This is a genomic window from Agrobacterium sp. AGB01, assembly GCF_014851585.1.
In the GTDB taxonomy this organism is placed as follows: domain Bacteria; phylum Pseudomonadota; class Alphaproteobacteria; order Rhizobiales; family Rhizobiaceae; genus Agrobacterium.
Window position 1 is genome coordinate 1,266,529 of sequence record NZ_JACVAB010000001.1, and the last position, 57,671, is coordinate 1,324,199.

At 55.7% G+C, this 57,671-nt stretch carries 49 protein-coding genes, 1 tRNA gene and 1 riboswitch (1 of these 51 running past the window's edge); of the genes, 30 read left to right on the forward strand and 20 right to left on the reverse strand.

Annotated elements, in window-relative coordinates:
• From IB237_RS05990 to IB237_RS06015, 6 genes are all read right to left on the reverse strand, one after another.
• Positions 1-1,174: the 5' portion of an MFS transporter gene (locus IB237_RS05990; protein ID WP_192487644.1), read on the reverse strand. It extends 158 nt beyond the left edge of the window; 1,174 of the gene's 1,332 nt are visible here — the first part of the coding sequence; the start codon lies at positions 1,172-1,174; its stop codon lies beyond the left edge, outside the window.
• Positions 1,171-1,848, reverse strand: a complete 678-nt coding sequence (locus IB237_RS05995) for a FadR/GntR family transcriptional regulator (protein WP_192487645.1) — start codon at positions 1,846-1,848, stop codon at positions 1,171-1,173. The genes IB237_RS05990 and IB237_RS05995 overlap by 4 nt, the downstream gene beginning before the upstream one ends.
• A gap of 688 nt (positions 1,849-2,536) precedes the next feature.
• Positions 2,537-3,280: a hypothetical protein gene (locus IB237_RS06000; RefSeq protein WP_192487646.1), complete on the reverse strand. Its 744-nt coding sequence runs from the start codon at positions 3,278-3,280 to the stop codon at positions 2,537-2,539.
• 298 nt (positions 3,281-3,578) lie between these two features.
• Positions 3,579-7,382 (reverse strand): vitamin B12-dependent ribonucleotide reductase, encoded by a 3,804-nt coding sequence (locus tag IB237_RS06005; protein WP_192487647.1) that lies wholly within the window; start codon positions 7,380-7,382, stop codon positions 3,579-3,581.
• A gap of 836 nt (positions 7,383-8,218) precedes the next feature.
• Complete coding sequence (locus tag IB237_RS06010) at positions 8,219-9,298, reverse strand: MFS transporter (protein ID WP_246787655.1); 1,080 nt, start codon at positions 9,296-9,298, stop codon at positions 8,219-8,221.
• Positions 9,298-9,873 (reverse strand): NADPH-dependent FMN reductase, encoded by a 576-nt coding sequence (locus tag IB237_RS06015; RefSeq protein ID WP_192487648.1) that lies wholly within the window; start codon positions 9,871-9,873, stop codon positions 9,298-9,300. The genes IB237_RS06010 and IB237_RS06015 overlap by 1 nt, the downstream gene beginning before the upstream one ends.
• 65 nt (positions 9,874-9,938) lie before the next feature.
• Between IB237_RS06015 and soxR the strand changes: the two genes are divergently transcribed.
• Positions 9,939-10,406: a redox-sensitive transcriptional activator SoxR gene (soxR, locus tag IB237_RS06020; RefSeq protein ID WP_192487649.1), complete on the forward strand. Its 468-nt coding sequence runs from the start codon at positions 9,939-9,941 to the stop codon at positions 10,404-10,406.
• A 70-nt stretch (positions 10,407-10,476) separates the two neighbouring features.
• Here soxR and gpt read toward each other — a convergent pair whose 3' ends face one another.
• Positions 10,477-10,977 carry a xanthine phosphoribosyltransferase gene (gene gpt, locus IB237_RS06025; protein ID WP_192487650.1) on the reverse strand — a complete coding sequence of 167 codons (501 nt, stop codon included), beginning with the start codon at positions 10,975-10,977 and terminating at the stop codon, positions 10,477-10,479.
• Positions 10,978-11,140: 163 nt separating this feature from the next.
• Here gpt and IB237_RS06030 point away from each other — a divergent pair, with 163 nt between their 5' ends.
• The gene (locus IB237_RS06030; protein WP_192487651.1) at positions 11,141-12,583 is read left to right on the forward strand and encodes an alkaline phosphatase; all 1,443 of its coding nucleotides are present in this window, start codon (positions 11,141-11,143) and stop codon (positions 12,581-12,583) included.
• 76 nt (positions 12,584-12,659) lie between these two features.
• Here IB237_RS06030 and IB237_RS06035 read toward each other — a convergent pair whose 3' ends face one another.
• Positions 12,660-13,505 (reverse strand): universal stress protein, encoded by an 846-nt coding sequence (locus tag IB237_RS06035; protein WP_192487652.1) that lies wholly within the window; start codon positions 13,503-13,505, stop codon positions 12,660-12,662.
• A gap of 134 nt (positions 13,506-13,639) precedes the next feature.
• Positions 13,640-14,404: a competence/damage-inducible protein A gene (locus IB237_RS06040; RefSeq protein WP_192487653.1), complete on the reverse strand. Its 765-nt coding sequence runs from the start codon at positions 14,402-14,404 to the stop codon at positions 13,640-13,642.
• 249 nt (positions 14,405-14,653) lie between these two features.
• On the opposite strand from IB237_RS06040, the gene wrbA reads away from it, so the two are divergent.
• The gene (wrbA, locus tag IB237_RS06045; RefSeq protein ID WP_192487654.1) at positions 14,654-15,253 is read left to right on the forward strand and encodes an NAD(P)H:quinone oxidoreductase type IV; all 600 of its coding nucleotides are present in this window, start codon (positions 14,654-14,656) and stop codon (positions 15,251-15,253) included.
• 69 nt (positions 15,254-15,322) lie between these two features.
• Here the strand turns inward: wrbA and metE are convergent, their stop codons facing one another.
• Positions 15,323-17,677: a 5-methyltetrahydropteroyltriglutamate--homocysteine S-methyltransferase gene (gene metE / locus IB237_RS06050; RefSeq protein WP_192487655.1), complete on the reverse strand. Its 2,355-nt coding sequence runs from the start codon at positions 17,675-17,677 to the stop codon at positions 15,323-15,325.
• A 100-nt stretch (positions 17,678-17,777) separates the two neighbouring features.
• Positions 17,778-17,985, reverse strand: a riboswitch (cobalamin riboswitch).
• Positions 17,986-18,146: 161 nt separating this feature from the next.
• Between metE and lldR the strand changes: the two genes are divergently transcribed.
• The 6 genes from lldR to IB237_RS06080 all read left to right on the forward strand — a co-directional run bounded on the left by lldR (position 18,147) and on the right by IB237_RS06080 (position 23,737).
• Positions 18,147-18,905, forward strand: a complete 759-nt coding sequence (gene lldR, locus IB237_RS06055; protein WP_192487656.1) for a transcriptional regulator LldR — start codon at positions 18,147-18,149, stop codon at positions 18,903-18,905.
• Between the two features lie 4 nt (positions 18,906-18,909).
• Positions 18,910-20,058, forward strand: a complete 1,149-nt coding sequence (gene lldD / locus IB237_RS06060) for an FMN-dependent L-lactate dehydrogenase LldD (RefSeq protein WP_192487657.1) — start codon at positions 18,910-18,912, stop codon at positions 20,056-20,058.
• Positions 20,059-20,066: 8 nt separating this feature from the next.
• Entirely contained in the window at positions 20,067-21,761 is a 1,695-nt protein-coding gene (dld, locus tag IB237_RS06065; protein WP_210323815.1) for a D-lactate dehydrogenase, read from the forward strand.
• Between the two features lie 409 nt (positions 21,762-22,170).
• Positions 22,171-22,244, forward strand: a tRNA-Cys gene (locus IB237_RS06070).
• A gap of 253 nt (positions 22,245-22,497) precedes the next feature.
• Positions 22,498-22,713 carry a hypothetical protein gene (locus IB237_RS06075; protein WP_192487659.1) on the forward strand — a complete coding sequence of 72 codons (216 nt, stop codon included), beginning with the start codon at positions 22,498-22,500 and terminating at the stop codon, positions 22,711-22,713.
• A gap of 763 nt (positions 22,714-23,476) precedes the next feature.
• The gene (locus IB237_RS06080) at positions 23,477-23,737 is read left to right on the forward strand and encodes a hypothetical protein (protein WP_192487660.1); all 261 of its coding nucleotides are present in this window, start codon (positions 23,477-23,479) and stop codon (positions 23,735-23,737) included.
• A 76-nt stretch (positions 23,738-23,813) separates the two neighbouring features.
• Here the strand turns inward: IB237_RS06080 and IB237_RS26405 are convergent, their stop codons facing one another.
• Positions 23,814-23,945, reverse strand: coding sequence for a hypothetical protein (locus IB237_RS26405; RefSeq protein ID WP_256435694.1), 132 nt, complete (start codon positions 23,943-23,945; stop codon positions 23,814-23,816).
• 525 nt (positions 23,946-24,470) lie between these two features.
• Here IB237_RS26405 and IB237_RS06085 point away from each other — a divergent pair.
• Positions 24,471-24,974, forward strand: a complete 504-nt coding sequence (locus IB237_RS06085; protein ID WP_192487661.1) for a DUF2441 domain-containing protein — start codon at positions 24,471-24,473, stop codon at positions 24,972-24,974.
• 26 nt (positions 24,975-25,000) lie between these two features.
• On the opposite strand, the gene IB237_RS06090 is transcribed toward IB237_RS06085, so the two are convergent.
• Positions 25,001-25,513 carry a nuclear transport factor 2 family protein gene (locus tag IB237_RS06090; RefSeq protein WP_192487662.1) on the reverse strand — a complete coding sequence of 171 codons (513 nt, stop codon included), beginning with the start codon at positions 25,511-25,513 and terminating at the stop codon, positions 25,001-25,003.
• 300 nt (positions 25,514-25,813) lie between these two features.
• Positions 25,814-26,323, reverse strand: coding sequence for a lipocalin family protein (locus IB237_RS06095; protein ID WP_192487663.1), 510 nt, complete (start codon positions 26,321-26,323; stop codon positions 25,814-25,816).
• 144 nt (positions 26,324-26,467) lie between these two features.
• On the opposite strand from IB237_RS06095, the gene IB237_RS06100 reads away from it, so the two are divergent.
• The gene (locus tag IB237_RS06100; protein WP_192487664.1) at positions 26,468-26,875 is read left to right on the forward strand and encodes a hypothetical protein; all 408 of its coding nucleotides are present in this window, start codon (positions 26,468-26,470) and stop codon (positions 26,873-26,875) included.
• Between the two features lie 63 nt (positions 26,876-26,938).
• Here IB237_RS06100 and IB237_RS06105 read toward each other — a convergent pair whose 3' ends face one another.
• The gene (locus IB237_RS06105) at positions 26,939-27,157 is read right to left on the reverse strand and encodes a hypothetical protein (RefSeq protein ID WP_192487665.1); all 219 of its coding nucleotides are present in this window, start codon (positions 27,155-27,157) and stop codon (positions 26,939-26,941) included.
• Positions 27,158-27,654: 497 nt separating this feature from the next.
• Between IB237_RS06105 and IB237_RS06110 the strand changes: the two genes are divergently transcribed.
• From IB237_RS06110 to exoR, 5 genes are all read left to right on the forward strand, one after another.
• Complete coding sequence (locus tag IB237_RS06110; RefSeq protein ID WP_192487666.1) at positions 27,655-28,326, forward strand: protein-L-isoaspartate O-methyltransferase; 672 nt, start codon at positions 27,655-27,657, stop codon at positions 28,324-28,326.
• Between the two features lie 208 nt (positions 28,327-28,534).
• Positions 28,535-29,491 carry a PopZ family protein gene (locus IB237_RS06115; RefSeq protein WP_192487667.1) on the forward strand — a complete coding sequence of 319 codons (957 nt, stop codon included), beginning with the start codon at positions 28,535-28,537 and terminating at the stop codon, positions 29,489-29,491.
• Between the two features lie 345 nt (positions 29,492-29,836).
• On the forward strand, positions 29,837-32,680 hold the full coding sequence (locus IB237_RS06120; protein ID WP_192487668.1) for a valine--tRNA ligase: 2,844 nt from the start codon (positions 29,837-29,839) through the stop codon (positions 32,678-32,680).
• Positions 32,681-33,138: 458 nt separating this feature from the next.
• Positions 33,139-34,434, forward strand: coding sequence for an outer membrane protein transport protein (locus IB237_RS06125; protein WP_192487669.1), 1,296 nt, complete (start codon positions 33,139-33,141; stop codon positions 34,432-34,434).
• 543 nt (positions 34,435-34,977) lie between these two features.
• The gene (gene exoR, locus IB237_RS06130; protein ID WP_192487670.1) at positions 34,978-35,772 is read left to right on the forward strand and encodes an exopolysaccharide production regulator ExoR; all 795 of its coding nucleotides are present in this window, start codon (positions 34,978-34,980) and stop codon (positions 35,770-35,772) included.
• Between the two features lie 127 nt (positions 35,773-35,899).
• Here exoR and xth read toward each other — a convergent pair whose 3' ends face one another.
• Complete coding sequence (gene xth / locus IB237_RS06135) at positions 35,900-36,691, reverse strand: exodeoxyribonuclease III (protein ID WP_192487671.1); 792 nt, start codon at positions 36,689-36,691, stop codon at positions 35,900-35,902.
• Positions 36,692-36,777: 86 nt separating this feature from the next.
• On the reverse strand, positions 36,778-37,110 hold the full coding sequence (gene erpA / locus IB237_RS06140) for an iron-sulfur cluster insertion protein ErpA (RefSeq protein WP_192487672.1): 333 nt from the start codon (positions 37,108-37,110) through the stop codon (positions 36,778-36,780).
• A 185-nt stretch (positions 37,111-37,295) separates the two neighbouring features.
• Between erpA and IB237_RS06145 the strand changes: the two genes are divergently transcribed.
• From IB237_RS06145 to IB237_RS06205, 13 genes are all read left to right on the forward strand, one after another.
• Positions 37,296-38,513, forward strand: coding sequence for a deoxyguanosinetriphosphate triphosphohydrolase (locus IB237_RS06145; RefSeq protein WP_192487673.1), 1,218 nt, complete (start codon positions 37,296-37,298; stop codon positions 38,511-38,513).
• 62 nt (positions 38,514-38,575) lie between these two features.
• Positions 38,576-40,333, forward strand: a complete 1,758-nt coding sequence (gene argS / locus IB237_RS06150) for an arginine--tRNA ligase (protein WP_192487674.1) — start codon at positions 38,576-38,578, stop codon at positions 40,331-40,333.
• A 63-nt stretch (positions 40,334-40,396) separates the two neighbouring features.
• Positions 40,397-43,441 carry an SPOR domain-containing protein gene (locus IB237_RS06155; protein WP_192487675.1) on the forward strand — a complete coding sequence of 1,015 codons (3,045 nt, stop codon included), beginning with the start codon at positions 40,397-40,399 and terminating at the stop codon, positions 43,439-43,441.
• Positions 43,442-43,556: 115 nt separating this feature from the next.
• Positions 43,557-44,573, forward strand: coding sequence for a beta-N-acetylhexosaminidase (nagZ, locus tag IB237_RS06160; RefSeq protein ID WP_192487676.1), 1,017 nt, complete (start codon positions 43,557-43,559; stop codon positions 44,571-44,573).
• 41 nt (positions 44,574-44,614) lie between these two features.
• The gene (locus tag IB237_RS06165; RefSeq protein WP_192487677.1) at positions 44,615-45,463 is read left to right on the forward strand and encodes a ScpA family protein; all 849 of its coding nucleotides are present in this window, start codon (positions 44,615-44,617) and stop codon (positions 45,461-45,463) included.
• On the forward strand, positions 45,456-46,187 hold the full coding sequence (scpB, locus tag IB237_RS06170; protein WP_192487678.1) for an SMC-Scp complex subunit ScpB: 732 nt from the start codon (positions 45,456-45,458) through the stop codon (positions 46,185-46,187). The genes IB237_RS06165 and scpB overlap by 8 nt, the downstream gene beginning before the upstream one ends.
• A 138-nt stretch (positions 46,188-46,325) precedes the next feature.
• Complete coding sequence (locus IB237_RS06175; protein WP_192487679.1) at positions 46,326-46,529, forward strand: twin-arginine translocase TatA/TatE family subunit; 204 nt, start codon at positions 46,326-46,328, stop codon at positions 46,527-46,529.
• 58 nt (positions 46,530-46,587) lie between these two features.
• Positions 46,588-47,418, forward strand: a complete 831-nt coding sequence (tatB, locus tag IB237_RS06180) for a Sec-independent protein translocase protein TatB (RefSeq protein WP_192487680.1) — start codon at positions 46,588-46,590, stop codon at positions 47,416-47,418.
• Positions 47,415-48,227, forward strand: coding sequence for a twin-arginine translocase subunit TatC (gene tatC / locus IB237_RS06185; protein ID WP_192487681.1), 813 nt, complete (start codon positions 47,415-47,417; stop codon positions 48,225-48,227). Before tatB ends, tatC begins: the two co-directional genes overlap by 4 nt.
• A 98-nt stretch (positions 48,228-48,325) precedes the next feature.
• The gene (gene serS, locus IB237_RS06190; RefSeq protein ID WP_192487682.1) at positions 48,326-49,609 is read left to right on the forward strand and encodes a serine--tRNA ligase; all 1,284 of its coding nucleotides are present in this window, start codon (positions 48,326-48,328) and stop codon (positions 49,607-49,609) included.
• Between the two features lie 21 nt (positions 49,610-49,630).
• Positions 49,631-50,407 carry a 5'/3'-nucleotidase SurE gene (gene surE / locus IB237_RS06195; protein WP_192487683.1) on the forward strand — a complete coding sequence of 259 codons (777 nt, stop codon included), beginning with the start codon at positions 49,631-49,633 and terminating at the stop codon, positions 50,405-50,407.
• A gap of 8 nt (positions 50,408-50,415) precedes the next feature.
• Positions 50,416-51,057 carry a protein-L-isoaspartate(D-aspartate) O-methyltransferase gene (locus tag IB237_RS06200; protein WP_371815256.1) on the forward strand — a complete coding sequence of 214 codons (642 nt, stop codon included), beginning with the start codon at positions 50,416-50,418 and terminating at the stop codon, positions 51,055-51,057.
• Between the two features lie 276 nt (positions 51,058-51,333).
• A complete protein-coding gene (locus IB237_RS06205) occupies positions 51,334-52,938 on the forward strand; it encodes a LysM peptidoglycan-binding domain-containing M23 family metallopeptidase (RefSeq protein WP_192487685.1) in 1,605 nt (534 codons plus the stop codon).
• A 93-nt stretch (positions 52,939-53,031) separates the two neighbouring features.
• Here IB237_RS06205 and mobA read toward each other — a convergent pair whose 3' ends face one another.
• The 4 genes from mobA to moaA all read right to left on the reverse strand — a co-directional run bounded on the left by mobA (position 53,032) and on the right by moaA (position 56,979).
• Positions 53,032-53,652, reverse strand: coding sequence for a molybdenum cofactor guanylyltransferase MobA (gene mobA, locus IB237_RS06210; RefSeq protein ID WP_192487686.1), 621 nt, complete (start codon positions 53,650-53,652; stop codon positions 53,032-53,034).
• The gene (locus tag IB237_RS06215; RefSeq protein ID WP_352230554.1) at positions 53,645-54,874 is read right to left on the reverse strand and encodes a multidrug effflux MFS transporter; all 1,230 of its coding nucleotides are present in this window, start codon (positions 54,872-54,874) and stop codon (positions 53,645-53,647) included. Before IB237_RS06215 ends, mobA begins: the two co-directional genes overlap by 8 nt.
• Before the next feature lie 78 nt (positions 54,875-54,952).
• Positions 54,953-55,843 carry a DMT family transporter gene (locus tag IB237_RS06220; protein WP_192487687.1) on the reverse strand — a complete coding sequence of 297 codons (891 nt, stop codon included), beginning with the start codon at positions 55,841-55,843 and terminating at the stop codon, positions 54,953-54,955.
• Positions 55,844-55,989: 146 nt separating this feature from the next.
• On the reverse strand, positions 55,990-56,979 hold the full coding sequence (moaA, locus tag IB237_RS06225; protein WP_246787707.1) for a GTP 3',8-cyclase MoaA: 990 nt from the start codon (positions 56,977-56,979) through the stop codon (positions 55,990-55,992).
• Positions 56,980-57,189: 210 nt separating this feature from the next.
• Here moaA and IB237_RS06230 point away from each other — a divergent pair, with 210 nt between their 5' ends.
• On the forward strand, positions 57,190-57,558 hold the full coding sequence (locus tag IB237_RS06230) for a gamma-butyrobetaine hydroxylase-like domain-containing protein (RefSeq protein ID WP_192487689.1): 369 nt from the start codon (positions 57,190-57,192) through the stop codon (positions 57,556-57,558).
• Positions 57,559-57,671 lie beyond the last annotated feature (113 nt).

A 57,671-nucleotide genomic window follows, 5' to 3' on the forward strand; every position in this document is an offset into this window, starting at 1 on the left:
CAAGCAGATAACCCACGCATTGCGCCATACCCGAGAGATGGGCGGCAATATGTGCATCACCGGAGCGCAGCACAATCACCGTCATGGCGGCTGCAATCAACCCACCTTGGCCGACACCCTGAATGACCGCCCAGATCCACACGGTCGAAAGCGGCGCAAACAGCAGGCCGATCAGGGCGCCAACTGCCAATGCGCACAGCGTGACGTTGATTATGGACTGGTTTTTGCCACGCACGGCAATATGGGGAACAACGAGGCAGGCGGCGGCCTGCACCATGACCGATATTGATACCACGGCACCGGCGGTCACACCGTCAAGGCCGCGATCCCTGAGGATCGGGACCAGCCAGCCAAACACGCTGTAGGCCAACGCCGACTGCAATCCCATGAACAGGGTGACATTCCACGCCAGCCTGTCGCGCCACAGGCCTTCCACACGAAAGCCGGTGCGCACCGCACCGCGCTTGACCATGAACACCTGCGGCAGCCAGATGGCACCAACCACCAGTGCCGGAAGCGCCCAGGCCGCAAGGGCGGCATTCATCGAACCGCCAAGCATGGCTTCCAGTGGCAGGGTCAGGCCGGCCGCACCCGCCGCACCGGCGCACAGCGCCATGGTATAAAGGCCGGTCATCAGGGCTGCCTGTTTGGGGAAGTCACGTTTGACCAGACCCGGCAACAACACATTGCCAACGGCAATGCAGGCACCAGCCAGTGCCGTGCCGATGAACAGCAGCGGCATTGAAGACAGACCGCGCAAGGCGGTGCCAAGCGACAACAGCAGCAATACGCCAAGCAGTGTCCATTCGGAACCGAAACGCTGTGCCAAGCGCGGTGCAAAAGGCGAAAATGCACCAAGGCAAACCACGGGAAGCGTAGTCAGCAGACTGGCACCAAGAGCAGACAGTCCAAGCTCGGAGCGTATTTCCGGCAGCAGGGCAGAGGCGCTGGAAAACACCGGTCTGAGGTTAAAGGCAATCAGCACCAGGCTGGCACCAAGAATGACACGGCCAATTGTGCTGAATGCCGGTGGTGCCGGCGGCGGAACAATGTCTACCTCGGCATCTACAAGGGTTTCGCCAAGCGGCTCCAGTGTCTCGGCAAGCGTGTTTTCAAGCGTCTGCGCAGGATGAGCGGCAGTGGCGTGAGCTGGGGTAGGGGAATGAGAATTCATGAAAGCAGCAATCGATCAAGGGTGGAAAAGACGGGCGCCATAAAGCGCCGCACCGCGGCGGCAGCCTTGTCGGGATCGCCCGTTTCTATGGCATCGACAATGTCGGCATGGGCCTGCATATCGGGTTCAGGGACCTCCTCATCAAGCGTCGCTTCAATGGTCTCGGTGATGGAGGAAGAGAAGAAATTGTAGATTTCGATCATCGCCTGATTGCACGACGCCGCTATCACCGCCCGGTGAAACGCCAGGTCACGGGCAATGAATAGTGCCTTGTCGCCACCGGAATAATTGCCGCGCTCGGCCAGCAGGCGTCGCAGTTCGGTAATCATCTCAGGTGTGTGGCGGATGGCGGCCAGCCGTGCGGCCTCGACATCAAGCGCGCAACGCGCCTCGAACTGGTCGCGCAGGCTTGCCCTGCGTGCCTGTGTCAGCGGCGCCGCCATGTCTGTGGTTGACAGCACATAGGTGCCGGAGCCTTGGCGGGTCTCCAGCAACCCTTGCGCCACCAGAACGCGCACGGCTTCGCGCACCGTGCCGCGGCTGATCGACAGCATCTCCGACAGGGTGGTCTCGTTGGGCAGCTTCTCACCAACCTGCCAGCGCACGGCGATGATCTCGCTGCGAATGGCGTTGATAGCGCGTTCCGTCAGGCTTATTTTTTCAAGGTTCTGCATGATCTAATCATAAAGTCATCTGATGACTTTCGATTATGCCTGTGCATCTGTTTTGTCAATCATCAAGGTGGGGGGTGCATACCGTCAATTGTTTGACGTTGACGGCTCAACAAATGCTCCTCATGCCTTGTGCTTGTCACAGGCATCCAGCCGACGCGCGTCTGCGTGACGAAGAGACTCTACCCCCAAGATTGGGGATGACTAGATTCCCGCAACAAGTGCGGGAATGAGGGAGATCGGAGCGCAACTCGGCGCCCATACCTCTACCCTTGTGGGAGAGGAAGAAAAATCATGGTCTTAGCAAAGCTAAGTCATAGATTTTTCAGGTGAGGGGTCCAATGCCCCTACAACGCTTATTGTCTGGCTCCAACAGTAATTTCACCCAGCCCTCATGCCTCGTGCTTGTCGCAGGCATCCAGCCGACGCGCGTCTGCGCGGCGGAAAGGGCCTTGTCATCCCCAAGACTGGGGATGGGCCTGGATCCCTGTGACGAGCACAGGGAAGAGGGAGGTTGGGGCACCGTCAGCAAATATAGGAACGATGGAGTTGTGGAGCCATCAGCGAACCCAATTGCACGACCGATGAAGACCACAATCACCCCCAATCCAAAACCAAAAAAAGCCCGGCTCAACTCCGGGCTCCAATAATCTTGAGAGAAGCTGTTTCTGCAGCGTTTAATCAACGTCGTTTATTTCTTGCCTGCGAATTGATCTCGCTTTTGTTCCTTCGATTGTAATCGATCGGAGATGTGTTCCCACCGATCCGCAATTTCTAATGCGAGAGCTTCAAGTTGTTTCCGTCTTTGTTTGTAACGTGATGCTGCGAAGTGCGTTTGCTCATCGAATATGTCTGCGACAAAACACATCTTGGGATCAGAGCTGCCAATAAAGTCTAAGGCCTCTTCTGTGAACCAATGCAGGAGAGTGGCAAACAGGACGCCTCTCTCTGCATTTTCAGCTGAGCGAAGTGGTTGAGTTTTCCCAAAGTATATTTTGGCAACTCCGATAAACGGATGTTTGAAGCCACTTTGGTTTCTTTTTAGGATTACAGATGGCTTTACGCGGACGATAATTCCGCCGATCTCCATATCAGTTGGTAACCCATTTAGTCCCTCAACGTCAGAAGTTGAGACTAAAGGCCAATGCATATTTGTTATGTGTGAGATAGCATCCATTGCATTCAATAAACGCTGCTCGTGATGATCACTATAAGCATCCAGTTTCTGATATGCTTGGTCTAGCGCTACTAAGCGGTTTTGATCAGTACAACCTGACAAGAGAAAATTGCCAGTTGCTCTTTCAATATCAGGATACTTTGTATCCAAAATATATGTCGGCGGCAGTAAGGCACTTTCTATGATTGTCACACGCTTCTGTGGACTTGCGAAAGCGTATTCTACAAACTTGTGTGCACTGATCACTTTTTCAGACATAAGCGGATCTTTCTGCGCTTGGCGCTTTGGATAAATGCCACGCCCAACTCGACTCAAAGAAAGACTCTCCGTAAAATGACCTTGCTACAGGGTGAAGAGCTTCTTTTCGCCCCACGAAGAGCGTATGCTTATTCGTGGAATTCAAAGCCGAGACCGCCAAGTCTCGGCTTTGTTGTTTTTGTGGACCACTGTACGCGCGTGCTCCTTTGACGTTTCTCATAGCCATCAATGACAAAAGCCCAAGGATGTTATCCTCGGGCTTTTGAATAGTCATAGCGCCAGCTCTCAGTTACTCTTCTCAGGAGCAACCGCTTGTCGCGCCGCATGTGTCGCACTTCTCGCAGGTGCCGTTACGCACCATGGTGAAGTTCTGGCACTCGGAGCACATGTTGCCGGTGTAGCCCTGGGCAATCGAGCGCATGCGGCGTTCATTTTCCACCTTCTTGGCTTCCGTCTTGGCTGATGCTGCGTCGGCAGCGGCCTTGTCGGAGAAGAGGGCTGTTGCTGCCTGTTCGGTCTCGGTTGCCAGCGATTCCTCGGCAATCTCTTCCGCCAGTTCCTTGGCGCGCTCTTCGTAATCGCGCTTGAAGGCGACGATTTCAGAGGTGGAAACGGCGGTTGCCACTTCCAGCTTGCGCACGGCACTGCCGCTGAACGAGGTCACGCTTGCCGAGGCACGCGCAGGCGCCGCTGTTGCTGCACCCTTCGGCTCGGAGGAGGCGCGTTCGCTGTTGGAAACCAGCGTTGGCTTGTAACCGCGGGTCCAGCCAGTGGATACCAGGTTGGTCTTGCCTTCCTGAATGCCCTTGCCGAGTGCCGTGTTGGAGAAGTCCGACGTGTCGACATGGGCCAGATCGTGACGGCCAAGATAGGACACGGCGAGTTCGCGGAACACGTAGTCGAGGATCGAGGTTGCATTCTTGATCGCGTCGTTACCGATGACCATGCCAGCCGGTTCGAACTTGGTGAAGGTGAAGGCCTCCACATATTCTTCCAGTGGCACGCCATATTGCAGGCCGAGCGAGATGGCGATGGCGAAGTTGTTCATCATCGCACGGAAAGCAGCGCCTTCCTTGTGCATGTCGATGAAGATTTCGCCGATGCGACCGTCACCGAATTCGCCGGTGCGCAGGTAAACCTTGTGACCACCAACAGCAGCCTTCTGGGTGTAACCCTGACGGCGGTTCGGCAGCTTTTCACGCTCGCGGCTGACACGCTCGACAACACGCTCGACGATCTTTTCGGTGATGGTGACGGCCTGTGCCGCAAGTGGCTGCTGCATCAGCTCTTCCAGTGCGTCTTCGTCGTCCTCATCCTCAACCAGCGAGGAATTGAGCGGCTGCGACAGCTTGGAACCATCGCGGTAAAGGGCGTTGGCCTTCAGCGCCAGCTTCCAGGACAGCATGTAAGCTGCACCGCAATCTTCAACCGTTGCATCATTCGGCATGTTGATCGTCTTGGAGATCGCACCGGAGATGAATGGCTGGGCAGCCGCCATCATGCGGATGTGGGATTCTACCGAGAGGTAACGCTTGCCGATCTTGCCACATGGGTTGGCGCAATCGAACACGGCCAGATCTTCGTTCTTGAGGAACGGTGAACCTTCCAGGGTCATCGCACCGCAAACGTGAACGTTTGCTGCTTCGATGTCCTTCTTGGCAAAACCGATGTGCTCCAAAAGGTTGAAGCTCATGTCGGACAGCTGCTCGTCGGAAACCTTCAGCGTGTCCTTCAGGAAGTCCGCACCGAGTGTCCACTGGTTGAACACGAACTTGATGTCGAACGCGCTCTTGAGGGCAGCATTGACGGCTTCAATCTTCTCATCGGTGAAGCCCTTGGCCTTCAGCGTGGTCGGGTTGATGGCCGGTGCCTGGTTGAGGTTGCCGTGACCGACAGCGTAAGCTTCGATTTCAGCAATCTGGCTTTCGGTGTAACCGAGCGAACGCAGGGATTCCGGAACAGCGCGGTTGATGATCTTGAAGTAACCGCCGCCAGCCAGCTTCTTGAACTTTACCAGCGCAAAGTCAGGCTCGATACCGGTGGTGTCGCAATCCATGACGAGGCCGATCGTGCCAGTTGGCGCGATAACGGTGGTCTGGGCGTTGCGGTAACCGTTCTGTTCACCAAGTTCCAACGCCTTGTCCCACGCTGCCATGGCATGTGTGACGAGGTCAGGGTCGGTGCAGTCTGCGTGGATCAGGGCAACCGGATTTACCGACAGTTCTTCATAACCATAGGCCAGACCGTGGGCGGCGCGGCGGTGGTTACGGATAACGCGCAGCATGTTGTCGCGGTTTGGTGCAAAGCCCGGGAACGGACCAAGCTCGCCAGCCATTTCAGCCGACGTGGCGTAGGAAATACCGGTCATGATCGCGGTCAGCGCACCGGCAATGGCGCGGCCTTCATCGCTGTCATACGGAATGCCCGAAGACATCAGGAAACCGCCGATATTGGCGTAGCCGAGACCGAGTGTGCGGTACTCGTAGGACCGTTCAGCAATCTGACGCGACGGGAACTGCGCCATCATCACGGACACTTCGAGAACAACGGTCCACAGGCGAACGGCGTGTTCGTAGTCTGCAATGTTGATGCGCTTGGTGGCCGCATCCTTGAACTGGATGAGGTTCAGCGAGGCGAGGTTGCAGGCCGTGTCGTCAAGGAACATGTATTCCGAGCACGGGTTGGACGCGCGGATCGGGCCCGCAGCTGGCGAGGTGTGCCAGTCGTTCATGGTGGTGTTGAAGTGCAGGCCTGGGTCAGCCGATGCCCATGCGGCATGGGAAATCTTTTCCCACAGGTCACGTGCCTTCAGGGTCTTCATGACCTTGCCGTCGCGGCGTGCCGTCAGGTTCCAGTCACCGTCATTTTCAACGGCGCGCAGGAAGTCATCCTTCAGCGAAACGGAGTTGTTGGAATTCTGGCCCGAAACGGTCAGGTAGGCTTCCGAATCCCAGTCCGTGTCATAGGTCTTGAACTCGATGTCCTTGTAACCCTGCTGGGCAAACTGGATAACGCGCTTGATGTAGTTTTCTGCGACCTGATCCTTCTTGGCAGCGCGGATTTCGCGCTTCAGGGCAGGGTTCTTTGCAGGGTCGAAGCAATCGCCATTGTCGGCTTCGCAGTTCACGCAGGCCTTCATGATGGCCTTGAGGTGCTTGGCAACAATCTTGGAACCGGTAACGAGGGCAGCAACCTTCTGCTCTTCCTTCACCTTCCAGTCGATATAGGCTTCGATGTCCGGGTGGTCGACATCAACAACCACCATCTTGGCCGCACGGCGGGTCGTGCCGCCGGACTTGATGGCGCCAGCTGCGCGGTCACCGATTTTGAGGAAGCTCATCAGGCCGGAAGACTTGCCACCGCCGGAGAGCTTTTCGCCTTCGCCACGCAGGTACGAGAAGTTGGAACCGGTACCGGAGCCGTATTTGAACAGACGGGCTTCACGCACCCACAGGTCCATGATGCCGCCTTCATTGACCAGATCGTCTTCAACGGACTGGATGAAGCAGGCATGTGGCTGCGGATGTTCGTAAGATGACTTGGACTTGGTCAGCTTGCCGGTGAAGGGGTCAACATAGAAGTGGCCCTGGCCAGGACCATCAATGCCATAGGCCCAGTGCAGACCGGTGTTGAACCACTGTGGAGAGTTTGGTGCAACGCGCTGGCTGGCCAGCATGTAGGCAAGCTCGTCACGGAAGGCGAGAGCATCTTCTTCGGACGAGAAATATTTGCCCTTCCAGCCCCAGTAGGCCCATGTACCGGCCAGACGGTCAAACACCTGGCGCGCATCTGTTTCAGAACCGTAACGCTCGCCTTCCGGCAGTTCCTTCAGGGCCTTCTCGTCGGCAACCGAACGCCACAGGAAGGACGGAACGTCGTTCTCTTCAACCTTTTTCAGGAACTTCGGAACGCCGGCCTTGCGGAAATATTTCTGCGCCAGAACGTCGGTCGCAACCTGGCTGAACTGCGTGGGAACGTCGATATCCGCCAGACGGAAAACGATAGAACCGTCCGGGTTCTTGATTTCGCTGACGGCCTTGCGGAAGTCGATGTCCGCGTAAGGCGTCTGGCCTGGCTTCGTGAAGCGGCGTTCAATGCGCATTGTGTTCGTTCCTCGTCCAATTGGCGCCCGTCAAGGGGGCGCAATAATCCGGTCCGACTTCGCGTTATCGCGCGCAGCCGGGTGTTGCCGATCTGAATGGGATGTTCATCCGTAGATGGGCATCCTGTATCTCGTGGTGATTTCGGCTGCAAGCATACTATATATAGTATTAACAGTTTCTTGCTACCAGTCCCCGCATCATATTTCCGGCGGTAAATTCAGATCACAAAAAGTCTCACGCTCCATGCCTCTCATGGCCGAAACGCAGACAAACGCGTGTACTGAAACTGAAAAGAACCGGCCTCGTTCACCGATTCAGTTACCGCCGCAACATGTTTGCTACTTTCGAGATTTGCAGTGATTCCGTCAAGCCTTAGTTTGCAACCTCTTGTTAACCACAAGATATTGTGTGGGGAGGCTGTGGAAAACGGGGAAAGCAAAACCTGCTATAAATTTCAGATACTTGGCGTGGATTGCTGAAACATTGTCCACAGCGCCTTACTGCACGTGAACCCGCGAAAAGCCCTATTTACTGGGCTATCTTTAAAATGTCACATTTTGTTACAGCTATTTTTGACGGTAATTCCATCCCCAGTTTTTTGCCAAAAACCGCGAAAATGGCGATCTGTCCAAAAAAGCGCAGATAAGTGAAGTTTTCGCTTGTCTGTCACCAAAAGCACCACACTTTTCCATGGCTGCCCATCACATTCGTCTCAAACAATATTGGCGAGCGGGCAAATTTTTTTGTCGCAGCGGTGGTTGGCTGATTCTATCGGCACCACTAGGGCTAGGGGCTGGGCCGGATCTATGGATATTTCGTCAGCGGAAAAATGCCCTCAGAACGCGTGTCCTGAGGGCAGATATGTTACGCCGTCCTGCGCCGCAGGGTAACGGTGGCGATGGCGATGACAGCCATGGCCGCAAATGCAATGGAGATATCGCGGTAAAGCGCCGCAAAACCAAACCAGCCGATCCAGGGTTGGCTGGCAAGCGGTGATGTAAAGTGGCCGAGAAACATCGAGTGCCGAAACCATGCCACTTGCCTGCGCAAGCATCAAAAAGCCGGTTGCCATGAGAGCAAGCCCACCTGCCAGAATACCAGGCACCGCCAAACGCGATCGCAACAGGCCAAAGCTCATAGCAACAAGGGCGCCGGCCAGATTGAAGGTGCCAATGGCATAGCCGATGGCGCTGGCACTGTTGATCGCCAGATGCCGCAGGAAAAACGGCAGCTGGGATGGCACGGTGTAAAACAGCACATTGATCAGATAGGTCGCCAGTGCCAGCAACAGCACCTGCGACCAGTTTGCGGACACCACAGCTTTTGCCGGGCCCCCTGATGGTGCTGTCTTTTTGGCAGGCTCGCTCAGAAATGCCAGCACTGCAGGCAGAATAAGGAACGAGGCGGCATAGATCGCAAAAGGCACCCGCCAGTGAATATCGGCCAGAATGCCGCCGGTCACCACAAAGGCAACACCGCCAAACTGTGTGAAGGCCTGTTGCAGGCCAAGATAGCTTTCTCGCTCGGTGCCGGTAAAATAATCGCCTGCCAGCGTGGTGCCGACGGTCATGATGCCGCCAATCGCCAACCCAAGAACGGCTCTGCCAAGCAACAGGAAAAACAGATTGTCCGCCAGAAGGCCGGACATGCCTGAGAGGCCATACAGCACCATGCTGATGACCAGCAGCTTTTTACGGCCAAACCGGTCTGCCAGAATGCCGGCAATGGGTGCCGACATTGCCACGAATATCGCCGGTAGTGTCAACACCATGCGGCTCAAAAGCGCGACATGCTCTGTACCGGCAAAGGTCTGCTCAATGGCGGGAAGGGATGGTGCCACTGTGGTGCCGGCCATAATGGTCAAGGTGGCCACGAACAACAAGGTGCCCTTCAGGGCAAGGCTATGCTCTTTCATTATGCCGTCTTTCGGTAAGGCGTGGTCTCACGTCCCTGTTTCAGCGTATGGGCCCACCATTGCAGCCTGGCCATCATTGTCTCAAATGCGGTTGTTGCGGAGGCGCCGGCATCAAGCCGTCCATCCGGGCCAACGTTTTTCCAAGGATTGGAAAAGCTGACAACGTCACGCGTGGTTACCGCATGCAGTTCGGAAAATACCGGGCGAAGCTGCTCCACCGCGCGTAGGCCACCCGAAATTCCACCGTAACAAACAAAACCGACGGGTTTTGCGTTCCATTCCTCATAGGCGGAATCGATCAAGATCTTCAAAGCGCCGGTGTAGCTGCGGTTATATTCCGGTGTGATGACGATGAAAGCATCGGCGGATTTCAGGCTCTCGCGCAGTCTTTTCGCCGGCGCTACATCCGTACAGTGCCCCTGCGGCAGGTTCAGTTCACGCGGATCCAGCACTTCAACATGGATATGCGACATGCCAGCCAGTTGCTCACGGACCCAAGCCGTCATCACATCTGCAAAACGCACGGAGCGGGCACTGCCAATAATGACGCGGATGGAAAGTGTTTTGTCAGTCATGGAAAATCCTTTGGTGTTGAATAATCCATGTGGTAATTCCTCAAGTAAGGTTGAGGTCAATAGTGATGACAAAAAAACTTCGGCAATTGCCGATCATGCGGGACTTGAGTGTGGGGGAGGTGGCGGAACGCGCCGGTGTTGCCGTGTCCACCTTGCATTTTTATGAGGCGGAAGGGCTGATCAAGGGCTGGCGCACCAGTGCCAACCATCGACGCTACGGGCGTGATGTGCTGCGCCGCATCGCCATTATCAAGGTTGCGCAACGTGCCGGTATTCCACTCAAGGAAATACAGGGCGCGCTCGGCGCATTGCCCGATGAGCGAACACCCAATTCGAAGGATTGGCAGCAATTGGCGGCGGATTGGCGCTCAGACCTCGATGACCGTATTGCGCGGCTGACGCGGCTACGCGATCAGTTGACCGGCTGTATCGGCTGCGGCTGTCTGTCTACCGATGAGTGTCCCTTGCGCAATCCCGGTGACGTGCTGGGTGAAAACAGTGTTGGTCCGGTGCTGCTGGAGCCGAATGGCTGACACAAAAAAGGCCGCGCCAAGCGCAGCCTTTTGAGATGTCATGGCATGGCATGACATGAAATGACGGCGATCAGCCGCGCGAACCCTTGGCAATCGGCTCCTGATAGGAGAAGCCCATGTCCCATGGGAAATAGATCCAGGTGTCCTGGCTGACCTCGGTCACGAAAGTGTCGATCATCGGCACGCCGGATGGTTTTGCGTAGACACAGGCAAAATGCGCCTGTGGCAACATTTCGCGCACTTCTGAAGCGGTCTTGCCGGTGTCCGTCAAATCGTCAATCACCAGAATGCCCTTGCCCTGCTCGGTGGTCAGTTCAGGCGAAATGCCCTTCAGCAGGTTCATCTCACCCTGATTGACGTAGTCATGGTAAGACGCGATGCAAACTGTCTCGATGAGACGGATGTTCAGCTCGCGCGAAATGATTGCGGCAGGTACCAGACCGCCGCGGGTAATACAGACGATAGCGCGAAAATCCTGGTTCAGACCTGCGAGGCGCCATGCAAGTGCGCGCGCATCTCTGTGGAATTGATCCCATGAAACGGGGAAAGCTTTATCGGGGAGAGAAGACATGAGAAAAGCCACCATGAGCGTGTTGTGTTGATGGCTTTCGCTAATAGCGGCAACACCGCTGAAAAATCAAGCTTTGCACAGGTCGACTGGTTCGTTTCACACAGCTGTTATAAAATTACACTAGCTGCTTTCCTGTTTCCTAATTCCCGCAGGAGAAGAAAAAATGCGTATTTTTAGCAAATTTGTCGCCGCATTGGTGATTGGTGCAACTTTGACGACGCCTGTCTTTGCGCAGGATAAGCCGGCAAAGAACGTCATTCTGCTGATTTCGGATGGCGCAGGGATCAACACATGGCACGCCGCCAGCTATTATCGCCACGGCGCGCTAGGCCATGAAGTGTATGACGATTTCGACGTGAAGGTGTTCTCGTCCACGCATCCGCTCAACACCTCCAACACCCCGACCAAATCTGCCGAAGGCACCGTGACGTTCGATCCTGCCGAACTCTGGAAGTCGGAAAAGTCTGACAGCGTGTTTGAAGGTTCGCTCGGCAACTATCCCGGTTATTTCACCGGTTACGATTATACCCGCGCTTATTACACAGACAGCGCCGCAGCAGCCACCGCACTCGCTACCGGTGTAAAGACCTACAACAATGCCATCAATTGGTCGAATGATGACGAGAAGCTGAAGCACATCGGCGAATATGTCGTTGAAAGCGGTCGCGCCCTTGGCGTTGTCACCAGCGTTCAGTGGAGCCATGCAACACCGGCCGGTTTCCTTGCCCATAATGCAAGCCGCAATGAATATGCCGCCCTCGGCAAGGAAATCGTTGAAAGCGGTCTCGCAACTGTTGTCATGGGGTCCGGCCACCCGCTGTTCGACAATAACGGCAAGGCAGTTGAGCCAAAGGACGACAAGGCCTATCGTTACGTTGGCGGCAAGGACACGTGGGACAAGTTGAAATCTGGCGAAACCGCCTACAAGCTCATTGAGACCAAGGCTGACTTTGAAGCCCTCGCGGCCGGTTCGCTTGACCTCGGTGACAAGACCAAGATCATTGGCACCGTTCAGAACAACGCGACCACCCAGTTCAACCGCAGCGGCGTTGGTTTTGGCGACAAGCTGGACAACCAGCCTGAACTGGCCACCATGACCAAGGCAGCCCTGAACCTTATCTCCAAGGATGAAGACGGCTTCTTCCTGATGGTTGAGGGCGGCGCGGTGGATTGGGCAGCCCATGCCAACAACCTGCCACGCATCATTGAAGAGCAGATCGAATTCAACGAAGCTGTTGAGGCAGCCGTCAAATGGATCGAAGAAAACAGCTCTTTCGATGAAACCATGATCATCGTGACCACCGATCATGGCAACGGCCTGCTGCAGGGACCGGACTCCGATAGCAAAGCCTATTCCGACATCATCAACCAGGGCGCAGGCGCCATGCCGCTGGTGCGTTGGAACTCCGACACCCACACCCGCGAGCTGGTTCCGGTTTTCGCCAAGGGCAATGGCTCGGACTTTTTCACCAAAAATGCAAAGCCGCATGATGGTCTGGCCCGTTACCACGTTCCTGCTGCAAGCCAGGTTTACGTTGATAACACCGACATCTTCCGCGCGTCGGCTGCCGCACTCGGCATCACCGTTGACCAGAAGACCAACTGATCAACGGCAGATAACAATGGAAAAGGGCGGCAATCTTGCCGCCCTTTTTCGATTCGGTCTGATGTGACTTTTAGCTTTAACGCGACAACAGCGTCAGCGCGGTCATCGAATCCAGAAGCGTGCGGGTCACGCCGCCAAACAGCATTTCCCACCAGCGCGAATGGGTATAGGCACCCATCACCAGCAAATCGATGCTGTCATCCGAAAGGCGGTTTTCAATTGCCGCATGGGCCGAAAGCGTGCCTGATGTTGACTTGGTTACCACACTCACTTTCACGCCGTGGCGCGCAAGGGTTGCTGCGAGTTCTGCACCAGCCATAGCCGGTGACTGCGTTGCGGTTTCTGGCGGATCAACCGTGAAGATCTCAACGCTTTCTGCTTCTTTCAGGAAGGGCAGGGCATCAAAGGCCGCACGCGTTGCTTCGCGTGAACCGTTCCAGGCAATCAGCACCCGTTTGATCGGTTTGGGTTCGTTGAGAATATAAGGCACCAGAAGAACCGGGCGGCCGCTTTCAAACAGAAAGCTTTCAATATCGGAACGGCTGTCGGAAAGGCTGGATGAATCGCTCTGTCCGGCAATCACGATATCGGTGCAACGGGCGCTGTCGACGGCGGATGCAGAGGTATAACCAACCGAGGAAACGAAGCTGCGCCACTCATGCGACACACCATTTCCCGAGAGTTTTTGCTCGAAAATCTGGGCAATTTCCTTGGTTTCTTTCTGCGCGATATCCTGAATAGCCTGAATGGAGGCAGGATCAGGAATTTCCATGGGTGCAACGACGGGTACAGCCGCCATGGTTTCCATATGCAGGCCAATCACATGCGACGAGAACCTGTTCGCCAGAGCAATGGCGAATTCACTAACCTTTGCTGCGTTTTGAGTGCTGTCCAGAACGGTCAGAATTGTTTTGTAGCTCATGACGATCTCCTCAATGGTATGCGTCTCAAGTATCTTGAGACTGGTCCTTCTCGAAATATGTCGCCTTGATCCTGATCAAGTTGTCACCGTCTTTCGGTCCGGTGAAAAGATAACGCGCCAAAGCACTTAACGGTTCACGTGCTGGCGGCAGCCTTTTCACGCCCGATCTGTTCCAGCATGTCCGAAACCGCCTGCGCAGCAGCATGCAATACCGCCGCATCACGAGCGCGAACGACGATTTCTGTCGAGAAACGCTGTCCGTCATATTTTGGGTAGGAGCCAATGCTGGTTTCAGGATGGTTTTTCTGAACTTCGCCCAGCGCCGTGCCGATATCGCCTTCGCCATAAGGGCTGGCAACCGACTGCGACAGCAGCTTTACACCGGTTTTCAGGTGCGGGACGACATTATGGACCATGGCCTGGAAGACCTGCGGCACACCGGCCATCACATAGACATTGCCGATGTTGAAACCGGGGGCGGTCGAAACAGGATTTGCGATATGGGCAGCACCTTGTGGTAGACGTGCCATGCGCTGACGGGCCTCGGTAAATTCCATGTCACGGGCGCGGTACATGTCGGCCAGCATACGCATGGCTTCCGCCTCATGCACGCACGGCACACCAAAGGCTGCGGACACCGCATCGGCGGTTATGTCGTCATGGGTCGGACCAATTCCGCCCGATGTGAAGACATAATCATAACGGCTGCGCAATGCATTCAATGCCTCGACAATGGCATCCTGCTCGTCTGCGACAATACGCACTTCCTTGAGGTCGATACCCGACAGGGTAAGCACATCGGCGAGGTGTCCAATATTCTTGTCTTTGGTGCGGCCTGAGAGCAGTTCATCGCCAATGGCAAGCATGGCGGCGGTAACGGAAACGGGTGCAGTGGTCATGAAAAATCCGCGGTTGTGTCTGTTGAACGTAGCGCGATGCCGATGGAATGCAAGCGCGTCATTGCTACGAAAAAGTGAATGCAAGACAAAAAGCGTTCAACATCATTGAACAGTGCGTCTTGATGTGATCGGCTGGTGAGGTTGCAGTATCCGGGCTACATCTTTGTCACGTAATTGATGAGCGGCAGGATTATGCTGCGACAACTTCTTAAACGGGTCTTCGGCCCTCAAGCAAAGGAAACCGAGAAAATGGCAAAAGTACTGGTTCTGTATTATTCCTCCTACGGCCACATTGAAACCATGGCATATGCCGTGGCGGAAGGTGCAAAGTCTGCCGGTGCAGACGTTGTCGTAAAGCGCGTACCTGAACTGGTTCCGGAAGACGTTGCCAAGTCCTCGCACTTCAAGCTCGATCAGGCAGCCCCAATCGCAACGGTTGATGAACTGGCTGAATATGACGCGATCATCGTTGGCGCCGGCACACGTTTCGGCACGGTTGCCTCGCAGATGCGCAATTTCTGGGACCAGACTGGCGGTTTGTGGTTCAACGGCAAGCTGGTTGGCAAGCTCGGTTCGGTATTCACCTCAACGGCGACCCAGCACGGTGGCCAGGAATCCACCATTCTCAGCTTCATCCCAACCTTCCTGCACCACGGCATGGCCGTTGCCGGTCTGCCATACGCCTTCCAGGGCCAGATGGGTGTTGATGAAATCAAGGGTGGTTCGCCTTACGGTGCGTCGACCATCACCGACGGTGACGGTTCCCGCCAGCCTTCGGCCATCGAACTTGAAGGCGCAAAGTACCAGGGCGCGCACATTGCCAAGCTTGCTGCCAAGCTCGCTTCCTAAGATTGCGATAGGTCTTTGAATGCCGCCGCCTGTCAGACATGACAGGCGGCGTTTTCATTTGTGTGGTTCTCAAGCCAAAGCGGCAAGGCGCAGTTCACGCGCCGCCTCGACCATATTGACCAGCGCCGGTTTGACCTCGTCCCATTTGCGGGTTTTCAGGCCGCAATCGGGATTGACCCACAGCTGGCGGTCACCAATGCGCTGCCGTGCCAGCGTCATCAGCGTGACCATCTCGCTGACGTCAGGAATGCGTGGCGAGTGGATGTCGTAAACACCGGGTCCGATTTCATTGGGGTACTGATAGGTCTGGAAGGCTTCCAGCAGTTCCATCTTCGAGCGCGATGTCTCAATGGAAATCACATCGGCATCCATGGCCGCAATAGAGTCGATGATCTGGTTGAATTCCGAATAACACATATGGGTGTGGATCTGGGTGTCATCGGAAACCCCTGTCGAGCACAGTCGGAAGCTTTCGACCGCCCAATGCAGATAGGTTTTCCAGTCGGCGTGGCGTAGCGGCAGGCCTTCCCGCAAGGCCGCCTCATCGATCTGGATCATGGTGGCGCCAGCTTTTTCAAGATCGCTGACCTCATCGCGGATCGCAAAGCCAATCTGGTAGCACACGGTGCTGCGGGCAACGTCATCCCGCACGAAAGACCAGTTGAGAATGGTCACCGGCCCGGTCAGCATGCCCTTGACTGGCTTGTCGGTCAGCGACTGGGCATAGTGCCACCATTTGACGGTCATCGGGGCAGGGCGCGACACGTCACCAAAAATGATGGGCGGGCGCACATAACGAGAGCCGTAACTTTGCACCCAGGCGTGGCGGGTAAAGGTGAAGCCGGTCAACTGCTCGCCAAAATACTGCACCATGTCATTGCGCTCAAACTCGCCGTGAACAAGCACATCAAGCCCGATCTCTTCCTGCCAGCGAATGGCGGTTTCAGTTTCACTTTTCAGGAAGGCATCATAATCCGCATCACTGATCTCTCCTTTGCCAAAGGCTGAACGGGCTTTGCGAACCTCTGATGTCTGCGGGAAGGAGCCGATGGTCGTGGTTGGGAACAGCGGCAGATCAAGCTTCTGTTCCTGCAAGGCCTTGCGTTGCTGGAAGCCGCTTTTACGGCTGGTCAGGGCAGGAGACATCGTGGCCAGTCGCGCCTTGACCTCTGGATCGTGAACCTTGGGTGAGGTCCGGCGCCCTGCGGCTGAGGCCGATGATGCCGCGAGCGCGTGCGTTACCGTTGCGCGTCCCGAGAGAAGTGCCCGACCGGTGACATCAAGCTCTGCCAGCTTTTGCGTGGCAAAGGCCAACCATGACTTGATGTCCTGATCAAGCTCGGTCTCCAGCTCGAGATCAATCGGTACATGCAGCAACGAGCACGACGGCGCAATCTGGATTTTGTCGGCACCAACCTGCGCAATAACCGGCTCCAGACGATCGAGCAGCTTTTCAAGGTCGCTGCGCCACACATTGCGGCCGTCAATGATACCAAATGACAGAACGAGATTGTCCGGGCGGTTTTGCAGCACGGTTTCAAGCTGCTCTGGTGCCCGCACCAGATCGATATGCAGGCCGTCAACGGGCAGTGACAAGACGGTTGAGAGATTGTCGCCGATGGCCCCGAAATAGGTGGCGAGCATGATGTTGAGGTTCGGAACCAGCGTCTTTAACGCGGTGTAGGCCCGGTGATAGGCCTGCCGTTCCGCCTCGGTAAGATCAAGGACCAGAGCAGGTTCATCGATTTGCACCCAGTCAGCTCCCGCAGCACTCAACTCGGCCAACAGCCGCGCGTAAACCGGTAACAGCCGCTCCAGCAGATCCAGTGGCGAAAACTCACCCTCTGCCTTGCCAAGCTTGAGGAATGTCACCGGGCCCAGAATGACCGGGCGTGTATGAATGCCCTGCGTCTTTGCCTCAATGAACATGTCCAGCGGTTTGTTGGCGGTGAAGGCGAAGGTCTGATCGCGGGTAAATTCCGGCACCATGTAGTGGTAATTGGTGTCGAACCACTTGGTCATTTCAAGCGCTGGCACGCCATGTTCATGCTGGTGGTTATGGCCGCAATCGGCATGGTTTTCATGGGTGTGGGCGCGGCCTGTGGCGCCGCGTGCCATGGCAAAATAGGTGTCGAAATCCACCTGCGCGCCAGATTTTTCATAGGTCCAGCCATAGGCGGCGGGAACCGCACCAACCATGACGGCCGTATCGAGCACATGGTCATACAGCGAAAAATCATTGGACGGGATGATGTCTATGCCGCTGTCTTTTTGAAGTTTCCAGTGGTCTGCCCGCAGCTTTGCGGCAACATCCAGCAGTGTGGCGCGGTCTGATTTTCCGGCCCAATAGGCTTCCAGTGCGAATTTGAGTTCGCGGTGTTTTCCAATGCGCGGGAAACCGAGATTTGCAGTCTTGATGGTCATTTCCTTAACCCCGAAGGTTGTGGGCAAGGCATTGGCTGACGCATCGACGAAAGGCGCTGATGTGCCTGTCGCAAAAGCGGCACACCGGGACACCCCGCCCGTGAACGTTATCTATCGCGGCAGGTCTCCTGGCTTACGGGTCATCATAACCGCTCGTCTTCCCGAGGTGTTCGCCTCAGTGACATGGTGAACGGCAACTCTCCGTCTACAGTTGCGGGGGCAGCTCCGGCGTTGGGGTGAAACCCTGACCGTATTCCCTCTTAGCTACGGAGTGCGACCTCCACAGAACCTCGATGCACTAACTATGGCCGAGCGATAAAATACAGTCAAGGTGATATAAAGATATATTTATATCCTTATTGATTTCGTGGTTGTTTGGTCTTGCTGTTTTTATTGGACAAGGGCAGGGGCATTGCTTTAAATAAAATTGGTTTATTGGTCGGACCAATTTTAAGGCGATGAAACCCATATGAGAACTGTTCGATTGTCTGATGCCATTGCGGAACAGATCGAAGTGCTGATCAGCGCTCGCGGGCTGAAAGCGGGTGATCGCCTGCCTGCCGAACGGCAACTGGCGCTGGAACTGAAGGTATCGCGCTCGTCGCTGCGTGAAGCCATCCAGCAACTGGCCAGCAAAGGACGCCTGACAAGCCGCACCGGTGGTGGCAATTATGTCCAGGAACCGCCACGCGGGTGGTCGCAGAATGCACTTGTCGATCCGCTGTCACGGTTGTTTGCCAGCGATCCGGCTTACCGGTTTGACGTGCTGGAAATTCGCCACGCGCTGGAAGGGGCTGCCGCTTACCATGCCACTTTGCGCGCAACGGATGAAGACAAGGCGCGAATCTCCGACTGTTTCGAAACTCTGATCAGCCTGCAGGGCAGTGACGATTCGATGGCACTGGCCAAGGCGGATGCCGCCTTTCACCTGTCCATTGCCGATGCCTCGCACAATCTGGTGCTGATTGAAGTGATGAAGGGGCTGTTTGACCTGCTGAAAGCCAATATTTCGCAAAACCTCGAGAAACTGTACGTCATTCCGAAGGTGACTGAGCCGCTGTCATCGCAGCACCGCGAACTGCGTGACGCCATTCTGGCCGGTGACGGCGAGCGCGCCCGCCGGGCGGCACATGTTCATATCGATTTTGTCCATTCATCGTTGAAATCCATCGACGAAGACGAAGCGCGCCTGGCGCGCTCATTTTACCAAGGTAGTGTGAGGGGGTAACACCATGATTATTTCTGCGTCTACAGATTACCGCGAGGCCGCACGACGCCGGCTGCCGCCGTTCCTGTTCCATTACATCGATGGCGGTGCCTATGCCGAACACACGCTGCGCCGCAATGTCAGCGACCTCTCCGACGTCGAACTGCGCCAGCGTGTGCTGAAAAACATGTCTGATCTTAGCATCAACACACAGCTGTGGGACGACAAGCTGTCCATGCCGGTTGTGTTGGCCCCGGTCGGCCTGAGCGGCATGTATGCCCGCCGTGGCGAGGTGCAGGCGGCGCGTGCGGCGGCCAAAAAGGGCATTTCCTACACCATGTCCACCGTATCGGTGTGCCCGATCGAGGAAGTGACGCCTGAAATCGACCGCCCGATGTGGTTCCAGCTTTACGTGCTGAAAGACCGCGGTTTCATGAAAAACGTTCTGGACCGCGCGGTCGCGGCCGGTGTGAAAACGCTGGTGTTTACCGTGGATATGCCGGTGCCGGGCGCCCGTTATCGTGACGCCCATTCCGGCATGAGCGGCCCCAATGCCGAACTTCGCCGTTACTGGCAGTCGGTCACCCATCCGCGCTGGGCTTTTGATGTGGGCCTCAACGGCAAACCGCATGATCTCGGCAATGTTTCGAAATATCTCGGCAAACCAACGGGCCTTGCCGATTATATCGGCTGGCTTGGCGCCAACTTCGACCAGTCGATTTCCTGGAAGGATCTGGAGTGGATCCGTGAATTCTGGAAAGGCCCGATGATCATCAAGGGCATTCTTGACCCAGATGATGCCAAGGATGCCGTGACCTTTGGTGCCGACGGCATTGTGGTGTCCAACCACGGCGGCCGCCAGCTGGATGGTGTCCTGTCTTCTGCACGCGCCTTGCCGGCCATTGCTGACGCGGTGAAAGGTGACATCAAGATCCTCGCCGATTCCGGCATTCGTTCCGGCCTTGATGTGGTGCGTATGCTGGCACTGGGTGCCGATGCGGTGATGATTGGCCGCGCCTTTGTGTATGCGCTGGCAACCGCCGGTGAGGAGGGCGTTCTCAACCTTCTCAATCTTTTCGAAAAGGAAATGCGCGTTGCCATGACGCTGACCGGGGCCAAATCCGTCTCCGACATTTCCTCAGACCTGCTTGTAAAGGCGATGAGGCAGCTTTGATGCATGCAATGAACACTGACGCCGCAACTCTGTTGCGCGAATTTGGCGGTATTGTTGGGGCAGGCCACGTGCTGACCGCCGCCAAGGCGACACGCCGGTTCCGCAAGGGGCACCGTTTTGGTGACGGCAACGTGCTGGCCGTGGTGCAGCCGGGAACGCTGGTGGAGCAGTGGCGGGTCGTCAAGGCCGCCGTTGCCGCCGGACGAATCGTCATCATGCAGGCCGCCAATACCGGCCTGACCGGTGGCTCGACACCTGACGGTAATGATTACGACCGCGAGATCGTTATCGTGTCGACACTGCGCCTGAAGGGCATTCAGGTGATCAATGACGGCAAACAGGTCATCTGCTTGCCCGGTGCGACGCTCGACCGGCTGGAACAGACACTGAAACCGCTGGGGCGTGAGCCGCATTCTGTTATCGGTTCATCCTGCATCGGTGCCTCGGTGCTCGGTGGCATCTGCAACAATTCCGGCGGCTCGCTGGTGCGACGCGGACCGGCCTATACCCAGCTGGCCCTTTATGGTCAGGTGGATGAGGCGGGTGAACTGCACCTCGTCAATCACCTTGGCGTTAAGCTGGGTGATGCCCCGGAAGACATTCTGTCCCGGCTCGAAAAGGGCGCCTACAGCCCGGACGATATCGTCAATGATCCGACGTTCGTCGCATCAGACCAGAATTATGCCCAGCATGTGCGCCAGGTCGATGCGCCGACACCGGCCCGTTTCAACGCTGATGTGACCCGCCATTTCGAGGCTTCAGGCTCTGCCGGCAAGCTGGTGTTGTTTGCCGTGCGGCTCGACACGTTTCCGATGGAAAAGAGCGCGGTGTTTTACATCGGCTCCAACGATACGGCAGACCTGACGGCGGTGCGTCGCCATATGTTGACCGCCTTTGATACGCTGCCGATTGCCGGTGAATATATTCACCGCGACGCTTACGATATCGGCGAAAAATACGGCAAGGACACCTTCCTGCTGATCGACCGTTTCGGTACGGACAAGGTACCAGCCGCCTTTGCGCTGAAAAGTCGGGTCGATGCGTTTTTTGAAGGGTTCAAGCTGCGTGGCGTGACCGACCATATTTTGCAGACGGTGATGGCGCTGTTGCCGAGCCATCTGCCAAAACGCATGCGGGAGTTTCGCAAGCGGTTCGACCACCATCTGCTGCTCAAGGTTTCGCTCGACAGTGCACCGGAAACCAAGGCCTTTCTGCAAAGCTATTTTGCCAGCCGGGAAGGTGACTTCTTCGAGTGTGACGCAGAGGAGGGACGCAAGGCCTTTCTGCACCGCTTCGCGATTGCCGGTGCTGCCATCCGTTACCGCGACACACACCGCAGTTCAGTGGAAGACATTGTCGCCCTCGACATTGCACTGCGTCGTAACGACGACGACTGGCTGGAAACCTTGCCGGAATTCATAGAGGGCAAGCTGATTAGCAAGCTCTATTACGGCCACTTCTTCTGCCATGTTTTCCATCAGGACTATATCGTCCGCAAAGGGCATGACCCGATCGCCATCGAACATGAAATGTGGGACTTGCTGGACCGGCGTGGCGCCGAATATCCAGCTGAACACAATGTTGGCCACCTCTATAAGGCCAAACCTGAACTTAGGGCTTTCTACCGGTCGCTCGACCCGGCCAACGTGTTGAACCCCGGCATTGGCCAGACATCGAAATTCTTCTGCTGGGCGGAACGATAAGGCAAAAAAAGGGTGGTGAGAAACACTCACCACCCACTCTTTTATTTAGAAAGACGCCAGTAGCGGTAACGCTACGCACCCTGCGATCGCAATCAGCAGGAGTATTTTTATATAGCGGACGCGGCGCGTTCGTCCGCCATCCCAATCGTATGCCATTCAACCTCGCGTTTTTAATCGCGCTTAATAAGTGAACGCTCATCCTTGTGTGAAACTGGAAAATAGGCACAAAACCTTAAGAATTTGTAGGTTGAAAATAATAGGGACAACAACCGAAGGGCTGGCGTACCAGCGCAGCGACGCGGAAAATCCTTATTCAGAATAAAAAAAGCTGATATTCAGAACGACCCTCTTGCGCATCGTTTAGGATTATTCTAAACCCCCGCCACCACAACAAAATACGCTTAGCGATGGCCTCGTGGCGGAGTGGTGACGCAGAGGACTGCAAATCCTTGTACCCCGGTTCAATTCCGGGCGAGGCCTCCAAAATCTCTTAATTGACTCAGTTCGTTGGCACCAAAGCCACGCATGTCACTCGCAGTTTCATAAGTCGGCGCGATCAACATTATCCGCCCTGAACGCGAAAAACTTTCCAAAAGAATCCAAAACTGCTTGCCTCAGTCATCTTTGGCCAGCGCCGTTCGTTGTTTTGATGTCTGTGATTTGTGGTCACGGCCATTCGGGCAACGCACATCCCTTATCGACATCTGTTTATCTTCAACATGAAGGGGATTGTTATATGCGCAATATTGAAATCAGGCCTGACGGCGCAACCGTTGAACTAACACTGCATGAACTTGTTATTTTGAAAAACGCAATGAACGAAACTCTGGATGCTCTCGGCGATGACAGCATTAGCATCCGTGTGGGTACGACCATGGGTGAGTTTTTGACGCTTTTCAGAGAGGTTCAACAGACAATACAGGCGTGCCGAAGACCAGTTGTGACTGATTGAACTCTGTTAAAGATCTGCCTTGTTTGGGGCAGTGACCCTAGGCGACGCAGTTCGTCGCCTGAATATCTTCGATTTTATTCGAGATTGCAGTCGTTCTGAGGAACAACATCTTCAACCGAATCTCTATCGTCACCATCATCAACAGGGATCTATATGCGTAACATTGAATTCAAACCTGACAGAGCGACAGTCGATCTGACAGTCAATGAATTCCGGATTCTAAACAACGCCATGAATGAGATTTTGAATGGCATTCGCATTCGTGGTTTTAGACCCCGTGTGGGTGCAACCAGACGGGAAACCGATATCCTTTTGAGACAAGTTCAGCAGGCCGCAGGGGCGTGCAGAAGACTAGCAGAGAATGATTGAATTCCGAGAGACTGAAAGGCCTAGTTTCGTACAACCATCAACAGGGATCTATATGCGTAACATTGAAATCAAACCTGATGGGGTAACCGTCGATCTAACACAGCATGAACTTTACATGCTGAAAAACGCTATGAATGAAGTTGTGAACGGCATTAGAATTCGTGGGTTCAAAGCCCGTATGGGTACAACCAGACGGGAAGCCGATATCCTTCTGGACCAACTATTTAATGCAGTACAGGCTTCTCGAGCATCGGCTGCGACGGAGTAGACGACCCGACCGCTAGCGGTCTCAATTTTACCAATACACCAACCGGGCCATTGACTTCCGAACACGGCAATATCACCCAGGACGTTCAAGAAACCCTCAGCACAACGTCGCAAGACGTGACATCATATGTTTGAAAAACATGAGATCTGGAGACATACGGAAGAAGCCGTGCTCCGCCATTTGATATTCAGAGATATCACAACCAACCTCTATTATTTGCAGCAAACTGACAGCCTTTATGCGAATGGCTCAAAGGAAACAGCTGAATCCGCTGCGCTTCACCTCAGTATCGCCGTCGAGCTTTTCATCGAAGTAATCCCCTCCAGTAAAGATGGGGGACGCGCCTTCAAAACGCTGGCCGAGGCCGCAGATAGCTGGAACGATTGACGCAAACCGGCAGTGCTGGGGTTCACCTTGCGCTGCCGGTTGATCGATAAGTGGATGCGAGCGTTGTGGCGCAGGATTACTGCGGCTTCTTCTGCTTGCTGGCCTCTACAGCCCGTGCACCCAGGGTAGGAGCGGCGGCAACCGGTGCAGCCTTATCCTTCTTGGGTTTGCGTACTTCTTTGTTGCTTCTAACTTGACCCTTGGCCATTCGAATCTCCTCTTCAAAGCAAAAGATAGCCGCGCTTTGCGTGACAATAGCAAGGGAAATCGGAGTTGTCATTCGGGAAGGGGCGGCGGCAGAGCCCCGTTGTGCTGATCAGGTGGCATCCTGACAAAAGCGACCCGTCCAAGTGGTGTCGGCGGCTAAAAGCTAAAAGCGTGGCGACAGTGTCATCGAGCGCATTAAGCAGCCGAGACGGGTTTTACACTTGGGAGAGGCTGGCACACCTCGTGCAAACTCTGGCGGTCCACTGGCGTCGCTCCTCGAATTCTTTACCTTGCTCAAATTTTTCTGATGATGATTTCAACAGTACTTAAGGCATCGAGAATTTTTGTATGATTTTCATGAATAAACAGGCCTTCTCACATAATCGGTTGGCTTGAAAATGTCCTCTGGACTTTATTCTGGCTTCTGATACGGATTTGCGCAAAGACACTCCCTTCGCAAAACCTTGCGCTATACGATCATGCCGTGGGTTGTCCAAATATTACACGGGCCACCTTGAGGAATTGAATGTATTATCACGTAAGCAGTATTGAACATGCTGTGGGCGCTACTATCGAGCCCGGCAATTGGGGGACAACAGTCCGTTTGTTTGGTCCCGAAACCGCAGTTAAGGCTGTATCTCACATTGAAATAATACTGTGGGAAGTCGCACTGGAAACAGCGAGGTTGGCACTTGCCCCTCAACGTCCGTCACGCCTCAACTGTGTGTTTGTGTTCGAAACAGTCGATATGGCCTTTGCCTTTCAACGCCAGTACCGGCCCGATGCCCGTGTTTTCGAGCTGGAACCGACCGGCGAAGCCAGCACCTACCGCGGTGATTTTGCCTTGATCGCGAAAGCTGATCGTAAAAGACCATATGCGGACTATATGGCAGAAGAGAGCAAGGCATATTGGACAGCTCCGAGCGCGGAACAACCTGAAATACTGTACGGGGGCGCCTTGCGCGTTGTAAGGCAGGTTCTGGCCTCTGATACACCGCTGGTTACCCCACACCATGCTGCCGCAGGGTAACCAACGTCTCTTTACCAACGGGTGGATCAGTTGGCGCGCGTAGGGGCGCTGTCCACCAGGTCTTGATAGAGGCCCATATCCAGAAAGGCCTCGGATTTGACAACGACGCCATCTTTCATGGTCAATATCCAGAGATATTCATTGCTGTAGGTGTCATTGGTGGTTGTCGTGGCGGAAGCATCGAACCGCACGATCACGTCGTCATCCACCGCCCAGATTTTTTTGACCACCGGTTTAAGCGGTGTGCTGAGCCGCGACAGAATAGGGGCGGAAGCATCGTTTACGAAACTGTCCAGGCCGCTATAGGTGCGCGAGTAGGGGCCTGAGCCGCGAACTGTCCATTCGACATCAGGTGAAACGACGCGCGTGAAAGCTCCGCCTCGTTCTGCCCAGTCTTCGAATGCCTGCTTTACGATGGTCTCGTTGCGGGCCGTCACGTCAGTGCTGACCGCCGTGCCAGCGTTTGCATGGGCCGATGACGCAGCAAATGCAAGCGTCGCGATGATCGTCCAAGATCGAGCAATTTTGTAGATCGTCATGTCTTAAACCTTCCATTTTTTCAAGGTCAACTGCGCGCATGGCGCGTCAGCGGTGGCGTTGATCGGGAAAGGCTGTCTTCACGTTCGGGGCTGCTCTTAACCTGTGATGGGGCTATCTCGTGCCAAGTCCCACATCTCCTTCCCAATCGGCAATGAGTGTAACGGGGTTAGAGCGTTTAAATTACCCGCCTAATACTGCACAGGCTGGTTAGCTGGACTTACCAGTTTCGAAGTCAGCAGAAGCCGTCAGCGCCCAAGGTGCCGCGGGCGGTCAGGACGATGCACAAGAAGCTTTGACTGCTATTTTTCTAGAAGCATGACATCGGTCACGTCGCGCCCGGTGTGGCGGGGGATGATCATCTTGGTCAGATCAAAGCCTTGCCGGCGTGCCTCGGCAAGATAGTCTTCCAGCGTTTCTGCGGGAATCGAACTCTCGCGAGCCAAAACCCATAGAAACTGACGGTCAGGCGTACCGACCAGCGCGACACTATAGTCGGGATCGATCTTGAGTACCCAGTAATCGCCATCGGTAAACGGCAGCCAGCGCAGTGCGGCAGGAAGAAAACTGACCTTCAGCTTTGCATGTGTCTCGTCAACCGGCTTTGCCTCGCCGACAGCCTGAGCTGCCTGCTGATCTTTGTCGAAACATCTGTTGTCAACGCGAATAGCGCCGTTCTCTTTGAGGGAGTAACGTGCCGTGATGTCAGTTGCGGCATTGTCTTCATATTTCAACGGCAAGCGGATAATCTCGTACCACCGGCCAAGATAGCGATTGAGATCAAGGCTCGGTAGGGCTGTAACGTTGGTCATGTCTTTGGCTCTCCTTCGAGGAGAACCTGAAACGCACATGCTGCTTGTCCAGTTGCAGCGGCGAAGAGCATTAACCCTCACCATGAGAAAGAGTGGATTACCCTCAGGCATACTGCCAAGAAGTGTTTGTCTCAGGAGACAGACATGAAACTTTATATTGCTCTGATCGTCGTGCTTTTTGCCAGTTCCAGCGTTGCAGGCGCCCAATCGAAGACACGCGTTGTAAAGGCTGATGTAATCGACACCTACACCGCCTACATCGGCGCAAACGACCTTAACAATTCCAACGGAACGTCACTGACGAAACCGTGGCAGATCATTCGCCAAGACCGGGCAAATTATCATGTCTATGACCTCAGAGACGTAGGGGATGAGGGTGACGAGTTCTTCACTGATGCGCAAAACCGTCAGTCGCTCGAAGAGATGCTGAACAACGGCTCTATGTCGGCTGAGGCTCAAAGAATGATCCTGCGTGGTGACTGCTGGATCACCGTCAAGATAATGGGTCACGAAAACCGGGGCACATTCCTTGTGGTTGATGTCTGGGAGTGACAACAGCGGTATTCGATGCTGTCGCCCGGTTTAGTCCGATATAATGCTGACACCAGTATCCCTTTAATCCTGCCCTGCCTTTTGTTCATCGAGGAAGTTTAGCACCCATTCGAGCGCGTGAAACAGGTCGCTGGCGCCTGAGAAGATGTAGTCGATCGTCGTTGTCCATATAAAATAGGCGTAGATCAGCATCAGCGTCACCGCCAGCAGCAACAGCCAAGGCCAGAGCGGCTTCTTCCTGGGTTCGGTATCGGGTCTATCAAGCTCGTCGATGGTGTTCATCCTTGGGTATAGGGACTGTATGTCATTTAACCCATACCGGCGGCCTTGGCGCAAGTCGTGGGAGGGGCTGAACTGGGCGCAAATCGTGATGACATTAGCGGTTTACAGTCGCGTATCACACCATTTGACACTGTCACGCCCTGGCTATGTTCACCCGTTAAGAACAGAGGCAGGCAGGTGGCTATTCCATGGCGAAAGCGTGGAACCAAAATTCACGTTGCCCGTTCTTTTCTCAAGGACATTGGGTCCCACGGAGGGTTGGTTAAATGCGCGACAGTTTGATCGAAGTTTCGATGTTTGGTGCCGTTATTCTGACATGCCTTTACATCACCGTACCGCTCATCTGAGCATGTTTGTAAAAATTATCGGCTAGCCGGTTGTTTTTATCGTCACAGTGCGACGCGCACGCTTGAAAGCGCAGGCATCGCCAATTAAGACGTATCGCAAGGAAACAGCGTTTTGGCGCTCGTTTCGAATTTCTACAGAGGCGATACGATATGATGGATTTCGAAAAAGCACGTGTGAACATGGTCGATAGCCAAATCCGCACGACCGATGTAACGTCGCATTCCGTGCTCATGGCATTTGTGAATGTGCCGCGTGAAGCATTCGTGCCGCAAGCGCAGCAGACCATCGCTTACCGCGATGAAAATGTGCAGATCTGTCCCGCCTCTGATGGCCGTCCGGCCCGTTACCTGACCGCACCTTCGCCTCTGGCCAAGCTGTTGCAGCTGGCCGCTATCAGCAAGGACGACGTTGTTCTGGAAGTTGGTTGCGGTACCGGTTACGTCTCAGCAGTTCTATCGCAGCTGGCCGGTTCGGTCGTGGCAATCGACAATGACGAAAAGCTGGTGGAAGCTGCAACGGAAACCCTTGCCAAGCTAGGTTATGACAATGTTGCAGCCGTCGTTTCCGACCTGGAAAAGGGCTATGCCAGCGAAGCACCTTACGATCTCATCTTCGTGAACGGCGCCGTAGAATTCATTCCGGATGCACTTCTCGACCAGCTTCGTGAAGGTGGCCGTCTTGTTACCGTCGTCGGTTATGGCAACTCCGCAAAGGCAACTGTCTACAGCCGCGCCGCCACAGGCTTCTCGGTAACGACCTCGTTTAACGCCTCGGTCAAGCCGCTTCCAGGCTTCCAGAAGGCAAAGGAATTCGTATTCTAAGCAGGTAAATGCTGCTTGTTCACGGATAGACAAAGGCCCGGTTTTGACCGGGCTTTTCTATTTTTCCACAACAATAATCTGTGTATCGCGGCAATTCCCGTCAAAAGGGTCATTCAGTTCCGATTCGCACTGCCATAAACTAGCGGTGATTCGGGGCGTGTTTCGTGTTTGCCCCAGCCAATAACAGCAATGGAAAACGGGGATAGAAATGGCTCAGCCAAGTGTAGCGCGTGAACCGTCCATGGAAGAAATCCTGGCGTCGATCCGCCGTATCATCGAAAGCAATGAGCCCGGTCCGTCTGGTGCTTTTGCTGGCAAGCTTCCTCCTGTCTACGACGATGAGAGCGACGACGATTTTGGTATCGCTTTCACGCAGGCCGGCAACCCGGCTTCTTCCGCCGAGCGCCGCGGCGAGATGACAAGCCCGCCGCCCCACGTGCCGCCCGCGGCAAACCAGACCCATGGCGCGGCAGCGCAACCTGTTCCGGAAAAGGCTATGTCGCTTGCTGATGTGGCGGCTCGGGTGAGGGCTGCTACCGGCCGCACGCTGGAGCCAGCCTTGAGCGCGCTGACCGCTGAAACATTGCAGGACAAGCCGGAAGCAAAGCCGGTTGCGGCACATGCCGCTTATGAGAGCCCCGTCATGGCTGCCCGCCTGGCGGAACTGCGTGGTTCCATCGACGATACCGCAGCCGAAATTTCGCGTCCATCGCAGCCATTTTTCAGCGAAGAAAGACAGGCGACCATTTCGCCGTTCCCGGTTCGTGAAACGCCAGCCGTGCAAAGTGCGCCGGCTGTTGCCTGGGACGAAGAAACCTTCGAGCAGGCGCTTGAGCTTGCCGACGTTCACGAGGCCGCGCCGGTGGTAAACCCTGCGCCAGTCGCAGAGACAATGCAGTTTGTCGAGCCCGTGGCGGAACCGGTTGCAGAGGCGCCATCTGCCCTGTCCAGCCTCATTTCCGTTGAAGCCGGTGCGCAGATTGCCCGTTCGTTCAACGAACTGGCCGACGTGTTCAACGGTGTTGAGCGTCGCTCCATCGAAGACATGGCGCAGGAAATGTTGAAGCCGATGCTGCAGGACTGGCTGGAAGATAACCTTCCAACGCTGGTGGAGCGTTTGGTGCGCGAGGAAATCGAGCGCGTGGCGCGCGGCCCACGCCGCTAATTTCCATCAAGGTTAAACAAAGCCGCGCCGGTTTCGGGGCGGCTTTTTTGTTGCGCAGCTTTCTGGCCGTTGCGGGGTATAATTTCCTCACCATATATGAGAAAACAACGGGATAGGTCATTTTGTTGAATCAGTGTGGGATGAACCTGATTCTGTTCCTGAACGGGATTGGATGTTACGTCTAGGCCCGCTCTTTCACCTGCAAGGCGATGCCCGGTGCCGGGAAGCTGCAATGGTCGCCCGGTCGGGCAGCAGTTTTGGTTGAATTTGCCACTTTCTGTTGACTCTCTACCGCCCATCCTTATTTAAAAACAAATACAAGAACTCAAAATTTCAGGTCAGGAAATGCTCGAAAAGACCTACGATTCCGCTTCGGTTGAACCGAAAATCGCCAAAGCATGGGACGACGCCAATGCGTTTCGTGCCGGTGCCAACGCGGCACCCGGCGCTGAAACCTTCACAATTGTCATCCCGCCGCCAAATGTCACTGGCTCGCTGCACATGGGTCATGCCCTGAACAATACGCTTCAGGACATCATGATCCGTTTTGAGCGCATGCGCGGCAAGGACGTGCTGTGGCAGCCGGGCATGGACCATGCCGGCATTGCCACGCAGATGGTGGTTGAACGCAAGCTGGCCGAACAGAAGCTGCCTGGCCGTCGCGAGATGGGCCGTGAAGCCTTCATCGACAAGGTCTGGGAATGGAAGGCCGAATCCGGCGGGTTGATCTTCAACCAGCTGAAGCGCCTTGGCGCCTCCTGTGACTGGTCGCGCGAACGTTTCACAATGGATGAAGGCCTGTCGCAGGCTGTTCTGGAAGTTTTCGTCAGCCTCTACAAGGATGGCCTGATCTACAAGGACAAGCGCCTTGTGAACTGGGACCCCAAGCTTCTGACGGCAATTTCCGACATGGAAGTTGAGCAGCTGGAAGTGAAGGGCAATCTCTGGCACTTCCGTTATCCGCTGGAAAAGGGCGTTACCTACCAGTACCCGGTTGCCTTTGATGAAGACGGCAAGCCAACGGAATATGAAACCCGCGATTACATCGTGGTTGCCACGACCCGGCCGGAAACCATGCTGGGCGATACCGGCATTGCGGTGAACCCGGAAGACGAGCGCTACAAGGCAATCGTCGGCAAACACGTCGTACTGCCGATCGTTGGCCGCAAGATTCCGATTGTTGCCGATGACTATGCTGATCCGACAGCCGGTACCGGCGCGGTCAAGATCACGCCCGCCCACGATTTCAACGATTTTGAAGTTGGCAAGCGTGCAGGCCTGCGCGCCATCAACATTCTCAATGTCGACGGTACGGTCACCATCAAGGACAATGAAGACTTCCTGGAAGGTCTCGACCATCCGGCAGCACTTCACGGTGCCTGGGATCGCCTGGAAGGGCAGGACCGTTTTGCGGCCCGCAAAATCATCGTCGAGATTTTCGAGGATGCCGGCCTTCTCGACAAGATCGAGCCGCACAAGCACATGGTGCCGCATGGCGACCGTGGTGGCGTGCCGATCGAACCACGCCTGACGGAACAGTGGTGGGTCGACAACAAGACGCTGGCTGGCCCTGCTATTGAGGCGGTTCGTGACGGCCGCACCAAGTTCGTTCCGAAATCCTGGGAAAAGACCTATTTCAATTGGCTGGAAAACATTGAGCCATGGTGCATCTCGCGCCAGCTGTGGTGGGGACACCAGATCCCGGCATGGTACGGCCCTGATGGCCAGGTTTTCGTTGAAAAGACGGAAGAAGAGGCCCTGCAGGCTGCGATCCAGCACTACATTTCTCACGAAGGTCCATGGAAGGCCTGGGTTGAGGAAAAGCTTGAAAACTTCAAGCCAGGTGAAATCCTGACCCGTGACGAAGACGTTCTCGACACTTGGTTCTCGTCGGCACTGTGGCCATTCTCGACGCTTGGCTGGCCGGAGCAGACACCGGAACTGGCGCGTTATTACCCGACCGATGTTCTGGTAACCGGCTTTGACATCATTCCGTTCTGGGTCGTTCGCATGATGCAGATGGGTCTGCACTTCATGAAGGATGACGCCGGTGTGCCGGTAGAGCCGTTCCACACGGTCTATATCCACGCGCTGGTTCGTGACAAGAACGGCCAGAAGATGTCGAAGTCCAAGGGCAACGTCATCGACCCGCTGGAACTGATCGATGAATATGGTGCGGATGCGCTGCGCTTTACGCTGTCGATCATGGCAGCGCAGGGCCGCGACGTGAAGCTCGATCCTGCCCGTATCGCCGGTTATCGTAACTTCGGCACCAAGCTGTGGAATGCGACACGCTTTGCGGAAATGAATGGCGTGAAGCGTAATAAGGCGTTCCTGCCGGAAACAACGACGCTGACCATCAACCGCTGGATCCTGACCGAACTTGCCGTTACGGCAAATGAGGTAACGGAAGCCGTCGGCAACTATCGTTTCAATGATGCTGCAAGCTCGCTGTACCGCTTTGTCTGGAACCAGTTCTGCGACTGGTATCTGGAACTGCTCAAGCCTGTCTTCAGCGGTGACGACGAAAAGGCAAAGGCCGAAGCGCAGGCGTGCGCGGCTTATGTTCTGGACGAAATCTACAAGCTGCTGCATCCGTTCATGCCATTCATGACGGAAGAGCTGTGGGCGCATACGGTCGAAGAAGGCGAAAGCCGTGACGGTCTGCTGTGCCATGCCGCTTGGCCAACGCCAGAATTCACCGACACCGCTGCTGCGGCCGAAATCAACTGGCTGGTTGATCTCGTCACCGGCATTCGTTCGGCCCGTTCTGAGATGAACGTGCCGCCGGGTGCGACAGCGCCGCTGGTTGTCGTTGGCGCCAATGGCGTGACCCAGTCGCGTCTGGAACGTCATGACGCTGCCATTCGTCGTCTGGCCCGTGCAGAAAACATCACGCTGGCCAACGCCGCACCGAAGGGTTCGGCGCAGATCATCGTCGGTGAGGCAACTGCATGCCTGCCACTTGGCAACCTGATCGACGTCGCGGCTGAAAAGGCCCGTCTCGAAAAGGCAATCGGCAAGGCTGAGGCTGAAATTGACCGTATTGCCAAGAAGCTTGGCAACGAGAAGTTTATTGCCAATGCCGATCCGGAAGTTGTTGCAGCAGACCGTGAGCGCAACGCCGAGCTGGAAGTACAGATCGCCAACCTCAAGACCGCGCTGACACGGGTTAACGAGGCCAGCTGATCTGCTGCTCAAATACGAATTACGAAGGCGCATTCTGAAAGGGATGCGCCTTTTTTGCTGCCTCATGGTGGTAACGGCAGGGTGCTGGCGCGCTGGCCGAACGCTCCAATGTTTCGCGGTTAAAGGGTCAGCCATTCCACGTCAAAGGGCTGGCAAACCTCGAGAAAAGTCGAAAACTGTATCGGCTGTTACAGTTTTTCGCGATATTTTCCCGAATGCCCAAGCTGTAGTGATAATGTTACAGTTTGCGGGTTCGGTAGAATTTATTTCTGCGTTTTGTCTAAAATTCTAGTTATGTTGGAATCTCGTCCCAAATGACCTGTTTTTTTTTGGATTTATCAAAAACTTACGTAAAACTTTTGAGCTAATCTAAAGGTAGCAGGCAAAATTCTGGCATTGTCATTTTGGGCGAACAGCTTCACTGTTTCACCATCACATTGCCTTGTTTGGGGAGAGAGATGGCAAAACGTGGATTTATTAAAGGCGCATTGTGCCTTGTCGCAGGCAGCATTGTTGCATCGCCGTCCTTTGCTGGCGGTTTGGAGCGCGGTGGTTACAACATCGACCTTCTGTTCGAACCTTCAGATTACGCCTTGGATGCTTCCGGCACCTTCGTGATGCCGCACCGCAAAGTTAAGAACGCGGTCGATAATCCGTTAAAGAGTCCTGCTCTTGGCGTGGCTATTCCATTGCCAGCAAGCTGGAGCACTTCTGCGGACGATGCTGAAAGTTACTGGTCACCACGGATTGGCATGAAGGCCTCGATCGGCGATTTAGGCGATTGCATGTTCGACTATTCGCAGCCTTGGGGTGCGGATCTCAACCCTGGTATCTGGCAAGGTGCTAGCTACAATATTGAAACCAAGGTCAAGTCGAATAATTATGCAGCGACTTGCCGAGTCAAATTTGAAGCTGGCAAGGGCGATTTCTCGATCATCGGTGGTGCATTCTATCAGGAAATCAGCGGCTACAAGTATCGCCAGGTTCTCGCCCCCGCTGCTTTGGGTCCGGCGTATCCCAGTCTGTACTCAGGTATCGGCAAGCTAGATATGGAGGGTGATGGCTGGGGTTGGCGCGCAGGCATTGCCTATGAAATCCCGGAAATAGCATTCCGTGCGAGCCTCGTTTATAACAGCGCTGTTGATCACGATCTCACTGGTAACGTTGATTTGACGGGGTTACCTGCTGTGGCTGGCACGCCACTGGCCATTTACGGCGGCAAGATTACTCCTGTCTATGGATCGGTTTCCATGCCGGACAGTCTTGAGCTGAAGCTGCAATCCGGTATCGCACCGGACTGGCTGGCCTTCGGTTCCGTCAAGTGGACCGATTGGAGCCAGATCCAGGTCGTACCGTTCTGCCCTGTTGGCGTTTCTCCCTGCGTTCCTGGAGCAAGTTCGCTTAACACTCTTGACCTCTTCTACCGTGATGGTTGGACTGTTTCAGGTGGTGTTGGGCACAAGTTCAACGATCAGTGGAGTGGGGCGGTTAGCGTCACCTGGGATCGTGGCACCTCGACCGTCATCGGTACACAGACAGACACTTGGATGCTCGGCACACAGCTGATCTATTCACCGAACAAGAACATTGAGTTCAAGATCGCCGGTGCGGTTGGTCTGCTGACCTCGGGTAGTTCATCAATTGGCGGTGCGCGTTGTGGAACGGGAACGGCGATCTGTGGGGATGAGGCTGGTTATGACTTCGGCAACGACGTCGTGGCGGCCATCTCAACCGGCATCAAGGTCAAGTTCTGATCGACGCCATTTACTGAAGCAGACTGGTGTCTAATTGGAAAAGTGAAAGGTCCGGTCCCTGCCGGGCCTTTCTTTTTTTGTCGCCTAAAATTGTGACGATTTAGCAACACATTTCTGCAACCTTATGCACGCGGTGAGAGAGAGGCACATTTGTCCATTTCCCGCCACAAAGGAAGCGTTTCGCTATTCTCACGGGTGGCGATTTTGCCGGGGGGCAAGCGTGTCGCGTAGCATCCGTGAACGTGGTGAAAGTGAAAACGGTTTTGAATTCAGGGTGTAAGGCTTATCAGCGGAGACGGGCATCTCCATCGATTGCAACTGCCACACAGGCTGTTGGTAAACGCCGTTATCTTGCCGGAAATGTTTCCTATATCTGTTCCCGTGAAACACGGAATTGGACTCGGCTTCCAAATGACCGCGTAGTGATAACTGCGGCCAGAAAGACGCAGTCGCCTCGGAAAATCGCAAATGACTGCGGTTTGTCTTTGCAGTGTGACAGCGGTCTTGGATATACGCCGAGACGAATGAAAGAAGTTCGGTGAAATGTTGAAACGTGAAGCCAACATCCTGAAACCCCTGTGTATGGGTTTCCTCATTGCCTCCTTGGCAATGCCTGCAGCTGCATTCGATATCAATGCGGGTGTCACGAAGGAATCCGGACCGTTCGACCTCTTCAAATTCGGCTTCAAGGCCTACAAGAACGGCAAGAAGGAAGACGCGGTAGAAGCCTATCGTTATGCGGCCGAAAAGGGCCACACAGGCTCCCGCTGGGCACTGGCCAACATGTATGCCTATGGTGACGGTGTCGCCAAAAATGACTTCGAAGCCTTCAAAATCTACAATGAAATTGCCAGCCAGGGCGTAGAACCCGGTTCTGAAGACACAGGCTTCTTCGTGAACGCTCTGCTGTCGCTGGCTGACTATTATCGCCATGGCATTCCGGGCAGCCCGGTAAAGCCTGATATGTCGCAGGCCCGCCAGATCTACTTCCAGGTGGCATCGACCTTTGGCGTTGCAGAAGCGCAGTTCCAGCTTGCCCAGATGATTCTGGCGGGTGAGGGCGGTCGAGCGGATGCCATGCAGGCCAAGAAGTGGCTGAACCAGGCGCGCCGCAACGGCCATGCTGGTGCGATGTCGGTGTTTGGCAATGTTATCTTCCAGGAAGGCCAGACCGTACGCGGACTTGCCTTCATGACCGCAGCTCTTGATCGTTGCAACCCTTCTGAATGCCCTTGGGTTCAGGATTTGCAGGAACAGGCCTTTGCGGTAGCTGGTGAGGGTGATCGCCGTGACGCCATCTCGCTTGCCCAGAGCATCCGCTCCGGCAATTTGGACTGATCCCTGATAAGGATTATCCCTGTAACAGGCTCACGCCTTTTAAGCGCCGCCACCTGAGAGGTGGCGACGGATGTGAACGCATAAATTCATGGGTGAGTGAAGCCTGCGCGACCGCAGGCTGATAAGATCAGCTGGCGAAGTTGAAGAAACCGCAAACCGGCACATGGTCCGATGGCTTTTCCCAGGCGCGCACATGTTTCTCGATCGAAACAGCCTGCAATTTGTCAGAGGCTTCCGGCGACAACATCAGGTGGTCGATGCGAATGCCGTTGTTCTTTGGCCATGCGCCAGCCTGGTAATCCCAAAAGGAATAAAGTCCCGCCGCATCGGTTGTCGCACGGGCCGCATCCACAAAACCGAGATTTTCCAGACGGCGGAAACTCTGCCGTGTCTGCGGCAGAAACAGCGCGTCGCCTTCCCAGACCTTCGGGTCGTGGCAGTCATAGGGTTCGGGAATGACGTTATAGTCTCCGGCCAGAATGAACGGCTCTTCAAGCTCCAGACGTTCAGCTGCATAGGCGCGCAGCCGCTCCATCCAGCGCAGCTTATAGGGGTATTTTACCGGGTCGTCCGGCGGGTTGCCGTTTGGCAGGTAAAGCGAGCAGACGCGAATGACGCCGCCCTTGACCGAGAATACACCTTCAATAAAGCGGGCCTGTTCATCGGTATCATCACCTGGAAGGCCACGGCGCACTTCGTCCGGCTTGATCTTAGAGAGAAGCGCAACGCCATTGAAGCCCTTCTGGCCATGTGTTTCCACGTGGTAGCCGAGGGCTTCGATTTCGAGGCGAGGGAAACCTTCATCAACGGACTTGATTTCCTGCAGACAGGCGATGTCCGGACTGGAATCCTTCAGCCACTGGCAAAGGTTTTCAATGCGTGCCTTGACGCCGTTGATGTTCCATGTGGCGATTTTCATCGGATACCCCGTTTTTCTCAAGGTCTATCTTTACCCGATGAAAAGGCAATTGACACCCGTTTTACCGCTGAACTCACAGGAAGGGTTTAAACGGAAAAACTCGTTCCACATCCGCAACTTGCAACCGCATTCGGATTCTTTATCTGAAAGGATTGACCGAGAAGATTATCGACGAAGTCGATCTCGGAGCCGGCCATGTAGATCAGCGACATGCTGTCGATCAGAACCTTGGCATTGTCGCGTTCAATCACCACGTCGTCGTCGGCCTGTGTGTCCTCAAGGTCAAACTTGTAGGAGAAACCGGAACAGCCGCCACCTTCCACGGAAACGCGAAGGGCCTGCTTGCCGGCGTCTGCGCTGACGATTTCGGCGATTCTCTTGGCGGCCGATTCGGAAAGGGTTACGTCTATCTGTGTCATGTTGTCCTCATGGCCGGGGTCAAGGTCCGGAGAGATTTGTTTAAACGCAATTATAAAACACTCAAAGAAGAGGTCTATACCCTGCTTGAAGGAAAAGTCTGTGTTTCCGTTACTATGCGACAGGCCTTAGCATAGGTATGAATGTGGGTGTGAAACGTCAATGGCAGTCGAGAACAGGGTGAGACATGAGAATTGATCAGCGTGCATTGGGTTTTGGAAGCGGTGAGAGGGCAGTGTTTGCTGCTGACCCGTGGACGACACGCGGCCGCCTTTTTCCTGAACCATCCAGCCTGACCCGTTCCGAATTCCAGCGCGACCGTGACCGCATCGTGCACACAACGGCGTTCCGCCGGTTGAAACACAAGACGCAGGTATTCATCAGCCCTGATGGCGACCATTACCGCACACGTCTGACCCACACGGTTGAAGTGGCGCAGATTGCCCGTGCGCTGGCGCGTGCGCTGAAGCTGGACGAAGACCTCGCAGAAGGCGTGGCGCTGGTGCATGACTTTGGCCATACGCCGTTTGGCCACACCGGCGAAGATGCGCTGGACGAAATGCTGAAACCCTATGGTGGTTTTGACCATAACGCCCAGTCGTTGCGCATCGTCACCAAGCTGGAACGCCGCTACGCTGATTTCGATGGCCTGAACCTGACCTGGGAATCGCTGGAAGGTCTGGTCAAACACAATGGTCCGCTGGTCGACGCCAACGGGCAGGGGCTGCGTGGGCCGGTTCCATTGCCGATCGTTGATTATTGCAAGCTGAACGATCTGGAAATTGGCAGCTTTGCCAGCCTTGAGGCGCAGGTCGCGGCCATCTCAGATGATATCGCCTATAATACCCATGACATCGATGATGGCCTGCGCTCCGGTTATCTGACCTTTGAGATGCTGGAAGAAGTGCCGTTTCTGGCCGGGCTGATGGCGGAGGTGCGCGCCAAATATCCAAATCTCGATGGCGAACGTTTTGCCAATGAAATCATGCGCCGGCAGATTACCCGCATGGTCGAGGATGTAATTGCCGTCACGCAGCACAATCTGTCTGTCGTCAATCCGCAGAGTGCCGCAGATGTGCGCGGCGCCGATATTACCATTGCCACATTTTCTGAAGGTATGGCCGAGACCGACAAGCAGATCAAGAAGCTGCTGTTTGGGCACATTTACCGTCATCCCGAAATCATGCGCGTTCGCGCCGGGGCAACGCAGATCGTCTGCGATCTGTTCAAGCGCTACATGCAGGACCCGAAGGAAATGCAGGGCCATTATTGGGTTGACCATATTGCTGGCCTCAGCGAAGGGCAGCTGGCACGGCATGTGGGCGATTATCTCGCGGGCATGACCGACAGTTATGCACTGAAGGCGCACCAGCGATTGTTTGACCATACCCCTGATTTGCGATAGGCAGCGCCTCAACTTCTTTAACCATGGATACGGATGGAAACCCGTTCGCGCAGGTGGATGCAATGAACCTTTTTGCCGACTTCGATACCAGAATCAAAAACGCGCTCGAAACGATCGATATCGTTAAGGACAACCGCGCAGCCGTTGATTTCGGCCGAGTAACCGTTGAAGCCCCTCGCGATGCAAGCCATGGCGATGTCGCCACCAATGCTGCAATGGTGCTGGCCAAGCCGCTTGGCACCAACCCGCGTGCCCTGGCAGAAATCATTGTCGAGAAGTTGAAGGGTGAACCTGACGTTGCCGACGTCAATGTTGCCGGCCCAGGCTTCATCAACATCAAGGTCTCCGTCGGTTACTGGCAGCGCCTGCTGTCGGCAATGATCGAGGCTGGGATTGATTTTGGCCGCTCGACAATGGGCGAGGGCCACAAGGTCAACGTCGAATATGTTTCGGCAAACCCGACCGGCCCGATGCATGTTGGCCACTGCCGTGGTGCCGTTGTCGGTGACACGCTTGCCAACGTGCTGTCATTTGCCGGTTACGACGTGACCAAGGAATACTACATCAACGACGCCGGCTCGCAGATCGAGGTTCTGGCGCGGTCGGTATTCCTGCGTTACCGCGAAGCGCTGGGTGAAGATGTTGGCGCCATTCCACCGGGTCTTTACCCAGGGGACTATCTCGTGCCTGTTGGTAAGGAACTGGCGGACGAATACGATATCAAGCTGCGCGCCATGCCGGAAGAAAAGTGGCTGCCGATCGTCAAGGACAAGGCCATCACCGCAATGATGGCGATGATCCGGCAAGATCTGGAAGCGCTGAACGTCAAGCACGACGTGTTCTATTCCGAGCGCACGCTGCATGCCGGCAATGCCGGTCCTATTCTGTCGGCCATCAATGACCTGACCTTCAAGGGCCATGTCTACAAGGGCACGCTGCCGCCACCAAAGGGCCAGTTGCCGGAGGACTGGGAAGACCGCGAACAGACCCTGTTCCGCTCCACCGAGGTGGGTGACGACATGGACCGTCCGTTGATCAAGTCGGATGGCAGCTACACCTATTTTGCGGCTGACGTTGCCTACTTCAAGGACAAGTTTGACCGTGGTTTCACTGAAATGGTTTATGTGCTTGGCGCAGACCATGGCGGTTACGTAAAGCGCCTTGAGGCGGTTGCTCGTGCGGTTTCCGAGGGCAAGTCCAAGCTCACGGTCCTGCTGTGCCAGCTGGTCAAGCTGTTCCGTGACGGTGAGCCGGTCAAGATGTCGAAGCGCTCCGGTGACTTCATCACTCTGCGCGATGTTGTAGATGAAGTCGGCCGTGATCCGGTTCGCTTCATGATGCTCTATCGCAAGAATTCTGAGCCGCTTGACTTCGATTTTGCCAAAGTAACGGAACAATCGAAAGATAATCCGGTATTTTATGTGCAGTATGCTCACGCACGTTGCATGTCTGTTTTCCGTCAGGCGAAAGAGGCATTTCCTGACCTCGACGTCAGCACGGCTGGCTTCGCAAGCGGTGCAGGTTTGATCAGCGATGTCAATGAGTTACAGCTTATTGCCAAGCTGGCGGAATATCCGCGTCTGATCGAATCTGCAGCCTCTTCTCAAGAGCCGCACAGACTGGCATTTTACCTCTATGATCTGGCAAGTTCGTTCCACGGACACTGGAATAAAGGTAAAGATCAGCCTGAATTACGATTTGTTAACGATAAAAACCGAGAATTAAGCGTTGCCAGACTTGGGTTGGTGAATGCTGTCGCGAATGTTTTGAAGTCCGGACTGGCCCTCGTAGGGGCCGATGCACCGGCCGAAATGCGCTAAAGCGTCACCATTTACCCACAATGCGCTGGCAAAAGCCGTAATGCGTAGATAGTGGAACGTGAAATGGTCGAGAAAAACGCCGCGTATAATCGAGACGCTCGGAGTGATGTATTCGCCGAGGATGATCCCTTGGCGGAACTGACCCGTATCGTCGGTTTCGATGAACGTCCTTCACATGTCGTTCCTGTTGCTGCGCAGACACCTGCGCAGCAGGTTGAAAGACGGGAACCTGAATTCAATCTCGAAGACGAGCTGTTGCGCGAATTCGAGATTTACGATGCGCCACGCCTGGATCCTGTCGCCGAGTTTTCTCCGCGCGAGCCGGTGGCACCGCCGCAGTCTTTTGAACGGCCATCCGCACCGGCCCCTGTCTATCAGGAAGAGCCGCGCTACGAGCCTGAACCAAGCTATCACGAAGAGCCCCAGGCACCTGTCGTTCAGGCACCTGCCGTTTACGACGAGCCGGAGCCATCCTTTGCGCCTTCCTACGAGCAGGAAGTTGCGGCTTACGCGAAGCCTGCCGAACCCGATTACCCAGAGCCGCAGTTCGCGCCAGAACCGGACGTGAATATTCCGGAGCAGGGTGGTTGGAACTACGTCAGCGAACCTGGTGTGGTCGAGTATCGCGAGCCTTCCTTAGAGTTGCCCCCAGTCAGTGTTGCTGCAGAGCCAGCCCCTGCACAGGAAGAACCTGAGCTGCCGCGTGTCGAGCCTGCCTTCAATCTGGCCGATGAGCTGGAATTGAACTTTGGCTCAATGGCATCCACCTTGCAGGCCCAGAACACCGTGCCACAACTGGCACCGGTAGCGGCTCCTACCGCAACGCCGCAGGCCGCTCCGCATCTGCACCGTTCGTCGCTGGAAGTGTCGGGTCTGCGTTTGCCGCTGGCAAACTTCGGCTCACGCGCCACACCGGTTGCGCCGCGTCCGCAGGCAGAGCCTGTGCGTCAAGTGCCGGTTGAGCCAGTGTTCGAGCCTGCGCCCGAGCCGGTTGCCCAAGCTCCTCTCGCACAAGCACCTGTCACTCAGGCGCCTGAAGCACCGTTTTCCCCAATGGATGAACTGCTTTATGACGTTGATCACTATTCCGTCCGCAACGACAATACCGCCGCCCAGCAGCCGGTCTTTACGCCAGCTGCCCCGGTTGCACCTGTTGCGGCTGCGCCGCTTCTGCAGCGCGCCGAGCCCGTAAGCCCTGATGTCTTCCAGGTTGCGCCGTCCTTCTACGAGCCTCCACGCAGCCAGGCGACGCCACAGGCGCCAAAGCCTGTCGCACCTGCTCAGGCAGCGCCGGTTGCTCCTGTTGCCGCCGCACCTGCCGCTGAGTTCGAGCCCTTTGCGGATGATGCGTTCGAAATGGCGCTTGATGATATCGATCTGGATTTCGATCTGTCCGACATCGGCAATGTTGAGCCGGTCGCCGCAAAGCCGATTGAAATGCCACGCGTTGTGGCTGTACCGGCACCGCCAGTTGCCGCTGTTGCGGCTCCAGTGGTTGCCGCTGCTGCCTTTGCTCCGCAGAGAACGCAGCCTGCTGCCACAGCTCCGCAGTCATTCTCTTATGCGCCGCAGCCTGCCCAGCCTGCTCCGGCACCAGTTGCTGCACGGGCACCAGCCCCTGCGCCAGTAGAGCTTGAGCCGCTGCCATTCGACCACGGCCAGATTGGCGACACCGAAGATCGTCCGGAAACCATTGGTGAGATGGAAGTGCCGGATCTGCCAGTTGGCGTGTTTGAGCCGAAGCCGGCCCCACGCCGTCATGATGATGATCTGGACCTCGACACCGAGCTTGCAGCACTGTTTACGCCTGCATCCACGCCAGCCGGTCTTGATCGCAACAGAAATGCTCCAAACCAGTCCGCTGCCCGTTTGCAGCAGGCCGCAGCACCATTTGAAAATCTGGATGATTTTGAAAAGGCGCTGGAAGAGGATTTCCGCCACAGCATGAAGGCGGCATCTGAGGGCAGGGCTGAACAGCAGCATGCTCCGCAGAACCTCCATGAACAGCCAATGCCGCCATATGAAAACGAAGAGCGCCGTTCGCGTCGCTGGATCGTTCCGGTGGCCGCTCTCGGTGTTGTTCTGGTTGCCGGTGGTGTTTACGCGCTGATGTCCGGTGGTTCGCAGACGTCCGGCAACGGTGCGCCAATCATCATTTCTGCCGACAATGATCCGGTCAAGGAAGTGCCTGAAAATCCAGGTGGCAAGACTGTGCCGAACCAGGACAAGGCGGTTTATGACCGTGTTGCTGGCCAGACCGCAGCTGATCCCAAGCAGTCGTCGCTGATCTCTTCCAGTGAAGAGCCGGTTGATGTTGTGCAGAAGACGCTGATCCCTGAGAACTTGCCGATGGAAGGTGAGGACGAAAGCGATTTCGGTAACATGGGTACGCCGGTTGGTGAAACCGAAGATCCACGCCTGCTGGCGCAGAATGATGCACCAGCCCGTGCATCCGAATCCGAAAGCAATGCACCTGCCGTATCTCCACGCAAGGTCCGTACGATGATCGTCAAGCCTGATGGCACGCTCGTCGCACAGGAAGTGCCAGAGACGCCAACTACGACACCGGCAACACCAGCATCCAACGCTGCACCGGAGCCAACACCTCTGAGCACCGCTGACAATGCCACGGCTGCCAACGATGTGCCGAAGGTGATCGAAACCAGCCCGGTTGCCGTGGCAACACCTGCCGCAACGGCTCCAGCTGCTGCCAACAACGGCGCGCCTGTACCGTCGGCACGTCCGGCCGCACAGCAGGCAAATGCCGCCGTTACCTCCAGCCAGCCAGTTGCAACAGCACCTGCGGCCCCGGTTGCTCCAGCACAGCCTGAGCAGGCTGCCCCCGTGCAGAACACCGTCTCGACCGGTGGTTATTATGTGCAGATCGCCTCGCTGCCGAGCCAGGCTGAAGCACAGAAGTCCTACCAGAGCCTCTCCGGCAAGTTCGGTTCAGTTATTGGTGGTCGCGGCGTTGACATCAAGGCAGCGGAAGTTGCTGGCAAGGGAACCTACTACCGGGTTCGCATTCCAGCTGGCGACAAGAATGAAGCCGCAGCACTGTGCGAACGTTACCGTGCCGCTGGCGGAAGCTGCCTGATTGCCCGCTAATTGCTGATGGCATAAAATTCAAAAACCGGGTGCGCTTGCCGTTCCCGGTTTTTTATTGCCCGATCGGTACAGCCGATCATTACATCCAATCCTCCACATGAAGCCGGTGAGCGCCATGACAGAATCTAAAGCCGTAATTTTGGGATGCAGTGGCCTGACACTGACGCCTGAGGAAGTTGCCTTTTACAAAGCGGAACGTCCGTGGGGATTTATTCTGTTTGGCCGCAACATCGCAGAGCCGGATCAGATATCCGATCTTGTGGCTTCTATGCGGGACGCGATTGGGCGCCCCGATGCGCCTGTGATGATCGACCAGGAAGGTGGACGCGTACAGCGTATCAAGCCGCCGATCATGCAGGCCTATCCTTCGGCGGATGCCTTGGGTGAAATCTACAAGGCAGACCGGGAAAAGGGGCTGCGCGCCGCCTGGCTGATGTCGCGCCTGCATGCCTTTGATCTGATGAAGTTCGGCATAACAGTGGATTGCCTGCCGGTTCTGGATGTCCCGGTACCTGGCGCCAGCAATGTCATCGGCAACCGCGCCTATGGCTTTGATCCCGAGACTGTGTCGCTGATGGGGCAGGCGGCGGCGGATGGCCTGAAAGCCGGCGGCATGTTGCCTGTGATGAAGCACATGCCCGGCCACGGACGCGGCATGGTGGATTCCCACCATGAGCTACCGGTTGTCGATGTGCCGGTGGACGATCTGGACAAACATGACTTCGTGCCATTCCGTGCCCTGAACAAGGAACTGATGGCAATGAGCGCACATTTGGTGTTTACCTCGATCGATCCGGATGCACCGGCCACCACATCCAGAAAGGTCATCGACGAGATCATCCGTGACCGCATCGGTTTTGATGGCCTGTTGATGTCTGACGACACCTCGATGAATGCGCTGCGCGGGACATTGGGCGAGCGCGCCGCCAATATTGTGGCAGGCGGTTGCGATATGGTCTTGCATTGCAACGGCGTGATGAGTGAAATGCTTGCGGTCGTGAAAGAAGTGCCGGTCCTGTCTGGACGCGCTCTGGAGCGTGCGAAGGCAGTTGAAGCGGGCTTCCAGCAGGCTGATGGCGGCGATGAAGCGGCGCTGAGAGCAGAATTCAACGCAATGTGGGCAGTTGCCTGATATCATCAGGTAAAACAGGCCGGTTTCCGGCGGATGGGAAGATGGCGGCAGACAAGTCCCGCAACAGCACACCTATGGACAAGCTCTGGCAGGAAAACACTGCCGAGCGGGCCACGGGTGAAGCTGCGCTGATGATCGACGTTGCGGGCTTTGAAGGCCCGCTCGATCTATTGCTGCATCTTGCCCGTACCCAGAAGGTGGACCTGTCGCGCATTTCGGTGCTGGCGCTGGCCGAACAATACCTGTCCTTCGTCGATACGGCGCGGCGGGTGCGCATCGAGCTTGCGGCCGACTATCTGGTTATGGCGGCGTGGCTTGCCTTTCTGAAATCCAAGCTTCTGATTCCGCAACAGGCCAAGGATGAGGGCCCAAGCGGTGAGGAAATGGCCGCAACGCTGGCCTTCCGCCTGAAACGCCTTGAGGCGATGCGTGAGGCGGCGGAAAAGTTGGTCAACCGCGATCGTCTGGGCCGTGACGTGTTCGTGCGTGGCGCACCGGAGCATATTCCCCATACCAGTCGGTCGGTGTTCGAGGCCAATCTCTATGATCTGCTGAGTGCCTATGCAGCGCTTCGGCAGCGCCACGCCATTACCCATGTGACGATTGAAAAACGTCAGGTGTGGTCGCTGGTCGATGCCCGTGAGCTGCTGACCTCGTTGCTGGGCGATATCGATGACTGGACAGCGCTCGACCAGTATCTGTTGCAATATATAGCCGACCCTGCACACCGTGTGACCGCGATTGCCAGCGCCTTTGCCGCATCGCTGGAACTGGTGCGGGAAGGCACTCTGGAAATACGGCAGGATGGCGCCTTTCAGCCGATTTTTATGCGCAAGGGCACCGGCAAACCGGTGCTAGGCCAGCCTGATCAGGATACCGAGAATGAGTGACCATGAACCGATGGACGACAACACCATTGCGGACGTGGTGAAAACCGAACCACAGGTGGCCCTGAGCCGCGTGGAGCGTGAAGCCGAACGTATTGCCGAGGCGCTGGTGTTTGCCTCTGCCGAGCCGGTCTCGGAAGCCTTCATTGCCGAACGTCTGCCCAAGGACATGGATGTGTCGGCACTGATGTGGCGCTTGAAGGTTGCCTACAACAACCGCGGGGTCAATCTTATCCAGATCGGCGGGAACTGGGCTTTCAGAACGGCCAGTGACCTGTCATTCGTCATTCGCACTGAAGACAAGGAGCCGCGCAAACTGTCGCGTGCGGCCTTGGAAGTCCTTGCAATCATTGCCTATCACCAGCCGGTCACGCGTGCGGAAATCGAAGAAATCCGTGGCGTGCAAACCTCCAAGGGAACACTGGATGTGTTGATGGAAGCGGGCTGGGTGCGGTTTCGCGGGCGCCGGCGCACACCGGGTCGGCCGGTCACCATGGGCACGACGGTCGATTTTCTCGATCACTTCGGTCTTGAGGAACTGCGCGACTTGCCGGGTCTCGAAGAACTGAAGGGGGCAGGGCTGCTTTCCGGTCGTATTCCGGCCAATTTCGGCATACCGATTCCATCCATGAACGATGATCTGACGGATGAAGAAGATCCGATCACGCAACTGGATCTGGAGGAACTGGGCCTGTTGATGCCCGGTGGCGCCGGCGACGACGACTAATAAAACTAAAATGCTGGAAAACCTCGCGGGAGTTTGACCTGCGACAACTCCTCAATTGCGGGGGCGTGCATTTTGGTGTTTGAAAAACAGCAATAAACATCTTACATCGGTTAAAAGCGCAATTCAGGAGTTTCGGTTATGGGTTCTTTCAGTGTGTGGCATTGGCTTATCGTTCTGGTCATTGTCCTGGTTCTTTTCGGCCGCGGCAAGATTCCGGAACTGATGGGTGATGTTGCCAAGGGCATCAAGAGCTTCAAGAAGGGCATGGCTGACGACGACGCAACGCCGCCCGCATCGACCGACAGCAAGACGGTTGATCACAAGGCTGACGAAATCAAGTAAGACTTGGCCGTCAAGGCCAGTCTGACCGGCGAGGCGAGCGTGTCTCGGGAGCATATTGATGTTTGACATTGGTTGGAGCGAGATTCTGGTGATTGCGGTCGTATTGATCGTTGTCGTCGGACCCAAAGATTTGCCTCCAATGATACGTGCCTTCGGCAAAATGACGGCCAATCTACGAAAGATGGCGGGCGAGTTCCGCAGTCAGTTCGATGAAGCGCTGCGTGAAGCTGATATGGATGATGTGCGTCGTACCATTTCCGACGTACAGAACCTGAATCCGACAAACTCCTTGCGGGACGCCATGAACCCGCTTCGCCAGCTTGGTCAGGATATCAAATCCGATTTGCAAAAGGCAACGACACTGGATGACGCAAAGTCGGGCACGCCCGCAACCTCTGCGACACCAGCTTCCTCGACACCGGTTTCGGTGCCCGAACCATCGATGATGTTGCCGGATAGTCCTCCGGCCATCATCCCCGATGCTGCAACGCCAGCACCTGTTGTTGCCAAGGCAAAACCGGCTGCAAAACCGCGTGCGCCGAAAGCATCGACCGCCAAGGCCGCACCGGCAAAGGCTGCCACCGCAGCCGAGGCAACCACGGTTGCTGCAAAGCCAGCCGCCAAGCCTAAAGCCAAAACGGCGTCAGTCGCACCTGCTGCTGATACGGTCGAGACAGCAAAGCCGGTCGCTGTGAAAGCAACGCCAGCCAAGGTTACGCCGGCGAAAGCCGCGCCCGCCAAAGCCGCGCCAGCCAAGACCGCTTCTGCCAAAAAGCCATCCGTTGCCAAGGCTGCAACTGATGTGGCTGACAAGCCTGCCGCCGCCAAAAAGCCAGTGGTGCGGAAAACCGCCGCCACTGCAAAGACTGCCAAGAAGGACGAAGCATGAGCGGCGATATAGAAGACAAACCCCAGCCGCTTGTCGAGCATCTGATGGAGCTGCGCACGCGGCTCATCTGGTCGCTGGTGGCTTTTTTTGCTGCTTTTGTGGTGTGCTTCGGCTTTGCCAAGCACCTGTTCAACTTTCTGGTCATTCCCTACAAGTGGGCAGTGACCTGGGCAGGACTTGACCTTTCCAAGGCAGAACTCATCTACACCGCCCCGCAAGAATTCTTCTTCACGCAGGTAAAGGTGGCGATGTTCGGCGCGATTGTTATTGCGTTTCCGGTTATTGCCTCGCAGCTTTACAAGTTTGTGGCGCCCGGCCTCTACAGGAATGAGCGCGCTGCATTCCTGCCATTCCTCATTGCATCACCGATCCTGTTTCTGATCGGTGCAGCACTCGTCTATTTCTTCTTCACGCCCATGGTCATGTGGTTCTTCCTTGCCATGCAGCAGTTGCCGGAAGAGGGCGAAGTTGCCATTTCGCTGATGCCGAAAGTGTCGGAATATCTCAGTCTGATCATGACGCTTGTGCTGTCATTCGGTCTGGTGTTCCAGCTACCTGTCGTCACCACGCTTCTGGCCCGCGTTGGTCTGCTCACCAGCCAGACGCTTAAGGACAAGCGCAAATTCGCCATCGTGATTGCCTTTGTCGTGGCCGCCGTTCTCACGCCGCCCGATCCGCTTTCCCAGATCGGTCTTGCGCTGCCTGCGATCATTCTCTACGAGATTTCCATATACTTGGCTCGACTCGTGGAGAAGAAGCGGGAGGCGGAAAATGCAGGCAAGGAGCTTGAAGCCTCCGAAGACGCCTGACGTTTTGTCCGGCATGCTATTTTTCATGAGCCGGGCTTCAAGCCCGGCTTTTGCTTTTTTGAAGTAACCGCAGGCAAACCGAACAGTCTGGAACGACAATGCTCGATATTAAATGGATACGCGAAAACCCCGAAGCTCTGGATGCCGCCCTGGCAAAGCGCGGCGCGGAGCCTCTTTCTTCCGGTTTGATAGTGCTTGATGAAAAGCGCCGTGCCGTTATTCAGAAACTTCAGGAAATGCAGTCCCGTCGTAATGCCGCCTCCAAAGAGATTGGCGCAGCCATGGGACAGAAGAACTTCGAGCTTGCTGAAAAGCTGAAAGCCGAAGTTGCCGAGCTGAAAGAAACCATGCCACAGGCAGAAGAAGAGGACCGCCAGATCACGGCAGAACTCAACGACGCCCTGTCGCGCATTCCCAATATTCCCTTCGATGACGTTCCTGTCGGCAAGGACGAACACGACAACATTGTTGCGCGTGTCGTGGGTCAAAAGCCGGGCTGGAACCATGAGGCGAAAGAACACTTCGATATCGGTGAAGCGCTTGGCTACATGGATTTCGAACGCGCAGCCAAATTGTCCGGTGCCCGCTTTACTGTTCTGACCAGCCAGATTGCACGATTGGAACGGGCGCTTGGCCAGTTCATGATTGACCTGCATACAGGCGAGCACGGTTACACCGAAGTGTCGTCGCCGCTGTTGGTGCGTGACGAAGCGATGTTTGGAACCGGCCAGTTGCCGAAGTTCTCCGAAGACCTGTTCAAGACCACGGATGGCCGCTGGTTGATCCCGACGGCTGAAGTCACGTTGACCAACCTGGTTTCGGGCGAAATTCTCGATCAGGAAAAGCTGCCGCTGCGCTTTACCGCGCTGACGCCGTCCTTCCGCTCGGAAGCTGGTTCTGCCGGTCGTGATACCCGTGGCATGCTGCGCCAGCACCAGTTCTGGAAGTGCGAACTGGTTTCGATCACCGATGCGGAAAGCGCTGTGGAAGAGCATGAACGCATGACGGCATGCGCTGAAGAAGTGCTGAAGCGTCTTGGTCTGCATTTCCGCACCATGACATTGTGCACCGGCGACATGGGCTTTGGCGCACGCAAGACGTATGACCTTGAAGTGTGGCTGCCAGGCCAGAACGCTTACCGCGAAATCTCGTCCTGCTCGGTCTGTGGTGACTTCCAGGGTCGCCGTATGAACGCCCGTTACCGGGGCAAGGAAGACAAGGCAACGAAGTTCGTTCACACGCTGAACGGTTCCGGCACGGCTGTTGGCCGCTGCCTGATTGCCGTTCTCGAAAACTACCTGAACGAAGACGGCTCTGTCACAATTCCGGACGTGCTGCTGCCATATATGGGCGGTCTGACCAAGATCGAAAAAGCAGCCTGATACTGCCGAAAGGGTATATGAATGCGCATTCTTCTGACCAATGATGATGGTATCCACGCCGAAGGGCTGGCGGTGCTTGAGCGCATTGCGCGCAAGCTCTCCGACGATGTGTGGATTGTCGCTCCGGAGACGGATCAGAGTGGTCTGGCGCATTCATTGACGCTTTCTGAGCCACTGCGTCTGCGCAAGGTTTCCGACAAGCATTTTGCCCTGCGCGGTACGCCAACCGATTGCGTCATCATGGGCATTCGCGAAGTTCTGCCCGGCAAGCCTGATTTGGTGCTGTCGGGTGTAAACTCCGGCGCCAACATGGCTGACGACGTGACCTATTCCGGCACCATCGCCGGCGCCATCGAAGGCACGCTGCAGGGCGTGCGTTCCTTTGCGCTGAGCCAGGCCTATGCCCATACAGATGATGGTGACCGCATCGTGCCGTGGGAAGTTGCAGAAACCTATGCACCTGACCTGATCAAGAAGCTGATCGATGTCGACCTGCCGGATGGCACGTTCCTTAATCTCAACTTCCCCAACTGCGCGCCGAAAGACGTGCAGGGCGTGACCGTGACCGATCAGGGCAAGCTGGACTTCGGTCTGACCGTTGAAGAGCGCAAGGATGGCCGTGGCCTTCCTTATTACTGGCTGCGTTTTGGCGAGCGTCTGGGTACCTTCCGCGAAGGCACCGATATTCACGCCGTCAAGAACGGCAAGATCTCGGTAACGCCTTTGAAACTCGACCTGACAGATTATACGGTCAAGGATCGTGTAGCCAAGGCGCTTGGTTTTGGAGTTGCAGATTGAAATCGCCAATGATCGAAAAAGAGGGGTTTGCTGCTCTGGTCCTGCGTCTTCGGGCCGAGGGCATCTCCGATATCGATCTGTTGACGGCAGTCGAGCAGACGCCACGCTCGCAATTCGTACCATCGCAATTTGCCGACGATGCCTATTCCACCCGAACCATCCCGATTGATTGCGGATCGTTCATGGAAGGCGCCGATATGGCGGTTAAAATGCTGGCCCGTCTTCAGGTGAAGCCGGGGCAGCGTGTTCTGGAAATCGGAACGGGCAGCGGTTTTACCGCCGCCGTTCTTGGCCGCATGGCAGAACGTGTCGTCTCTATCGATCGTTACAGGACCCTGGTTCAGGGGGCGCAGAAACGTATGGAAGGCCTTGGCCTTCGTAATGTCGTGACCCGCCTTGCCGATGGCAGCAATGGTCTAACAGGCGAGGGCACCTTTGACCGTATTCTGATTACGGCAGCCTTTACAACCTTTCCACGCTTCATGGCCGACCAGCTCGTTTCCGGCGGCGTTTTGATTGCGCCGCTGATGGTGGATGACGAGCGTTGCGTGATGATGCGTTTGTCGAAAACCGGCAGCCGTTTTGAGCGCGAGGATATGTTCGAAGTGCCTTATTTGCCGCTTATACCGCATATGGCGCGCCATATCTGATTTTTTCTGTCGCAATTGCTGTTTTTTAAGGCTTTGAATTCAAACAAGGAATTCAGGTGACGCCTTGCGTTTTGCCATGTCTTAATTGTCATGGTTATCGAATTGTCAAAAAAACTGCGCGGAATTTAAGCGTCTTAACCGCGTAGTAATACTAACGCGCTTTAATCATATCCATAGACGCATGGTTTTTCCGTTCTCGGGAAATGGGCCTTGCAAGAAATGAGTTTGCGCCGAGGCAGTCAGTTTCGGCGGGTTGGCGTCAGTGTAGATCGAGTCATGCGTATGAAGAATTCGCCCAAAATCGGAAAATCAGTCGCAAGAGTTTTGGTTGCAATCTCGCTGGCAGGCGTGGTTACGGGCTGTAGCTCGGATGCCACCCGGTTCAGCGGTCTGTTTTCCAATGAAACGGATACGATGACCACTGCATCAATCCCTTCCAGAAACGGTGCGGGTGCCTATGGTCAGGCACCGATCCCGATGGGTGATGTCAATGGCTCATCGATGGCATCAGCTCAGCCTGCCGACGGTAATAACAATCAGAATTATAACCAGCCATACCAGAACAACTCCGGTAATTACGGCTCGGTTCAAAGCTCCAGCGCACGGGTGGCCTCTTCGCCGTCGACGATCCAGCGCTCGGAACTGACAGCTCCATCCGCAGGCAACACGCTTCGCGAACCGCAGTCGCGTAATCAGGCGATGGCACAGCCATTCCCGTCGGCCAACCCGCAGCCTGCCGCACCGGCGGTTGTTGCGCAGGCTCCGGCTGCACCGCGTGCTGTTGACCAGCTTTCCACCGCGTCAACCAAGCCGTCTTCAAATGGCTGGAATGCGCAAGGTGGCCCAAGTGTGACGCTGCGCCAGGGTGAAACCATTGCGACGCTGTCCAAGCGTTATGGTGTGCCTGAAAAGGAAATCCTCAAGGCCAATGGACTGACGACGGCTTCGGCTGCGGCACCAGGCCAATCGATCACCATTCCGACCTTCGGCACGCCACGTAACGCTGCCAAGGCGGCTGCGGACAACGTAAATCTCGCCAATGACGGCAACCTGCCTGCACCAGCCCGCCAGAACGACCAGAACCTTGCTGTTCTGCCATCCGCTGCTGCTGCCCGCGACAAGGCATCCGGCGAAGCTGCAAAGCTGACACCTCCAGGTGGCAAGCCTCTGCCGCCAACCGGTGGCTACAAGGTGCAGCCGGGCGACAGCCTTGCCAAGATAGCCAAGGCAAACGGTGTCAGCGTTGCTGCTTTGAAGGCTGCAAATGGCCTGTCGAACGAAAACATTCGTATCGGCCAGACGCTGCGGATGCCTTCTGCCAACACCGACAATGTGAAAACTGCGTCGATCACGCCGAAGGAAACACCGGTAGAGCCGGCAGCACCTGCAAAGACTGAAACCGCGGTGAAGTCGCCTGAGCCTTACAAGGCACCGGTCGCCACTTCGACAGTCGGCGAGATCGAGAAGAAGTCCGACGTGGCATCGATTGCTCCGGCCGCAACAGGCATCGGCAAATACCGCTGGCCGGTTCGTGGCGCCGTGATCTCCGGTTTCGGTGAGAACGTCGATGGCAATCGTAACGACGGTATCGATATCTCGGTTCCCGAGGGTACGGCGATCAAGGCCGCTGAAAACGGTGTGGTTATCTACTCCGGCAACGGTCTGAAGCAGCTCGGCAACACGGTTCTGGTTCGTCACGACGATGGCAAGGTGACTGTTTACGGCCACGCTTCCGCCCTCAACGTACAGCGCGGCCAGAAGGTGCAGCGCGGCGATACAATTGCGACATCGGGCATGAGCGGCAGCGCGAAACGCCCACAGGTTCACTTCGAAGTGCGCAAGGATGCGACGCCGGTGAACCCATCAGGATACCTTGAGTAGGTAGTGCGTCTCAGGGAAGAAAAAGCCGGGCTTTAGCCCGGCTTTTTTGTGTTCACAGGCATGTTTCTTGGCGCCAATTTAGGCGCTTTTACTTCAGTCCAGCGTATCCAGAAATGCCTGCGCAATGGAAAGCTCGTCCGGTGTGTTGATATTGAAAAACGGATCAATCGATGAGGTGGCGCTTTCAATCTTGGGAAATGAAATGCCAAGCGTAGCATGCCGGCCGAGGAAGTTACGGATACGACGGTTTTCATCCACCGCCAGCCATTGTTCCAGATCGTCTGCAATGGCGACCGGCCACAGACCGAATACCGGATGCACCTGACCGGCAGATGCGGCAATGATGACCGTGCTGTCATCCGTCATGTAAGACCGCAGCTGGGCTTCCAGAGTTTCGGGAAAGAACGGACTGTCGGCCGGTACTGTCAGCATGTGGCTGGCGTCCGGCGCCACGGTCGCCATGTGACGCAGTCCAGCTAAAATGCCCGCCAGCGGCCCTGCATGGCCCAGTTTGGTATCGGGCACCACAGGAAGGCCAAACTCGTCTGCCCAGTCATGGGGTGCGTTCAGCGCAAGGTATGAGACCTGCGGGCGGATACGCTCGATGACATGCGAGAGCAGGGGGCTGTCGCCCAGTTGCTTGAGCGCCTTGTTGCTGCCCATGCGGCGGGAAAGGCCGCCAGCGAGAATGAGGCCGGGAAGATTTTTATGCATTGTCGTCTCGTTGTGACAGGCTGGCTTCCTGTCGTTCGGCTTTGCGCGTGAAGTATGTTGCGTAAAGGGCGAGAAGCCCGGTTGCAACCATCATGAACAGCAGCGGCTGTGTGCCGGAGGTTGGCGATAGCAGCGAGGTTGCGATAACAGACAGGGCAGCACCGCCGCCAATCGTCAGCGCACCACCGAGACCGGAGGCCGAACCCGCCAGATGCGGTTTTACGCTAACCATGCCGGCATTGGAACTTGGCAAGGTCACGCCATTGCCAACGCCGATGAGCGCCAGCGGCATGAAGAAGGCGTAAGGACTGTGAAGGCCCGTATTGGCAAGCACGATGGCGATGACAATTCCGGTCATGGCGATGAGATTGCCGGACACCATCATGCGGATAATACCGATGTCACTGGCATAACGGCCGGAGATGAAGTTGCCGAGCATGTAGCCCGCCGCCATGAAGAAGAACTGCACACCCAGCATCGCCGGTGTCAGGCCGTAAAGTGTGCTGCCAATGAATGGCGCACCACCGAGGAACGAAAAGAACAGACCGGACGAAAATGTCGAGGTCAGCGCATACCCCCAGAACAGCCGTGATTTGAGAAGTTCCGGCCAGGCCTTGAACTGTGCAGAAAAACTGGTCGACTTCTGACGGTTGGTTTCACCAAGATCGAAATAGACAAGCGCAATCACCAGCATCGTCAGGCCCATCAGCAGCAGGAAACTTGCCTGCCAGCCGCCGATATCATTCAGGACACCACCAATCATCGGCCCAACCATCGGCACGACAGACATGCCCATGGTCACGTAGCCAATCATCGAGGCTGCTTGATTGGCCGGCACCATGTCGCGCACCACGGCTCTGGCCAGCACGAAACATGTTGCGACACTGGCCTGCGCAAAACGCGCCACCATGAACACACCGACATTGGGCGCCAGAAAACAGACCAGCGTTGCAATGCACATGATGCACAAGCTGACCAGCATCACCGGCCGTCTGCCAAACAGGTCAGACAGGGGCCCGACAACCAGCTGCACGCAAGCGGTGGCGGCGAGATAACCCGAGATCGACAGCTGCATGACGGCATATTGTGTCTCGAAATGCGCTGTCATGGCCGGCAGCGAGGGCAGAAACACGTTCATGCTGAGGGCAGAAAGCCCAGCCACCATAACCAGCGTGAAAATATGTGGCGGTGTTTTTCTGTTCAGAAAACCTACGTCAGTCACTTCATTACTCCTGACGCGTCACCGCCCTTAATGATTGCGGATAGGGCTGGTTTGCGTCATTCCGGCAGAACGGGATTTTCAGGAATCCTTGGCCGATTTCATCAGATAGCGTCGTCTCTCGCGATAGAACGTGTAAATGCCGGATGCAATGACAATCGCTGCACCGATCAAGGTCCAGATGTCAGGTTTTTCCTGGAAAACCAGAATGCCAATCATCAGCGCCCACAGCAGGCTGGTGTAGCGGAACGGCGCGACGAAGGAGATTTCGCCCGAGCGCATGGCGAAGATCACCGTCTGATAGCCGGAGAGCACCAGGATGGACGCGACGGCAAGATGGCCGATGACACTCCATTCCATCGGCTGCCAGCCACCCATCGGCACGATCAGCAATGCGCCAAACGCCGTATTGGCAATGGCGGTAAACATGCTGATGGTCAGCGACGGTACGTCGGCATACATGCGCCGCGTCACCAGATCACGACAGGCCGTGACGAACACGGATGCAATTGCCAGCAATGCGCCGGTGGTAAACCCTTCCGACCCCGGCCGAATGATGATCAACACACCGGCAAAACCAATGCCAATCGCCACCCAGCGCCGCCAGCCAACCGGCTCGCCCAGAAAAAGTGCAGCCCCCAGCGTCACCACCAGTGGCAAGGACTGCATGATTGAGGAAATGCTAGCAAATTCCACCTGGCCCAGTGCAGTCAGAAACAGGACAGTGGCGGTAATCTCACTAACTGTCCGCAACAACACCAGTGGTCGAAACAGTGTCTTGATGGGCCGCAGCGCGCCAAAATATTTGGCGAGCGCAATGATCAACACAGTGGTCATCACGCCGCGTACGAACATGATCTGGCCGGTATTCATGAATGGGGTGACGGATTTCACCAATGCGTCGTTGATGGTGAAGCTGGCCATGGCAAGTGCCATGAACATCGCGCCTCGGGTATTTTCCGTCATTGCCATTACAGTAGAGCCTCTCCCGCCCGAATCCCCTCGGACACGGGCCAGTAGTAGCCAATCGATCATGGCTGTGCGAGGTCAGCGAGGCGGGAAAACGTCTGGTTGTGGTGACGAATTAAATAAGCAATATACAATGCGCGAGCGACGGCTCAGCCGCCGGTAACACTCATGTGGCGGGCGACAGCTGGGCGCTTGTGTGTGCGGTCAATGATGAAGTCATGCCCCTTCGGTTTGCGCAGGATTGCCTCGTCAATGGCATTGGACAACAGGCCATCATCCTCGCTGGCTCGCAGTGCGGTGCGCAGATCTGCGGCATCGTTCTGGCCAAGGCACATGTAAAGCGTGCCGGTGCAGGTCAGGCGCACGCGGTTGCAACTTTCACAGAAATTATGGGTCAACGGCGTGATGAAGCCGAGACGGCCGCCGGTCTCTGTCACCTTGAAATACCGGGCAGGGCCGCCGGTCTTGTAGGGAATGTCTGATAGCGTGAACTGTTCTTCCAGCTGCGTGCGCAGTTGCGACAGCGGCAGATAACGGTCGGTGCGATCTTCCTCGATCTCACCCATCGGCATGGTTTCGATAACGGTCAGGTCCATGCCGCGTCCATGCGCAAATCGGATCATCTCAGGAATTTCAAACTCGTTGAAATCCTTCAATGCAACCGCATTGAGCTTGATCTGCAGACCAGCCTTCTGGGCGGCATCAATGCCTTCCATGACCTTGGAGAAATCACCCCAGCGCGTGATCTGCTTGAATTTGACCGGGTCCAGCGTATCAAGCGACACATTGATGCGGCGCACGCCACAGTCGTAAAGTTCTTCGGCATTGCGTGCCAACTGCGACCCGTTGGTGGTCAGCGTCAGCTCATCAAGCGTACCAGCATAAACATGGCGTCCGAGATTGCGTACCAGTTCCATGATGTTCTTGCGCACCAGCGGTTCGCCGCCGGTCAGGCGCAGCTTACGCACACCCTTTTGAATGAAGGCGGAACAGAGCCGGTTCAGCTCCTCCAGCGTCAACAGGTCTTTCTTGGGCAGGAAGGTCATGTGTTCCGACATGCAATAGGTGCAGCGGAAATCGCAGCGATCTGTCACCGACACACGCAAATAGGTGACCGCACGCCCAAAGGGATCGATCATGGGTTCTGAATTTGGTGTCAGGGCTTCGGTTTTTCCGACTGGTCCCAAAAAGCTGTTCAACGTGCCAACTCCTGCTTCGAACACATGTTCAATGTGATACTGTTTCAGGCCAAGCCAAGGTGTTCGTTGCGCGTGTTTTATCTAGAGACTTGCTTATAACGAAACAAGACCATAACTGTGAAACACTACAAGACATTAGGGAAATGAACAATGAGTGATCCTTGGCCCACCGAATTGAAGGTCTCACAGGATCGCCATCTGCTGTCTGTTACCTTCGATGACGGTGCGCAGTATAAAATCCCGGCGGAAGTGATGCGGGTTCTGTCGCCGTCGGCAGAAGTGCAGGGGCATGGCCCCGGCCAGAAGGTTACTGTGCCTGGCAAACGCAATGTTGCCATCCGCAATATGGTCGCCGCTGGAAATTATGCTGTTCGCGTCGTTTTTGACGATGGTCATGACAGCGGTATCTTTACGTGGAAATATCTGCTGGAACTCGGGCGTGATGGTGACAAGCTGTTTGCGGCTTACGAGGCTGAACTGGCAGAAAAAGGACTGAGCCGCGAGCCGCGCCGCCGTTAGGCTGCAGGTGGTAAACGGCAGATACTGATTTATTCCTTTCATACGAGGGCGCTTGAGCCGACCGGTTCTGATCAGAGGCGCTCCAGACGTCATTTATACATATACGCACAGGT

What these genes read in the sequence shown, in the direction of transcription:
- serS (WP_192487682.1), top strand. Translation starts at nt 48,326, where the DNA reads ATGCTCGATATTAAATGGATACGCGAAAACCCCGAAGCTCTGGATGCC.
- IB237_RS26405 (WP_256435694.1), bottom strand. Translation starts at nt 23,945, where the DNA reads ATGGCCAAGGGTCAAGTTAGAAGCAACAAAGAAGTACGCAAACCCAAG.
- IB237_RS06205 (WP_192487685.1), top strand. Translation starts at nt 51,334, where the DNA reads ATGCGTATGAAGAATTCGCCCAAAATCGGAAAATCAGTCGCAAGAGTT.
- IB237_RS06085 (WP_192487661.1), top strand. Translation starts at nt 24,471, where the DNA reads ATGTATTATCACGTAAGCAGTATTGAACATGCTGTGGGCGCTACTATC.
- xth (WP_192487671.1), bottom strand. Translation starts at nt 36,691, where the DNA reads ATGAAAATCGCCACATGGAACATCAACGGCGTCAAGGCACGCATTGAA.
- exoR (WP_192487670.1), top strand. Translation starts at nt 34,978, where the DNA reads ATGTTGAAACGTGAAGCCAACATCCTGAAACCCCTGTGTATGGGTTTC.
- lldD (WP_192487657.1), top strand. Translation starts at nt 18,910, where the DNA reads ATGATTATTTCTGCGTCTACAGATTACCGCGAGGCCGCACGACGCCGG.
- gpt (WP_192487650.1), bottom strand. Translation starts at nt 10,977, where the DNA reads ATGTCTTCTCTCCCCGATAAAGCTTTCCCCGTTTCATGGGATCAATTC.
- tatC (WP_192487681.1), top strand. Translation starts at nt 47,415, where the DNA reads ATGAGCGGCGATATAGAAGACAAACCCCAGCCGCTTGTCGAGCATCTG.
- metE (WP_192487655.1), bottom strand. Translation starts at nt 17,677, where the DNA reads ATGACCATCAAGACTGCAAATCTCGGTTTCCCGCGCATTGGAAAACAC.
- IB237_RS06120 (WP_192487668.1), top strand. Translation starts at nt 29,837, where the DNA reads ATGCTCGAAAAGACCTACGATTCCGCTTCGGTTGAACCGAAAATCGCC.
- IB237_RS06125 (WP_192487669.1), top strand. Translation starts at nt 33,139, where the DNA reads ATGGCAAAACGTGGATTTATTAAAGGCGCATTGTGCCTTGTCGCAGGC.
- IB237_RS06155 (WP_192487675.1), top strand. Translation starts at nt 40,397, where the DNA reads ATGGTCGAGAAAAACGCCGCGTATAATCGAGACGCTCGGAGTGATGTA.
- lldR (WP_192487656.1), top strand. Translation starts at nt 18,147, where the DNA reads ATGAGAACTGTTCGATTGTCTGATGCCATTGCGGAACAGATCGAAGTG.
- IB237_RS06165 (WP_192487677.1), top strand. Translation starts at nt 44,615, where the DNA reads ATGGCGGCAGACAAGTCCCGCAACAGCACACCTATGGACAAGCTCTGG.
- IB237_RS06175 (WP_192487679.1), top strand. Translation starts at nt 46,326, where the DNA reads ATGGGTTCTTTCAGTGTGTGGCATTGGCTTATCGTTCTGGTCATTGTC.
- IB237_RS06010 (WP_246787655.1), bottom strand. Translation starts at nt 9,298, where the DNA reads ATGAAAGAGCATAGCCTTGCCCTGAAGGGCACCTTGTTGTTCGTGGCC.
- IB237_RS06080 (WP_192487660.1), top strand. Translation starts at nt 23,477, where the DNA reads ATGTTTGAAAAACATGAGATCTGGAGACATACGGAAGAAGCCGTGCTC.
- IB237_RS06145 (WP_192487673.1), top strand. Translation starts at nt 37,296, where the DNA reads ATGAGAATTGATCAGCGTGCATTGGGTTTTGGAAGCGGTGAGAGGGCA.
- IB237_RS06110 (WP_192487666.1), top strand. Translation starts at nt 27,655, where the DNA reads ATGATGGATTTCGAAAAAGCACGTGTGAACATGGTCGATAGCCAAATC.
- tatB (WP_192487680.1), top strand. Translation starts at nt 46,588, where the DNA reads ATGTTTGACATTGGTTGGAGCGAGATTCTGGTGATTGCGGTCGTATTG.
- IB237_RS06030 (WP_192487651.1), top strand. Translation starts at nt 11,141, where the DNA reads ATGCGTATTTTTAGCAAATTTGTCGCCGCATTGGTGATTGGTGCAACT.
- IB237_RS06015 (WP_192487648.1), bottom strand. Translation starts at nt 9,873, where the DNA reads ATGACTGACAAAACACTTTCCATCCGCGTCATTATTGGCAGTGCCCGC.
- IB237_RS06100 (WP_192487664.1), top strand. Translation starts at nt 26,468, where the DNA reads ATGAAACTTTATATTGCTCTGATCGTCGTGCTTTTTGCCAGTTCCAGC.
- erpA (WP_192487672.1), bottom strand. Translation starts at nt 37,110, where the DNA reads ATGACACAGATAGACGTAACCCTTTCCGAATCGGCCGCCAAGAGAATC.
- wrbA (WP_192487654.1), top strand. Translation starts at nt 14,654, where the DNA reads ATGGCAAAAGTACTGGTTCTGTATTATTCCTCCTACGGCCACATTGAA.
- surE (WP_192487683.1), top strand. Translation starts at nt 49,631, where the DNA reads ATGCGCATTCTTCTGACCAATGATGATGGTATCCACGCCGAAGGGCTG.
- IB237_RS06090 (WP_192487662.1), bottom strand. Translation starts at nt 25,513, where the DNA reads ATGACGATCTACAAAATTGCTCGATCTTGGACGATCATCGCGACGCTT.
- moaA (WP_246787707.1), bottom strand. Translation starts at nt 56,979, where the DNA reads ATGATCGATCCCTTTGGGCGTGCGGTCACCTATTTGCGTGTGTCGGTG.
- argS (WP_192487674.1), top strand. Translation starts at nt 38,576, where the DNA reads ATGAACCTTTTTGCCGACTTCGATACCAGAATCAAAAACGCGCTCGAA.
- IB237_RS06000 (WP_192487646.1), bottom strand. Translation starts at nt 3,280, where the DNA reads ATGTCTGAAAAAGTGATCAGTGCACACAAGTTTGTAGAATACGCTTTC.
- scpB (WP_192487678.1), top strand. Translation starts at nt 45,456, where the DNA reads ATGAGTGACCATGAACCGATGGACGACAACACCATTGCGGACGTGGTG.
- IB237_RS05995 (WP_192487645.1), bottom strand. Translation starts at nt 1,848, where the DNA reads ATGCAGAACCTTGAAAAAATAAGCCTGACGGAACGCGCTATCAACGCC.
- IB237_RS06200 (WP_371815256.1), top strand. Translation starts at nt 50,416, where the DNA reads ATGATCGAAAAAGAGGGGTTTGCTGCTCTGGTCCTGCGTCTTCGGGCC.
- IB237_RS06095 (WP_192487663.1), bottom strand. Translation starts at nt 26,323, where the DNA reads ATGACCAACGTTACAGCCCTACCGAGCCTTGATCTCAATCGCTATCTT.
- IB237_RS06220 (WP_192487687.1), bottom strand. Translation starts at nt 55,843, where the DNA reads ATGGCAATGACGGAAAATACCCGAGGCGCGATGTTCATGGCACTTGCC.
- IB237_RS06035 (WP_192487652.1), bottom strand. Translation starts at nt 13,505, where the DNA reads ATGAGCTACAAAACAATTCTGACCGTTCTGGACAGCACTCAAAACGCA.
- dld (WP_210323815.1), top strand. Translation starts at nt 20,067, where the DNA reads ATGAACACTGACGCCGCAACTCTGTTGCGCGAATTTGGCGGTATTGTT.
- soxR (WP_192487649.1), top strand. Translation starts at nt 9,939, where the DNA reads ATGACAAAAAAACTTCGGCAATTGCCGATCATGCGGGACTTGAGTGTG.
- IB237_RS06105 (WP_192487665.1), bottom strand. Translation starts at nt 27,157, where the DNA reads ATGAACACCATCGACGAGCTTGATAGACCCGATACCGAACCCAGGAAG.
- IB237_RS06230 (WP_192487689.1), top strand. Translation starts at nt 57,190, where the DNA reads ATGAGTGATCCTTGGCCCACCGAATTGAAGGTCTCACAGGATCGCCAT.
- IB237_RS06005 (WP_192487647.1), bottom strand. Translation starts at nt 7,382, where the DNA reads ATGCGCATTGAACGCCGCTTCACGAAGCCAGGCCAGACGCCTTACGCG.
- mobA (WP_192487686.1), bottom strand. Translation starts at nt 53,652, where the DNA reads ATGCATAAAAATCTTCCCGGCCTCATTCTCGCTGGCGGCCTTTCCCGC.
- IB237_RS06040 (WP_192487653.1), bottom strand. Translation starts at nt 14,404, where the DNA reads ATGACCACTGCACCCGTTTCCGTTACCGCCGCCATGCTTGCCATTGGC.
- IB237_RS06075 (WP_192487659.1), top strand. Translation starts at nt 22,498, where the DNA reads ATGCGCAATATTGAAATCAGGCCTGACGGCGCAACCGTTGAACTAACA.
- nagZ (WP_192487676.1), top strand. Translation starts at nt 43,557, where the DNA reads ATGACAGAATCTAAAGCCGTAATTTTGGGATGCAGTGGCCTGACACTG.
- IB237_RS06115 (WP_192487667.1), top strand. Translation starts at nt 28,535, where the DNA reads ATGGCTCAGCCAAGTGTAGCGCGTGAACCGTCCATGGAAGAAATCCTG.